The following is a 54,789-nucleotide window of genomic DNA, read 5'->3' on the forward strand; positions in this document are numbered from 1 at the left end:
TCCAGATCAGCAACGCGGTCTTCCGCCTGGTGAAGGCGTCCACCCCGGGCAGCTACACCTTCATCCTGCCGGCCACCCGTGAGGTGCCCCGCCGGATGCTGCACCCGAAGAAGCGGACCGTCGGCGTGCGGGTCCCCCGGCACACAGTCACCCAGGCGCTGCTGGCCGAGCTGGCCGAACCGCTGGTGTCCAGCACCCTGGTCCTGCCCGGCGACGACGAGCCGATGACCCAGGGCTGGGAGATCAAGGAACGGCTCGACCACCAGCTCGACGCGGTGCTCGACGCGGGCGACTGCGGCAGCGAGCCGACGAGCGTGATCGACCTGTCCGGGCCCGAGCCGGAGGTCCTGCGCCGGGGAGCCGGGGACGTGTCCCGCTTCGAATAGCGGTCGGGTGCCGGACCGTACGGGGGCGCTGCGGCACCGCCGGCCGTACGCTCGGGGATCGGCACCGGCGAGCATTGGACACCCGGCATGCCCGACGCGGACGACATCGACGCCCTGGCCCGCTCAGCCGCGCACGGCGACCCGGCCGCCCTGGACGCCCTGCTGCTCGCGGTACGCCCCGAGGCGCTGCGGCTGTGCGCCCGGTTCCTGCCCAACCGGGAGGACGCCGAAGAAGCCTGCCAGGACACCCTCCTGGCCCTGGCCAACGGCATCACCCGGTTCGAGGGACGCTCCTCGTTCCGTACCTGGCTGCACCGGCTCGCCGCCAACCGGGCTCGCTCGACGTACCGCACACTGCGCCGCCGCTGTCGGTTGGAGGCCGGCGGCCTACCGCTGCCCGACCGTCCCGACCCCCGACGGACGAGCGTGGTCGCCGGCACCCGCCTCGACCTGCTCGACGCCTTCGACGCCGTCCGCCCCGACCTCGCCGAGGTGGTGGCCCTGCGCGACGTTCTCGGGCTGAGCTATCCCGAGATCGCCGAACTGCTCGACGTGCCGGTGGGCACTGTGAAGTCCCGGTTGCACCTGGCCCGCCACCAGGTCCGGCAGCGGCTCGGCGCCGACGCGGGCTGAGTCAGCGAGACGGCTGTGGCATTGGAAGGGAGGTCGGGTGGTTGCGCTCCGCCGGGCCGTCGGCCGCGCCGTCACCGCGTTCGCGGCCACCGTGGCGGTCGCCGCCTGCGGCAGCGACGCGGTCTCGCCGCTGCCCGTACAGCCGCCGTCGCCGTCGCCGTCGGTGGTGGCGTCGCCGCCCACGCCATCGGTGACGCCCGGCACCAGCCGGTCGCCCTCGCGGGCGCCGTCGACCATCGGGCCGCCCCTACCGGTGCCGCCCCCGCCGGTGAGAACCCGGGGTACGCCCCAGCGGCCGACCCCGCCACCGACGACGCCGACCAGCAGTTGTCAGGGCGCGGTCCGCTACGACCTACCGCTGGCAGAGACCGAGCTGGAGCTACTGCGTTCGCTCTGTTTCGCCACCGGCGCGGTGCTGCGGATCCAGGGCATCGGGCCCGGTCTGGTCACCGTCGACCGGCCGGATCTAGTCTCGCAGCACTACGAGGCCGGGGTGGTGGACATCCGGTTCGTCCGACCCGGCACCGTCGCCGTCACGATCCCCAAGGATGACCGCTCGCACACCATCACCGTGGTGGTCCGCTAGCCGCCGTGCTCCGTGGCGAAGGGCGGCGGCCGTCATCGCACCCGCACTCCGCCGAGCAGGGTGTCCACGAAGTCGGTGGTGGTGTCCGACGGTGGCGTGATCTGTACGTACACCAGGGCGGGCCGGCCATGATGCAGGGCGGCCGACTCGATGATCCGCCGCCGACCCTGGTCGCAGCGGTACGCCACCACCGTCCACTCGATACCTGCCTGCCGGGTGGTGCGAGCCGGGGCGGGCGTGCAGTCGCCGTGCGTGCGCTCGGCCAGGAACCCGGCCGGCGTGGCGCGTGCCGCCGTGCTGGCGGAGAGGCCCACGAACGCGCCAGGCAGGCGAGGGTCGGCGGCCCAGCGGCGGGGTTGCGGCGACATCACCAGCGCCGGTTCGGGTTCGCCGTCGGCACCGTACTGACCGGCCCAGGTGGCGCCCGCGGCGGACCAGCCGGCCGGCAGCGCCACGGTCAGCGGTCCGGTCGTGTACGTGCCGCCGACCTGCCGAGCCGATCCGGTGTCGCCTGGTTCGGCGCCCACCGCGGCCACGGCGGCGACGGCCACGACCGCTGCCGCGGCCCGCCGGATCCGGTACGGGCGGCTCGGCCGAGGTGACGGCTCTCGCCGCGCCGAACCGGACGATGCGGCCGACCCCGCTGGACCGCTCGCGACGGTCGACGCGAGCGGCCGTCCCACCGGGGTGCTCGCGCGGGCCAACGCGGCGTGCATGGTCGAGGCGTCGGGGTAGCGGTCGGCCGGGTGGTGGGCGGTGGCCCGGGCGAGCACCGCCGCGACCGCCGGAGGCAGGTCCTCCCGTAGTCGGATCTCCGGGGCGCGGCCAGCCGATTCGGGTCCGGACGGGTTCGCGTTCGACGGGCCGGCGGCGAGCAGTCGGACGCCGAGCCGCCCGAGCCCGTACACGTCGGCGCGGGTGTCGACCACCCCGCCCGGATCGTCCTGCTCGGGGGCCATGTAACCCGGGGTACCGGCGCGGGCGGTCAGGCCCGAGGCGGCGGCGAGCGCCTTGGCGAGACCGAGGTCGGCGATCAGCACCTGTTCCGTGCCGCCGGGGCCGGCGGAGCGGAACAGGATGTTGCCCGGGGTGAGATCGCGGTGCACGACGCCGTGCCGGTGCAGCACGGAGACGCCGGCGCAGACCTCGCCGAGCAGGCGCAGCGCCGCTGGCGCGGGGATCTCGCCGGCAGCCAGCCGGTCCCGCAGGCTACCTCCGTCCGCCCAGGCCAGGACCGCGTACGGGCGGCCGTCGGGCAGCTCACCGACGGCGTGCACCCGGATCAGCCGCTCGTGCTCCAACCGCCGCAGCAACCGGGCCTCGTCGAGGAAGCGCTCCCGCACCCGCAGGTCATGGCTCCAGTTCTCGGCCAGCACCTTGATCGCCACGTGCGCGTCGAGCGCCCGGTCGTAGCCCAACCACACCGTCGCGAACGAACCGACGCCGAGCAGTCGCTCGATGGCGTAGGGCCCGATCCGCAGTGGAGCCGTCACCGTGTCACCTCCGGCCGGCGTCTCTCTGCACGGTAGACCGGGCCGAGCCGGAAGGTGACGAACCGTTGGCCCCGGCGCGGTGACTAACAGGGCAGGAGTCCCATCACCGAAGGAGCCACCATGAACCGTCCCGCGATCCTCCTCACCACCGCCGCGTTGGCGCTCGGCACGCTCGTTGCGGCGACCGTCGCCGGCCCGGCGGCGGCAGCGGCGCCCCTGGCCGGCGACGCCGCGTCCGCCTCGGCCCGTGGTCCGCTCGCCGTCGCCGTCGGGCACAGCCACCCGCAGGTGCTCAGCGTCGGCGGCGTCGGCGTGTACCGCATCGGCGCCAGCCTGGCCGCGCTCACCGCGAACGGGCACGTCGACTGGACCGCGCCGGGCTGCGGCTCTGTGGTGCACGCCGGCGCGACCGGTTCCTGGGCGGGCGTGATCCTGCTGGCCTTCCGTGACGGGCGGCTGGTGGAGGTCGGTACGGCCACCGCGCCGCCGCGGTCCCCCGCCGGCGCGACTGTCGGCATGTCCTTCGACGAGTTGGAGGCGATCTACGGCCGGCGGGGGTCGCTGATCCGCAACGACGCGGGGGACGCCGAGGCGTACCTGGTCCGGGTGGGGTCGCGGGTGGAGCTGTTCACCGGGCACCCGATCCGGCCGGGCGTGGGCTACTTCCAGGTCGGGCCGGCCAGCTTCGTCGAGCGGAACTTCCGGCAGGGCGTTTCCTGCTGACTTTTCCCAGGTACGGGGCGTCCGGTGTCGACCGGGCGCCCCGTCCGTCGTATCGGCCCGAGACGGAGGCTGGGCGGACACGATGATATCGGCGTAGACAACACTGTGTGCCACACAGTATGGTGTGACACATGGTTAGCGAGGACGTTCTACGGACGCACCTACAGGAGTTGCGTCGAGGCACCGTCGTGGTGGCCAGCCTGGTCGCGCTGCGCCGACCGGACTACGGCTACGCACTGCTGCAACGGCTCAGCGACCACGGCTTCCCGGTCGACGCCAACACCCTCTACCCGCTGCTGCGCCGCCTGGAGGACCAGGGGCTGCTGACCAGCGAGTGGAACACCGAAGAGAGCCGACCGCGCAAGTTCTACCGGACCAGCGACGAGGGCGAGTCGATGCTGAACCGGCTCCTCGACGACCTCGCCGCCGTGCAGACCTCCATCACCGGGCTGATCCAAGGAGTGGAACGATGAACACCCTGACCGACCGCTACCTCGCCGCCACCCTGCGATCGGTGCCCGCCCAGCGCCGCGACGAGATCGCCAACGAGCTGCGGGCCTCCATCGACGACATGATCGAGGGCCGGACCGATGGCGGGCAGGACGCCACCACCGCCGAGCGGGAGGTGCTCACCGAGCTGGGCAACCCCGACGTGCTGGCCGCCCGGTACGCCGACCGCCGGTTGCAGCTCATCGGCCCGACCTACTACCTGCTCTGGCTGCGGCTGCTGAAGCTGCTGCTCAGCTTCATCCCGGCGCTCGTCGGCACGATCGTCACGGTGGTCGAGGCGGCGGAAGGAAAGGGTTTCGGCGCCATCGGGCCCGGCATCGTCACGGCAATACAGGTGGCGGTGCAGATCGCCTTCTGGCTCACAGTGACCTTCGCCATCATCGAGCGCACCCAGACGGCCGTGGACCTACCGGAGTGGACCGTCGACCAGTTGCCCGACGCGCCGGTACGACGAGGCATCCCCCTCGCCGACACCATCGCATCCGTGATCATGTTGGTGCTGACCATCGCGTACCTGCCGCTTCAGCACTACCACTCCTGGGTGAGCGACACCGACGGCGAGAACATCGCGATCCTCGACCCGGCTCTGTGGTCGTTCTGGCTGCCGGCGCTCATCGGCGTGCTGGCACTCAGTGTGGTCTTCGAGGTCGTGAAGTACCGGATCGACCGCTGGACCTGGGCCCTGTTCGGCACGAAGGTGCTGCTCGACCTGGCGTTCGCGGTGCCGCTGGCCTGGCTCGCGCTCTCCGACCGACTGCTCAACCCGGCCCTGGCCGAGCGCCTGAGCTGGGTGGCGGACGCCGAGAACCGGGACGGCCTCGGCCTGGCCATCGCTGTGGGCGCGGCCGGGGTCGTGGTCTGGGACCTGATCGACACCGCCCGGAAGACCCGCCAGCAGACGACCACGTGATTCACACCAGAGACGGCGGCCCGGCGCGTACCCCGCGCCGGGCCGTCGCCCGTCGACGCGACCGGACCGGCACGAGCCCGCCCGGTCGACGGGCCTGGTGGACGGCGTGGCATCGTTCCCGGATGAGCGTGGCACCGAGAGAGGAATGGCGTCGTCCGGGTCCGACGGCGGAGCAGCGCCGAAACGACCTCTGGATCGGCCTGGGGATGACCGGGCTGGCGTTGGTCAGTCTGACCCTGGCCCGCAGCACCGGCGCGTTCCTCCTGGGCCCCCCGCCGTCCGGGCCGGAGCAGCTGTTCTGGACCGTCGCGGTGACCCTCCCGCTGATCTGGCGACGACGCTGGCCGACCGCGACCCTGCTGGTCGTCGCGGTGGCGTTCATCGCCGCCCAGGCCCGCTCGGCCCCGGAGACCCAGTTCTCCTCGTGGGCCCTGTTCTGCGCCCTCTACACCGTCGGCGCGTGGGGGCAGGACCGCCAACTGTCCCGCCGGCTGCGGATCGGCGTGATCGCCACGATGTTCGCCTGGCTCGGTGTCTACTACGCGGTGATGATCGACCACATCCCGGCGGATGCCTTCGCCGACGCGGTCGGACCGGTGCCACCGGTGCTCGCCGCGATGGTCACCGGCGTGCTGCTCAACGTACTGGTCTTCGGTTTCGGGTATTTCTTCGGCGAGACCGCCTGGGTGGCCGCGCGCCGCGAGCACGAGCTGCGCGCCCAGGCCGAGGACCTGCGCCGGTCACAGGCCGAGGCCCGGGAGCGGGCGGTGCTCGGCGAACGGGTCCGGATCGCCCGCGAGCTGCACGACGTGGTCGCCCACCACGTGTCGGTGATGGGCGTGCAGGCATCCGCCTGCCGCCGGGTGTTCGACCGCGACCCGGGCAAGGCCCGCACCGCGCTGACCGCCATCGAGCAGAGCGCCCGCACCGCCGTCGACGAGCTGCGTCGGATGCTCGGCGTGCTGCGGACCTCCGCCGGCACGGACGCCGCGACGCCGCCGGCCGGCGGCGTCGAACGGATCGACGAGCTGGTCGAGCGGGCTCGGGCCGCCGGGCTGACGGCCACCCTCGGGGTGTACGGCGACCCGGTCGCGTTGCCCGAATCGGTCTCCCAGACGGCTTACCGGGTGACGCAGGAGGCGGTGACCAACACGTTGAAGCACGCCGAGGCGGCCCTGCTCGACGTGCGGGTCCGGTACCTGGCCCGGGAGGTGGAGGTCGACGTGACCGACGACGGCCGGGGCGGCGGGCGGACCGACACCGACGGATTGGGCCTGATCGGCATGCGCGAACGGGTCACCGCCCACGACGGCGACCTGGAGGCCGGGCCACGGGCCGGCGGCGGCTGGCGGGTACGCGCCCGCTTCCCCCTGGCGGCGTCGCCGGACCGACCGGTGGGCCCACAGCGGGAGCCGAGCGACAGGCAGCAGGCGGCAGCCGGCGCGGAGCCGTCGGCATGAGCGCGGCAGCCCAGCAGGCGCGTGACGCCGGGCCGACGGTGCGGGTGCTGCTCGCCGACGACCAGCACCTCGTCCGTACCGGCTTCCGGGTCATCCTGGAGGTGGAGGACGACATCGAGGTGGTCGGTGAGGCCGCCGACGGCGAACGGGCCGTCACCATGACCCGAGCCACCCGCCCCGACGTCGTACTCATGGATGTGGAGATGCCCGGGATGGACGGCCTGGAGGCCACCCGGCAGATCGTCGCCGACGGCCCCGGGGCGCCGGCGGTGCTGATCCTCACCACCTTCGACCGCGACGACTACCTGTTCGCGGCGCTGCGGGCCGGGGCTAGCGGCTTCCTGCTCAAGAACGGCACGCCGGAGGAGCTGATCGAGGCGATCCGGGTGCTGGCCAGGGGCGACGGTCTGCTCGCTCCGGAGATCACCCGCCGGGTGATCTCCACCTTCGCCCGACCCGGCGACCCGGCGGGCACCGCCCACCGGGGCCCGGACGCCGAGGCCGCGCTGGCCGGCCTGACCCCGCGCGAACGGGAGGTGCTGATGCTGCTCGCCGCCGGGTCGAGCAACGCGGAGATCGCCGCGGCCATCCACCTGGGCGAGGCGACTGTGAAGACGCACGTGAGTCGGGTGCTGGCCAAGCTCGGCCTGCGCGACCGGGTGCAGGCAGTGGTGTTCGCGTACGAGAACGGGGTGGTCCGCCCGGGCGGGTGACGGCGTCCGCCGCGAGGTGGACCCGCCCGCTCACCCGCCGGGCGGACGGCACGGCGGCGTGATCGATCTAGCGTGTGTGCGTGACCAGAACGCTTCGCCTCGACGGCGTCGACCGCAGCTTCGGCGACCGTCAGGTGCTCAGGAACGTGTCCTTCGAGGTGTCCGCCGGCCGGATGACCGGTTTCGTGGGCGCCAACGGCGCCGGCAAGACCACCACCATGCGGATCATCCTGGGTGTGCTCGCCCCCGACGCGGGCGAGGTGAGCTGGGGCGGCACCACGCTGACCCCGCAGGACCGCCGGCGCTTCGGCTACATGCCGGAGGAGCGGGGCCTCTACCCGAAGATGACCACTCGCGAGCAGGTGACCTACCTGGGCCGGCTGCACGGGCTGGACGCCGCCGCGGCACGACGGTCCACCGACGCGCTGCTGGACCGGGTCGGGCTCGGCGAGCGCGGCGACGACCTGCTGGAGACGCTGTCGCTCGGCAACCAGCAGCGGGCCCAGATCGCCGCCGCGCTGGTCCACGACCCCGAGGTGCTGGTGCTCGACGAGCCGTTCTCCGGCCTCGACCCGCTGGCCGTGGAGACCGTCGTGGCCGTGCTGCGGGAACGGGCTTCGGCCGGCGCGCCGGTGCTCTTCTCCAGTCACCAGCTCGACGTGGTGGAGCGCCTCTGCGACGACCTGGTGATCATCGGGGACGGGGTGATCCGGGCCGCCGGCAGCCGGCAGCAGCTGCGTGACTCGTACACGGTGCCCCGCTTCGAGCTGGTCGTGGAACACGACGCCGGCTGGGTACGCGACCACCCCGCTGTGACAGTGGTCGAGTTGGACGGCGCGCGGGTGGTCTTCGACCTGCCGGCCGGTACCGACGAACAGCCCGTGCTGCGGGCCGCCCTCGCGCGCGGCCCGGTCCGCGCCTTCCGCCCGGTCAGCCCCTCGCTCACCGAGATCTTCCGAGAGGTCACCCAGTGAACGTCACCCAGGCCACCCGGTTGGTCGCCGAACGCGAGATCCGGGTCAAGCTGCGCGACCGCACCTTCCTGTTCGGCACGCTGTTCTTCCTGTTGATCGCCGCGGCCGGCACCATCCTGCCGCCGCTGTTCTCCGGTGGGCCGTCCACAGTGGCGGTGACCGAGAGCCTGGCCGCGCCGCTGCGCGCCGCCGGGCTGGAAGTCCGGGTCGTCTCCGATGACCGGGCCGCGGAGCAGGCCGTCCGCGACGACGACGTGGACGCTGCGGTGGTCACCGGACCGGCCGTCCTGGCCATGGACGAAGCCCCCGACGACGTGGTGAGGGCCCTGAGCACCCAACCGACCGTCCGCCTGCTCGACCCGGACGCTGTCGATCCGGTGGTGGCGTTCCTGGTGCCGTTCGTCTTCGCGTTCGTCTTCTTCATCACCTCGCAGACGTTCGGTGTGCAGATCGCGCAGAGCGTCATCGAGGAGAAGCAGACCCGGATCGTGGAGATCCTGGTCGCCGCCGTGCCGGTCCGGGCCCTGCTCGCCGGAAAGGTGGTGGCCGGGGCGATCCTGGCGTTCGCGCAGATCGCCCTGATCGCGCTGGTGGCGGTGCTCGGGCTGCAGATCGGCGACAGCGGAGGCCTGCTCAGCCTGCTCGCCCCGGCGATCGGCTGGTTCGTACCGTTCTTCCTGATCGGTTTCGTGCTGCTCGCCGCCATGTGGGCCGCGGCCGGCGCGCTGGCCAACCGGCAGGAGGACATCGCCGCCGTCTCGACGCCGGTGCAGCTCGCCGTCATGCTGCCGTTCTTCGCGGTGATCTTCCTGAACGACAACGCCACAGCGATGCGCGTGCTGTCCTACCTGCCGTTCTCGTCGCCCACGGCCATGCCGCTGCGGCTCTTCACCGGCGACGCGGCCGGCTGGGAGCCGATCGTCTCACTGCTCCTCCTGGTGCTCGCCGCCGGTGCGTTCCTCCTCGCCGGGGCCCGGGTGTACGAGGGGTCACTCCTGCGCACCAACGGCCGGACCTCGCTGCGCACCGCCTGGCGGGAGCGGGAGACGATCGGCTGAGCAAGCGGTCCGCCCCGCCCGGGCGTCGGTGTCCTCATCGGATGCCGGCGCCCGCTGCCGTACGGCACCGTGCCGAGCGCTGTTCGGTGGCCGTGAACAGCGCGAACACTCCTACGTTGAGCCGATCCTCACGGCAACGACCTGGTCGTCGCCGGTTTCCGGACCGGAAAGGCTCCCGATGTCCCCACCGATCACCGCACGACACCTCCGTCGTCTGCTCAGCGTCGTGCTCGCTGTCGCGCTCGCCAGCACCCTCACCGCCCTCGTCCGCCCCGCGCCGGCCGCCGCCGCTCCGGGCGACCTCATCCTCAACGGCACGTTCGACACCGGCAGCACTCAGCCCTGGTGGACCCGGCTCGCCTCGACCAGCACCACTGTCAACGCCGGGCAACTGCGCGTCCGCACCAGCGCCACAGTGGGCAAGCCCGTCTGGGAGGACCTGGTCGGTCACTTCGAGTTCGGGGTGACGGCCGCGCAGGCGTACCGGTTGCAGTTCGACGCCTCGGCCGACGTCAGCCGCTCCCTGCGCGTCTCGGTCTCGCGGGCGGACACGCCCTTCACCTCCGCCGTCGACCAGAACGTCACGCTGACCTCCTCGATGAGCCGCTTCACCTTCGACTTCGTGTCCCCGTTCGGCGACCCGAAGGCGGTGCTGCTGTTCCACTTCGGCGGCCAGACCGCCTCGACGGTCCGGTTGGACAACATCTCGCTCACCCCGCTGGCCGTGAACCCGGCCACCGACCCGATCCTGTACTGGAACGGTGTCCTGCTGGCCACCTACAAGGCGCTGGACCTGCCACCCACCTCCTCGTCGCGCGAGGCCGCCATCCTGCACGCGGCGATGCACGACGCCGCCGTCTCAGTCACCGGGGTCGGCAACCCCTACCGGGTACGAGTGCCGGTCAGCTACCCCGGCACCATGGACAACGTCGTCGCGCCGTCAGTGCACGCCGCCATCGACCGGGCCGCGTACGACGTGCTGACCGCCCTGTACGGCGGTCAGGGCCAGTCCTACTCCGCGGCCCTCGCCGCCGCTGTCGCGCTCCGACCGTCCGGGGTGAACGCCGCCGAGGTAGCCCGTGGTGACACCGTCGGTGCGGTGGCGGCCGCCGCCAACCTCCAGGCCCGCGCCAACGACGGGTTCGACAACTCCACCGCCTACCCGGTGCAGGAGAACGTGCCCGGCGCGTGGCGGCCGACAAACGGCAAGGCGGCGGTCAGCCCGAACTGGGGACTGGTGACCCCGTTCGCGCTCACCTCGGGCCGGCAGTTCCGGCCAGGCCTACCGGCCGGTGCCACCGGGTACGCCGACCTGCTCGGCAAGCAGGAGTACCGCACCCAGGTGCAGGAGATCCGCGACTACGGCGGTCGGACGTCGTCGCTGCGGACACCCGAGCAGACGCAGATCGCGTTCTTCTGGGCCAACGACCTGGGAGGCACCTACAAGCCACCGGGTCAACTCTTCTCGCACACCCGGATCGTGTCGGAGCAGCGTCAGCTCGGCATCCTCGCCAACGCCCGGCTCTTCGGGCTGGTGGCCCTCGCCCTCGCGGACGCCGCCATCGCCGCCTGGGACGCCAAGTACCAGACGCCCATCGACCTGTGGCGGCCGGTGACGGCGATCGAGGCGATGGAGGGCCCCGGTTGGCAACCGCTGTCGAAGACCCGCGAGGGGGTGCCGTACACCCCGGCGTTCCCTGCCTACATCTCCGGGCACGCCACCTTCGCGGGGGCCTGGTCGGCGGTGATGAAGAGGTTCTTCGGCACCGATGCGATCGCCTTCGACGCCACGACGGACGACCCGCACGCCGTGGGCGTGGTGCGGCACATGACCGGCTTCGACCACGCCGCCGAGGAGAACGCGCTGAGCCGGATCTACCTCGGCGTGCACTATCGCTTCGACGCGGACGCCGGCCTCGCCACCGGCCGCTCGGTGGGCGCGTACGTCTTCGCCAACCGCCTGCGACAGTGAACCGTCGGTCGGGATGACGGACGCTCCCCGTCCGGTTCGTGGACCGGACGGGGAGCGTCACGCGTGACAGCTACGCCGCGCAGTTCCAGTGGCCGAAGTCGCCGGTACGGGACCAGACCTCCCGTGCCGCCCTGATGTTCCATGCCGCGTCCAGCGCCGTCTGGCGGTCGACGCCGAACCGGGACACCTCCATGTCGCTGAACTGGAACAACCCCCAGCGGCGCGATCCGTCCTCGACGACCTCCACCCGGTACGGGTCCAGGCCGGACAGGCAGCGCGCCACCTGCACCGCCCCGGCCGGGTCCTCCGGGAACGTCCGCCGCAGGTGTTTGCCGATCCGGTCCTCCGACCAGGTGGCGGGCACCGTGCGATCGCCCGCCAACTCGTCGAGCAACCGCTCGTCGGCCGTGCCACTGACCGGCAGGCCGCGAAACGCCTGGAACACCATCACCCGGCTGGTGGTGTCCGGGCCGAACCAGCCGTCGACCGGGACAGTGAGTCCGTCGGCCACCAGATGTTCCTGGAGGCTCAGCACGCAGGGGCCGTACATGCCCTGACGCAGCACCTCCGGGCAGCCGACGGTCGACGAACTGTCGACTGTGGAAGGGGTGAGAGGCCGCAGCGCCCCGGTCGCCCCGACCGTCAGGACGCCGAGCGCCGCCAGCAGCGCCAGCCGAAGCCAGCGACGGGCCGGCCAGGGCGCTTCGGGTCGCGGCGGAACCGAGCCGACGCTCGGGCGGATGTCCGCCGCGACGGCGGTGGACGGGCCGGCAAGGGTCCGTTGCGCGTCGCCCTCCCCTCGGCCCTGCTCGCCGAGGCGAGCTTCGAGGTCCCGCCGTGCCTCCAGCCACCTGCCGACCTCGACCGCAGGGGTGCCGCAGGCGGCCAGCAGCGCGACGACGGTGCGTTCCCGGGGCAGCGTCGTCCGCCCCAGCATCGTCGCGAGGGTGCTCGGCGGCAGCCAGTGCCCGGCCGCCGAGGCTTGCCGGGCCAGTTCCCGATAGGTCAGACCGGAACGCCGCCGTACCTCCCTGAGCAACGCCACGTACTCCCCCGCCGTGGCCGCCTGCGGCACCGGATCCCGGACAGCGTCATCCATCGAATCTCCCCGTGTGGTTGGTGTGGTCCAGCCCGAACCCGTGCCGGCGCGAGCCGCTCGGCCGTACACCGGTCAGCGGCGCGGCCATCGACAACGACGCTAGGTAACCCGGCCGGCCAGGACAATGCCCTGGTCACCGCGCTGGGATGTCCGGGCAGCTCACAGCGGCTTGTCCGGATCCTGTCCGACCATGTCGGACAGTCACCGTGACCTGATTTGCCCTCGCGTCCGCGGTGTCTGGAGAATCGGACGATGACCACGGGGGAGCTACGCCCGGACGACGCGTCCGACCCGGCCGAATTCGTCGAGATGCTGCGCCAGCTCAAGGACCGGTCGGGACTCACCTACCGACAACTGGAACAGCGCGCCGCGTCGACAGGCGACGTGCTGGCGCGCAGCACCGCGGCGGACATCCTGCGGCGGTCCACACTGCCACGCCCCGAGGTGGTGGCCGCTTTCGTGCGGGCGTGCGGCGCGGGAGAGCAGGTCGAGACGTGGCTACGGGCCCGGCACCGCCTCGCGGCAGGTCAGTTGGCCCCGCCGTCCCCGGCGGCGGACCCGCCTCCGGTCGACCCGGTCACGACGGTGGCCCCGGAGCACTCCGGCCCGGCCCGCCCACGCTGGTTCGCGCGGCCCGCGCCGGTGGCGCTGCTCGTCGTCGCCCTACTGGCCACGCTCGGCGTGGGCTTCTGGATCGAGCGACGCGACGACGAGCAGGGGAAGTCCGCCCACACCACCGATCCGACCGCGTCGGCGGCTGACGGTGCCCGTTCGCCGAGCGCGGGGCCCAGTCAGATCAGCCCCATCCGCAGCCCGCATCTCTGCCTCACCGAGGGCCGCGATCGCAACGGCCAGTACACGAAGGAGATAGCCGTCCAGCGGCCCTGCACGGAGGCCACCCCACCGGACACCTCGCTGGTACCGGTGGCCGACGGAATGTTCTTCATCCACTGGATCCACCCGGTGCTCGGGAAGGGCTGCCTCACCATCCGCGAGGAAGATCCCGGCCGGAACTTCCTCGAACCCTGGAACGCGAAGGACTGCAACGCGAACAGGCCGACGCAGGTGTTCCACTTCGAGCCGACCGGAGTGACGCCCGACGCGTACCGGATCCGGCCCGACCGCAGCGAGTTGTGCGTCGGCCTGCGCGCCGACGACAACGACGTGGCGGACGCGGCACTGGTCGAGCCGTGCACCGGTGGCCTGGATCAGGTGTTCCTGGTCAAAGCGCTGCCCGGGAACTGACGTCGCCGCCGCTCACCGCGCGGGTGGCACCTGATCCCAGCCGGCGGGCAGCGGGGGCGCCGTCCAGGCCGGGTCCGGCTGCCAGGTGGCCCACGACCGGTCCCACCAGCGCTCACCGGCGTCGAGCAGGGCAGCGATCCGGTCACCCTCGGCCTGGATGGCGTCCGCCATGCCCGGGTAGCGCCCCTCGACGAGGCGCTGGGCGAACAGCTCCACGTCCTTCCAGACGTACCGGTCGGCGTCCGCGGCCCACCACAGGTCCAGCTCGTGGTCCAGGGTGTCCACCCCGATCGGGGTACGCCGCACCGGGTCCTGGAGGTTGAAGTACCACCCGGCGAAGTCGCGCGCCGGCCCGACCCAGAACACGTCGATCGAGTGCGCCTCACCGGGGCGTTGCAGCATCAGCTTGCCGTGCCCGGACCAGGAGCGGTGCCCGGCGGCTTCCCACGGGTGCCGCCCGCAGGGGAAGACGCCGGTGTCCGGGAAGCCGAACTCGGCCCCTGGTGGAAGGAAGAGGGCGAGTAGGTCAGGCGAATCCTCGACGCAGATCGTCGGGCAGCCGAACCAGACCTCACCCCGCAGCACCTCACGCCGTACCACGATGTCACCAGCCGCAAACCGCGCCACCACCACGGGATCCCCCCTCAACCCACATCCCGCCGCGATCTTGCACTTTCTGTTGGCGATATGCCAGGTGTTGCCCGGTGTGTCGGGTCAGAAAGTGCAAGATCGCGGCGGGGTGAAGCGCGGCGAGGTCAGGTCGGGTCAGGCGTCGACCGCTGCCATCACGTCGTCGCTGACGTCGAAGTTGGCGTAGACGTTCTGGACGTCGTCGCAGTCCTCCAGGACGTCGATCAGCTTGAAGATCTTGCGCGCGCCCTCTTCGTCCAGCGGCACGTTGACGCTGGGGATCAGGGAGGACTCGGCCGACTCGTACTCGATGCCGGCGTCCTGCAGCGCCGTGCGCACCGGGATCAGGTCGGTCGGCTCGGAGACCACCTCGTACGCCTCACCGATGTCGTTGACCTCTTCGGCGCCGGCGTCCAGGACGGCGAGCATCACGTCGTCCTCGCTGGTGCCCTCCTTGGGGACGATCACCACGCCCTTGCGGGAGAACATGTACGACACCGAGCCGGCGTCGGCGAGCGAGCCGCCGTTGCGGGTCAGCGCGGTCCGCACCTCGGTCGCCGCCCGGTTGCGGTTGTCGGTGAGGCACTCGATGAGCATGGCGACGCCGCTCGGGCCGTACCCCTCATACATGATCGTCTGCCAGTCGGCGCCGCCCGCTTCCAGGCCGGAGCCGCGCTTGACGGCGCGGTCGATGTTGTCGTTCGGCACCGAGCTCTTCTTCGCCTTCTGGATGGCGTCGAAGAGAGTCGGGTTGCCGGTGGGGTCGCCGCCGCCGATCCGCGCGGCCACCTCGACGTTCTTGATCAGCTTGGCGAACATCTTGCCGCGCTTGGCGTCGATGACGGCCTTCTTGTGCTTGGTCGTCGCCCACTTTGAGTGGCCGGACATCTTCTACCTCCGTTGCTACCCGCCGTCTGCATCGACCGCACCGCTCACGCCCCGCTCCCACCGGCGCACGCGGAGGTGCCGGTCAGCTCTGGTGGAAGCCGTGGCGGGCAGATGGCCCTGCCGAATCTCCGCAATCCTACCGACGTCCCTCGGGTCGCTGTCACGCACCGCGCGTGGCGGCCTCCCCGCGCCTGCCCAAATCGGGCAGACGCCGGGAAAGCGGATTCACCTCATCAGGATGGTCTCCAGCTCAGCTCACCAGCTCCGCCTGGTCGGCCGCCATCCGTGCCGGGTCGACCGGACGCCCTGCTCGCGACCAGGTCACGATCTCGGTGAGCATCGCCGACAACTCCGCCTCCCGGCCGTCGGCCGGCGCGAAGCGGCCGGCGGTCGGGTCACCAGGGTCGGCCCCGGCGAAGTCGAAGTCGGTGAAGATCGACAGTGCCACCTCCGTCGGCACCACCACGGTCCGCACCTCGGTCAGGATCGCCCGCAGGTGGTCGGCTGCCCGAGTGCCACCCCGCACGCCGTAGCTCAGCACCCCGGCCACCTTGTCTGTCCACTCCGCGTACAGGTAGTCGATGCCGTTCTTGAGCGCGGCCGGGATCGAGCGGTTGTAGTCCGGGGTGACGAACACGAAGGCGTCGCAGGCGTCCACCACGGCCGCCCACCGCAGGGTGTGCGGGCGCCGGTAGTCGCCGAACAGTGCCGGCACCGGCTCGTCGAGCAGTGGCAGTTCCTGCTCCGCCAGGTCCACGAGCGTGCAGACGGCATCCCCGACACGTACCGCCTCGTGCCGCTCGGCCACCTCCATTGCCCAACGGGCGATCGCCGTGCCACGTCGACCGGGACGGGTGCTGCCCACGATCAGGCCGATCCGCAGCGGACCCATGCTCTGTGCGTTTGTCATGACCACGATCCTGTGCGCGACGGCACGGGCCGGGGAGACCGCAGCGAGGATGGCCCTGTCAGGGCCACCCACCAGCCGATGCCGGCTGCCAGACTGGGTCGGTGATGGACGGAGAGCTGGGCGCGTTCCTCCGCAGTCGTCGGGAGGCGCGGCAACCGGCCGAGGTCGGCCTCGCCGAGGGGCCGCGCCGCCGCACCCCCGGGCTGCGCCGAGCCGAACTGGCGACATTGGCGCAGGTCAGCGTCGAATACCTGACCCGGCTGGAGCAGGGCCGCGACACCCGGCCGTCGCCGGAGATCCTCGCCGCGCTCGCCGACGCGCTGCGCCTGGACAGCGCCGACCGGGAACACCTGCGGCAACTCGCCTCGGCCCAGCACGCCCGACAGCTCTGTTCGGGCGACCGGCCTACGGTTTCCCGTACCGTCCGGCCAACGGTCCGCGCCATGCTCGACGCACTGCGCGACACCCCGGCGTACGTGCTCAACCGGCTCGGTGACGTGCTGACCTGGAACGACCCGTTCGAGCGGCTGGCCCGCCCGCTCGGCCTGCTGGACGGGTCGCGACCGAACCTGGTCTGGTTCGTGCTGACCGACGAGCGGGCCCGCGAGCACTACCCGCAGTGGTCGGCGGTGGCCGATCAGCAGGTTGCGGAGCTGCACCTGCTGCGGCGAGGCGACCCGGCCAGCGACGCCTTCGCCGAGCGGCTGGCCCGGACGGTGGGAGCGCCGTTCACCGACCGTTGGCGGCGGCGACCGGTGACCGCCGCACGGGCCGGCCTGCTGACGGTGCGCCATCCGGAGGTGGGGCTGCTCCGCCTCACCGTCGAGACGCTGGAGCTGGCCGAGGCAGACCCGCAGCGGCTGGTGGTGCAGTTGCCCGCCGACGCCGCCACAGCGACCGCGCTCGACGAGTTGGCGGGCCGCCGCCCGGGGCGCTTGCGTGCGGTCGCCGGCTGAGCGACGCGCACCCCGTCACCGGGCAGCGCGGACCAGGTCCACGAAGTACGCGTGCACGCGCAGGTCACCGGTGAGCTCCGGGTGGAACGAGGTGGCCAGCAGGTTGCCCTGTCGCACCGCGACGATCCGGTCGGCGGCCGGGCCGTCGGACACCACCCCGATGACCTCGACGCCGGCACCGACCCGCTCGACCCACGGCGCGCGGATGAACACCGCGTGGAACGGCTCGCCCGGCACCCCGGCGACGGTCACCGGCGCCTCGAACGAGTCGACCTGCCGGCCGAACGCGTTACGCCGGACGGTCATGTCGATGCCGGCGAAGCCCCGCTGATCGGGTCGACCGTCGAGCACCTCGGTCGCCAACATGATCATCCCGGCGCAGGAGCCGTAGACCGGCATGCCGTCGGCGATCCGCTTGTCGATCGGCTCGCGCATCTCGAAGATGTCGGCGAGCTTGCTCATTGTGGTGGACTCGCCGCCCGGGATGACCAGGCCGTCGACCGCGTCCAGCTCCGCCGGACGGCGGACCGGGCGGGCGTCCGCGCCCGCCGCGGCCAGCGCCGCCACGTGCTCGCGGACATCACCCTGGAGCGCGAGCACACCGATGGTGGGCGCGCCCATGCCTACCAACCCCGCTCGGCCAGACGGTGCGGCTGCGGGATCTCGTCGACGTTGATGCCGACCATCGCCTCGCCGAGGCCCCGGGAGACCTTGGCCAGCACGTCGGGGTCGTCATGGAAGGTGGTCGCCTTGACGATCGCGGCGGCCCGCTGGGCCGGGTTGCCCGCCTTGAAGATGCCGGAGCCGACGAAGACCCCCTCCGCGCCGAGCTGCATCATCATCGCCGCGTCGGCCGGGGTGGCGATCCCACCGGCGGTGAACAGCACCACCGGCAGCTTGCCGCTCTCGGCGACCTCCTTGACCAGCTCGTACGGGGCCTGCAACTCCTTGGCCGCGACGTACAGCTCGTCGGTCGGCAGCGAGGCCAGCCGGGCGATCTCCTGGCGGATCTTCCGCATGTGGGTGGTGGCGTTGGAGACGTCACCGGTGCCGGCCTCGCCCTTGGAGCGGATCATCGCCGCGCCCTCGGTGATCCGGCGCAACGCCTCGCCCAGGTTGGTAGCGCCACAGACGAAGGGCACTGTGAACGCCCACTTGTCGATGTGGTTGGCGTAGTCGGCCGGGGTCAGCACCTCGGACTCGTCGACGTAGTCCACGCCGAGCGACTGGAGGATCTGCGCCTCCACGAAGTGGCCGATGCGGGCCTTGGCCATCACCGGGATGGAGACCGCCTCGATGATCCCGTCGATCATGTCGGGGTCGCTCATCCGGGACACCCCACCCTGCGCGCGGATGTCGGCGGGCACCCGCTCCAGGGCCATCACGGCGACGGCGCCGGCGTCCTCGGCGATCTTGGCCTGTTCGGCGTTGACGACATCCATGATCACGCCGCCCTTGAGCATCTCGGCCATGCCACGCTTCACGCGGGCGGTGCCGACGACGGGGGCGTTACCGGTGTTCGAGGCGGTGTTTTCGGGCACGGGTCATCGCTCCTTGGACATGCTCTGGGGGTGGCGGCGGAAATGCTACGCGCGGTGCAACGCCGCACCGACAGCCAATCAGACCCCCGGTGGCCTGCGCTGTGGCACTGGTCACCGGCCTGCCGTACCCGTCCGGAAGCGGGCGGCAACCGTCGGAGGTCAGGCGGCGGGGACGTCCGCCGGCACGACGAGGGTCGGGTCGTCGATGTCGAAGTAACGCGGCCACTCCCGGCCCCGCCCCATCCGCAACAGGCGCACCAGCGGCCGGCTGCGCGCCGAACGGGCGTCCCGGACCAGATCGGTGTGCACCTGCCGGGACAACGCGAGTCGACGGCTCGCGGCGATGACCGCCACGCAGTCCGGGTCGCCCGGGTCCAACTGGACGCCGCGCAACTGCCGGGTGAGGTCGTTCTCCGCCGCCTCCCGCTCGTCCGGACCGGCGTCCAGGGCGATCCGGGCCGCCGCGTACAGCTCGACGCCGAAACGCCGCTCAGCCAGGACCGCGGCTGCCGCCGCGCGGCGCAGCAGGTGGGCGTCGAGGGCCCGGGCCGCCAGCTCCGCGCGGCCCTGTAGCCGCTCCACCCGGCCGGCGGTCCAGATGAGGTACGCCGCGACCAGCCCCACGACCACGCTCGCGGCCACCACCCACCACATGTGCGGCATCGTAGTGCTGCTCCGTTTCGTCCGATTGGGCGCGGCCGGACCGGTCCCGCCGGTCACCACCGCACCATCCGTCACACCGGCTCAGCTCAGCCCCACCCACTCCTGGTCGATGACCCGCCCGTCGGTTGCCTCGATCGCCGCTGCGTATACCTCCAGAACGCGGCGAGCAACCACCGGCCAGTCGAAATTCGCGACCACCTGATCGCCACAGGCAGTCAGCGTGGCCCGCGCGGCCGGGTCGTCCAGCAGCTCGGTCAGCACGTCACGCAGCCCCACCGAGTCTCCGGTGGGGAAGAGCCGACCGGCCCGCCCACCGTCGAGCACCCGCCGGAACGCGTCCAGATCGCTGGCGATGACCGTCGTGCCCGCCGCCAGCGCCTCGGTGAGGATCATGCCGAACGACTCACCGCCGGTGTTCGGTGCGACGTAGAGGTGCACACTGCGCAACATGCGCGCCTTGTCCGCTTCGCTGACCAGGCCGAGGAACGTGATCTGCTCGTGCAGTTCGGCCGGGAACTGGTCGTACAGGTCGTCGGGGTCACCCGGGCCGGCGACCAGCAACCGCAGACCGGGCCGGGTGGCGGCCAGCGCCACGAACGCGTCGCGCAGCACCGGGAAGCCCTTGCGCGCCTCGGTGAACCGGCCCAGGAAGCCGAGCGTGCCGCCGGTGCCGGCCGCGCACTCCCCCGGCCAACCCGGCAACGGCTCGGCGTCGGCGAACTTGGCCACCGCCACCCCGTTGGGGATCTCCACCGCCCCGCCGTCCATGTGCTCGACCTGCACCTTGCGGGCCAGCGCGCTCACCGCGATGCGGGCCGTGATCCGCTCCAACACGATCTGGAGCACACCCTGCGCGGCGGCGAGGACCCGCGAACGGGTCATCGCGGTGTGGAACGTGGCCACCACCGGGCCACGGGCACTGAGCACGGCCAGCAGCGACAAACTCAACGTGAGCGGCTCGTGCACGTGCAGCACGTCGAAATCACCGTTGGTGATCCACCGCCGAACCCGGGCGGTCGACACCGGGCCGAACGCGATCCGCGCCACCGAACCGTTGTACGGCAGCGGAACGGCCCGACCGGCCGACACCACGTACTCCGGCAGCGGCGAATCCTCGTCGGCCGGTGCGAGCACGCTGACCTCGTGACCCAGCGCGATCAGCGCCTCGGCCAAATCCATGACGTGGTTCTGCACCCCGCCGGGCACATCGAAGGAGTACGGGCACACGATGCCGATCCGCATCCGTCAGCCCACCTCCTCAGGCCGGGCCGGAGGCCGACGAGGGCAGCGCCGCGCCCTCCCCCGACCTCGCCTGGTCCAGCCACATCCGCTGCAACATGTGCCAGTCTTCCGGATGACGGGCGATACCCGCCGCCAGACCGTCGGCGATCAGCTGGGTCAGCGACCGGACCCGCTCGTCCAGCGGCCCCACCTCGGGGCCCGGCACCGGCAACGGACCAACCAGCGACGCGCAGGCGGCATCCGCTTCGTACCACAGCGAGGCCACGTAGAGCGGCGCGCCGGTGTGCAGCGCGAGCAACGCCGGCCCCGCGGGCATCCGGGTCTTCCCACCGAAGAAGTCCACCTCCACCCCCCGGGCGGAGAGGTCCCGGTCGGCCAGCAACGGCACCACCGCACCGGCCCGCAGCCGGTCCAGCAACACGTCGAACGCCGGGCGCGGCCCCCCGTGGGTCGGCAGGATCTCCATCCCGAGGACCTCTCGGAAGGCCAGGAAACGCTTGTACACGCCCTCCGGCTTGAGCCGCTCCATGACAGTGGTGATCGGCCAACCGGTGGCCGCCACCCAGGCTCCCGCGGCATCCCAGTTGCCGGCGTGCGGCAGGGCCACCACCGCGCCCCGACCGGCGGCCACGTCGGCGGCGAGCATCTCGGCGCCGTCGAGCCGGAAGCCGGACAGGATCTGCGACCGGCTCAGGCCGGGCAGCCGGAACGCCTCCATCCAGTACCTGGCGTACGAACGCAACCCACGCTTGACGAGATCGTCCAACTCGGCGTCGGGCACCTCCGGGCCGACCACCCGGCGCAGGTTCGCGCGCAGTCGGGCCGTACCCCCGCCTCCGGCGCGGTGGGCGCGGTCCGCGCCCGCCCGGAACGCCGCCGCCACCAACGGCCGGGGTAGCGCGCGGACCACCCGCCACCCGGCGATGTAGCCCAGCTCGGTGAGGTTCACGCGGCTCGGCCGCCGGTCGTCCGACGCCGGGTCGCCGGCACGCCACTCATGCCTGGCCGTCCGGCTGGAGCTGCTGGGCCTGGCGGTAGACGTGCGTCATCCGCTGCCCCACCGTGAAGATCGACACGGCGGCGAGCAGCCACAGCGCGATCTCCAGGGCCGGATCGACACCGACACCGGTGAGGATCCCGCCGACCCCGACGATGAGCAGTCGCTCGGTGCGTTCGGCGATGCCCACGTTGCAGGTCATGCCGAGCCCCTCGGCGCGGGCCTTGACGTAGGAGACGAGGCTGCCGGCGGCCAGGCAGACCAACGCGGCGGCCACACCGGAGTGGTCGCCCTCGGTGGCCAGCCAGTACGCGACCGCGCCGAAGACGGCGCTGTCGGCGACCCGGTCCATGCTTGAGTCGAGGAACGCGCCGAACCTGGTGGAGCCGCCGCTCATCCGGGCCATCGTCCCGTCGAGCAGGTCGGTGAGCGCGAACAGGGTGACAATCAACGCGCCCGCGACCAGATGGCCGCGAGCACCGAAGCCGAGCGCGCCGACGAGCACACCAACGGTGCCCGCGACGGTGACGGCATTGGGGGTGACGCCCGCGCGCAGCAGGGCGCGGGCAATCGGCTCGACGACGCGGGTCATCCCCGCGCGGGCCGACACTTGGAAGATCTTCGCCATGGCGGTCCCCACGATAACGGTCCGCCCAGCTCCGGCGATACGGACGGTACCGCCGACCCGCCCGGGGGAGGCTTGTGCCTACCCGGCAACGGGTGTGAGATCGAGCCGGGAGGTGAGCCAGCTCACCCGTCCGCCCGTCCCGTTCCCGCTGTGCAGCAGACCACCGGAGGATATCGCCGCGCACTCGCCCCGGGCCGCTTCCCGTCGCGCGGCGGTCGCCACCACCACCGGCTGAGGGAGGTGCGCCCCATGGCGCAGAAGAGTCACGAGAAGGGTTCCACCGGCGGCACGCCGGTGGTGACCGAGCCCGAGCGGGTTCGCAACGTGGTGCTCGTCGGGCACTCCGGGGCGGGCAAGACCACACTGGTCGAGGCCCTGCTCGCGGCGACCGGCACGATCGGCCGCGCCGGCACCGTGGTCGACGGCACCACCGTCGGCGACCACGACCCCGCCGCCGTACGCCAGCAGCGCTCGGTCAGCCTGTCCTGCGCGCCGCTGCTGCACAACGGCATCAAGGTCAACCTGCTGGACACCCCCGGGTACGCCGACTTCGTCGGTGAGCTGCGCGCCGGGCTGCGGGCCGCCGACGCCGCGCTCTTCGTGGTCTCCGCCGCGGGCGGCATGGACGCGGCCACCGTCGCGCTGTGGGAGGAGTGCGCCGCCGTCGACATGCCCCGCGCTGTCGCGGTGGCCCGACTGGACCAACCCCGCGCCGACGTCGACGAGACGGTGGCGCTCTGCCAGCGCCTGTTCGGTGACAACGTGATGCCGCTCTACCTGCCGATGCTCGGCGACGACGGGGTGTCCACCGAGGGGCTGCTCGGCCTGATCACCCGTCGGGTCTTCGACTACAGCGCCGGGCTGCCCGCCGACGTCCGCGACCCGGACCCGGAGCACCAGCGGGCCATCGACGAGTCCCGCGACGAGCTGATCGAGGGGATCATCGCCGAGAGCGAGGACGAGACCCTGATGGACCGCTACCTCGACGGCGAGGAGATCGGCGACGAGGTGCTCATCGACGACCTGGAGAAGGCCGTCGCCCGGGGCCACTTCTACCCGGTGGTGCCGGTCTGCGCCCACACCGGCGTCGGGCTCGACGTGCTGCTGGAGGTGCTGACCGCCGCGTTCCCGTCGCCGCTGGAGCACGAACTGCCCGCGGTGACCGGCGTGGACGGCTCGCCGCGTCCGCCGCTGAGCTGCGACCCGGCCGGGCCGCTGGTCGCCGAGGTCGTCAAGACCACCATCGACCGCCACGTCGGGCGGGTCTCGCTGGTCCGGGTCTTCTCCGGCACCCTGCGCCCCGACCAGACCGTGCACGTCTCCGGGCACGGCATGGCCGAACGCGGGCACCCCGACCACGACGCCGACGAGCGGGTCGGGCACATCTACACCCCGCTGGGCGCCACCCTGCGGGAAGTGTCGCTCTGCGTGGCCGGTGACATCTGCGCGATCACCAAGTCGGGCAGCGCCGAGACCGGCGACACCATCTCGACCACTGACAACCCGCTGCTGATCGCCCCGTGGGAGATGCCGGAGCCGCTGCTGCCGGTGGCGATCGCCGCCCGGAGCCGCGCCGACGAGGACGCCCTGGCCCGCAACCTCGCCCGCCTGGTCGCCGGCGACCCCACGCTGCGGCTGGAGCGCAACCCGGAGACCCACCAACTGGTGCTCTGGTGCATGGGCGAGGCACACGCGGACGTGGTGCTCGACCGGCTGCGCGCCGGCGGCGTCGAGCTGGACACCGAACCGGTCAAGGTGTCGCTGCGCGAGACGCTGACAGTGCCAGCGAAGGGGCACGGCCGCCACGTGAAGCAGTCCGGCGGCCACGGCCAGTACGCGGTCTGCGACATCGAGGTCGAGCCGCTACCCCGCGGCAGTGGCTTCGAGTTCGTCGACCGGGTGGTCGGCGGGGCGGTGCCGCACAACTACATCCCATCGGTGGAGAAGGGCGTCCGCGCCCAACTGGAGCGGGGGCTGGTCGCCGGGCACCCCGTGGTGGACCTACGGGTGACACTGGTCGACGGCAAGTCGCACAGCGTCGACTCCTCCGACGCGGCCTTCCAGACCGCCGGCGCGCTGGCACTACGCGACGCCGCCGAGCGTGGCCAGCCGGCCCTGCTGGAGCCGATCGACGAGGTGACCATCCGGGTTCCGGACGGCTCGGTGGGCACGGTGATGGGCGACCTGTCCGGCCGACGCGGCCGGGTGCTCGGCACCGAGCCGGACCCGGACACCGAGGGCCGCACCCTCGTCCGCGCCGAAGTGCCAGCCACCGAGCTGCTTCGGTACGCCGTCGAGCTGCGCTCCATGACGGCCGGCACCGGCACCTTCCGCCGCCACTTCGTCCGCCACGACCCCATGCCCGCCCACCTGGCCGACCAGACCCGCAAGGAACAACTTCCCTAACCTCGCCCTAACCTCGCCCTGCCCTGCCCTGCCCTGCCCTGCCCTGCCCTGCCCTGCCCTGCCCTGCCCTGCCCTGCCCTGCCCTGCCCTGCCCCCAGCGATCTTGCACTTCCGGTTGCCGATATGTCGCTACTGCGGCATAAGTACCCGCAGTAAGTGCAAGATCGGCGGAAGTTGCAGCGGCCATCGGGTCGATCATGCAGTTGTGGTGGGCGAAAGGTTGCTTAGTGCCCGGTTTGGGAGGCACCACAACTCCTTGATCGACGCGGGCAGGGCGGCGCGGGGCGGGACGGCACGGCGCAGCACGAGGCAGCACGGCGCGGCACGCCCTGCGCCGTGGGTGCGGGCTCGGGTGGGCTTCTGTGGGACCTGGTTACGGGTGGACTGTGGGGTGGGTCGGGCGTGGCCAGTGGGGGCGGTCGGCGTCGCGCAGGGCCGCGGTGCGGACGGCGGCGAGCTGACGCTCCACCTCGACGAACTGGTCCGCCGGCAGTGGGCCCCGGTGCAGCGCGGCGGCGTTCTCCTCGACCTGGGCGACCGTACGGCAGCCCGGGATCGGGATGGTGCGACCGCTGCGCGCCCAGATCCAGCCCAACGCGCCCTGGGCGAGGGTGCGTCCGTCGGCGGTGAGCGCGGCTCGGACCGCGCCGACCCGCCGCAGCCACTCCGGTGCCGGCCGGCCACCCCGGAACCACTCCAACCAGCCCGGAGCCAGTCCGCGTACGTCGTCGCGGGGCAGCGTCGACGTGGCCGTGTACTTGCCGGTGAGCAGCCCCATCCCGAGCGGGCCCCGGTTGACGCTGGCCAGGTCGTACTTGTCGCAGACGGCGAGCAGCTCGGGCGCGTCACGCAGCACCGACAGGGCGTGTTGCACAGCGGTGGCACCGGCGGCGGCGTGCCCGAACGCGGCAGCCCGGTCGGTGCGGTCGGTGCTCCACCCGTACGCCCGGATCAGGCCCTCGGCCACCAGGTCCTCGCAGGTCCCGATCAGCGCCTGCGCCCTCGGCACCGACAGATCGGCCAGGTGCAGCTGATAGAGGTCGATCCGGTCGGTGCCCAACCGGCGTAGTGAGGCGGTCACGGCCTTGCGCAGGTATCCGGGCGACGCGTCCTCCCCGGTGGCCTGCCGAGTGGCCTCGTCGAAGGTGTAACCCCACTTGGTGGCGATCACGGCGTCGTCGCGGCGACCGGCGAGCGCGCGGCCGAGCACCCGCTCACCGTGCCCGGCCCCGTACGTGTCGGCGGTGTCGAAGAGGGTGATGCCCAGATCGAGTGCCCGGCGTACCGCCCGCACCGACTCGTCGTCGTCGACAGCGCCCCAGCCCAGTGGCTGGGTGCCCTCCGCCCAGGGCCCGCCGATCGCCCAGCACCCCATGCCGAGGGCGCTGACCTCGATGCCGCTGCGCCCCAACACCCGTGTCGTGACTGCCATCGGCCGATCGTGCCACCTTCGGCGGGCCGCGGCGTAGCAGACCGGCGGGCGGACACGCGGGCGCACGGGGACGGTCACGGTGCGGCATGTTCAACGCTGTACGACGGCTCGGGGTCGACATCGGCGCAGTGGTCATCGAGCCGGCCGACGACGACGCGGACACCTCGTTCCTCGGCGCGCACCGCCTGCGTACCCCGGCCGTCGTCGGAGCGTTCGGCCCGGCGTTCGGCACCGGGTGGAGAGCTGGTCGGAACTGACCCCGCTGCTGCGCGCCGACTAGCCGGACCGGCGCAGAGGTCGCGCGACCTGCGCGGCGCGGCAGACGGCGGTCAGGACGGCCAGGCGCGGGCGAACAGGTCCCGGGTGTCGCCGAGCAGCTGCGGCAGGACCTTGGTGCGGCCGATCACCGGCATGAAGTTCGCGTCGCCGCCCCAGCGCGGCACCACGTGCTGGTGCAGGTGAGCGGCGATGCCGGCGCCGGCCACCCCGCCCTGGTTCATGCCCAGGTTGAAGCCGTGGGCGTTGCTGACCTTGCGGATCACCCGCATCGCGGTCTGGGTGTACGACGCCAGCTCGGTGGTCTCCGGCACGTCCAGGTCCGTGTAGTCGGCGACGTGGCGGTAGGGGCAGACCAGCAGGTGCCCCGGGTTGTACGGGTAGAGGTTGAGCACCACGAACACGTGCTCACCCCGGGCCACCACCAGGCTCTCCTCCGGCGGCAGCTTCGGCCCCCGACAGAAGGGACAGCCGGTGGGCTTCTCGTAGCCCTCGGCCGGGCGGTCCTCGCCAGAGATGTAGGTCATGCGGTGCGGCGTCCAGAGCCGCTCCAGACCGTCCGCCATGCCGTCACTGTCCGTGTGCCGTTCCACCCCTGTCACGAGCCGATCCTACGGAGCCCCGCGGGCATGCCGCGACACCCGCCGTCGGGAAACCCGGCATTGCAAGTTCTTGACGGATCAAGGCGAAGGCATGAAACTTCCATCCATCCACGTACTTCCATGCATTGATGGAGGGCTACATGTATCGACGGCTCGGCAGGTTCCTCGCGGCACTGGCGATGACCGCCGCCACCACAGTGGCCGGCGTCACCCTCACTGCCGGCGCCGCACAGGCGGACGGCTGCTACACCTGGGGTCGCGCCCTGTCCCAGGGGATGTCCGGCGAAGACGTCCGGCAACTCCAGATCCGGGTCGCCGGCTACCCCGGCTATGGCGCAGTGCTCACCATCGATGGCGCGTTCGGCCCGGCCACCCGGTCCGCGGTCATCCGCTTCCAGCAGGCGTACGGGTTGTCGGCGGACGGCGTCGCCGGCACGCAGACGTTCAACCGGCTCTACGCCCTCCAGGACGACGACTGCACACCGGTCAACTTCAGCTACGCCGAGCTGAACAACTGCAACAGCACCTGGGCCGGCGGCGCGGTCTCGGCGAGCACCGCGCGGTTCAACGCGCTCGTGTCGATGTGGAAGCTCCAGGCCATGCGGCACGCCCTCGGGGACGTGAACATCGCGATCAGCAGCAGCTTCCGCAGCTACACCTGCAACAGCGCGGTCGGCGGCGCGTCGAACAGTCGACACCTCTACGGTGACGGGGTGGACCTGGTCGGGTCCCCGTCGTTCTGCCGATTGGCGCAGCAGGCCCGCAACCACGGCTTCGGGCAGATCCTCGGCCCCGGCTACCCCGATCACAACGACCACACCCACGTGGCGGCGGTCGGAGGCTGGTCAGCGCCGAACTGCGGCATCTGACACCCCACGCCAGCCTCCCGGCGTCGGTCCCCACCCGCGCCAGCCTCCCGGCGCCGGTCCCACCCGCGCCGACCTCCCGTGCCGGCTTCCCGGCGAAGATCGCGCCCGAACATGGAAGTAGTGGCCTCCCACGCCGGGGAGGCCACTACTTCCTGGATCGAGCACGATCATGCGGCGGGCGGGCCGCACCACGCAGACCGCGCGGACGGACCGCACCGCGCGGACGGACCGCGCCGTGCGGTGGTCCCGTTACTCCGCCGCGGCGGACGGGCCGATGTTGGTCCGTGAGCTGACCACGTCCAGCACGTGGGTCACCGCCTCGGCGACCGGCACCCCGTTGCGCTGGGAGCCGTCGCGGTAGCGGAAGGAGACAGTGCCGGCGGCCACGTCGTCGTCACCGGCGATCACCATGAACGGGATCTTCTGCTGCTGCGCCGTCCGGATCTTCTTCTGCATCCGGTCGTCACCCGCGTCCACCTGGGCCCGGATGCCCTCGGCACGCAGCGCCGCGACAAAGCCGTGCAGGTAGTCGGTGTGATCCTCGCGGATCGGAATGCCCACCACCTGCACCGGCGCGAGCCAGGCCGGGAAAGCGCCAGCGTAGTGCTCGGTGAGCACCCCGAAGAACCGCTCGATCGACCCGAACAGCGCACGGTGGATCATCACGGGCCGCTGCCGGCTACCGTCGGCGGCCTGGTACTCCAACGCGAACCGCTCCGGCTGGTTGAAGTCGACCTGGATGGTGGACATCTGCCAGGTCCGGCCGATGGCGTCACGGGCCTGCACGGAGATCTTCGGCCCGTAGAACGCCGCGCCGCCCGGGTCGGGAACCAGGTCCAGGCCGGAGGTCGCGGCGGCGGTCCGCAGCGCCTCGGTGGCCTCGGCCCAGTCCTCGTCGGCCCCGATGAACTTGGGCGAGTCGTCCCGGGTCGACAGCTCCAGGTAGAAGTCGTCCAGGCCGTAGTCGCGTAGCAGGTCGAGCACGAAGCTGAGCAGCGTGGACAGCTCGCCGGCCATCTGCTCACGGGTGCAGTAGATGTGCGAGTCGTCCTGGGTCAGGCCGCGGACCCGGGTGAGGCCGTGCACGACACCGGACTTCTCGTACCGGTAGACGGTGCCGAACTCGAACATCCGCAACGGCAGCTCCCGGTACGACCGCCCGCGCGACCTGAAGATCAGGTTGTGCATCGGGCAGTTCATCGCCTTGAGGTAGTAGTCCGCGCCTTCCAGCTGCATGGGCGGGAACATGGTGTCCGCGTAGTACGGCAGGTGACCGGAGGTCTGGAACAGCTGCGCCTTGGTGATGTGCGGGGTGTTGACGAACTCGTACCCCGCCTCCTCGTGCCGCCGCCGCGAGTAGTGCTCCATCTCGCGACGGATGATGCCGCCCTTGGGGTGGAAGACCGCCAGGCCGGAGCCGATCTCGTCGGGGAAGCTGAACAGGTCGAGGTCCGCGCCGAGCTTGCGGTGGTCGCGCCGGGCGGCCTCCTCCAACAGCTTCAGGTACGCCTTGAGCTCGTCGCGGGTCGGCCACGCGGTGCCGTACACCCGCTGCAGTTGGGGGTTCTTCTCCGACCCCCGCCAGTACGCGGCGGCGGAGCGCATCAGCTTGAACGCGCCGATCAGTCGGGTGGTCGGCAGGTGCGGGCCCCGGCACAGGTCCGACCAGCAGACCTTGTCCTCCTTGGCGTCGAGGTTGTCGTAGATGGTCAGCTCGCCGCCGCCCACCTCCATCACCTCGTCGGTGTCCAGGCCCTCGCCCTTGACCTCGATCAACTCCAGCTTGAACGGCTCGTCGGCCAGCTCGGAGCGCGCCTCGTCCAGGCTGCCGAAGCGGCGGCGACGGAACCGCTGCCCGGACTTGATGATCTCCTGCATGCGCTTCTCGAGCTTGCTGATGTCATCGGGCTGGAACGGCTTGTCGACGTCGAAGTCGTAGTAGAAGCCGTTCTCGATGGGCGGGCCGATGCCCAGCTTGGCCTCGGGGAAGATGTCCTGCACGGCCTGGGCGAGGACGTGCGCGGTGGAGTGGCGCAGCACGTTGAGCCCGTCGGGCGAATCCAGGGTGACCGGCTCGACGACGGTTTCCTCGGCCGGCGCCCAGTCCAGGTCGCGCAGCTGGCCCTGCGGGTCGCGGACCACGACGATCGCCTTGGGACCGTTCGCGGGCAGTCCGGCCGCGGCCACCGCGTCGGCCGCCGTGGTCCCGGCGGCGACGACGACGGGGTCGGCCACGGCGGGGGTACGGGGTGCGGACACGGTGACTCCTCCAAGTGGTACGAAACGGTGCCGATCCTCGGCTCCTGCCGATGCTATCGGTCGCCCCGCCCCCGACCGGGAAGGGCACCTCCTTACCGCCGACGTTGAACCTTTCGCGCCTCGCAGCCGAACTAGAGGGTGTGGCCGGAAACCGGAACCGGCCACGCCGACACGGATGGGGGCACGACATGGCGAGCACGTACGGCGGTGGCCGTCGGCGGCGGATCGTGGCGGCGACCGCGGTGACCGCCGCTGGGCTGCTGCTCTGGCCTGGCACGGCGTACGCGGCAGACGTGACGACCACCCCGACCGAGGCCCGGCAGGGCGAGGCGGTACGGCTGGAGTTCAGCGTTCCGGAGGAGCGGGCCGGCACGAAGACCAAGCAGATCGAGGTACGGCTGCCGGCCGACGCGCCGATCGCCGAGGTCTACCCCATGTCGGTGGACGGCTGGGCGCCCCGGCTCAGCTCCCGCACCCTGGACAAGCCGCTGCCCGGCATCCACTCCTCCGGGGTGAGCACTGTGACGACCGCGGTGACCTGGGTCCGGGTCGGTGCGAGCGACCCGGGGCCGGCTCGTTTGGCGCTCTCCATGGGGCCGATGCCGCAGGCCGAGCGGCTCACCTTCGAGGTCGTCCAGACGTACGCGGATGGCACTGTGGTCCGGTGGGCGGACGCCACCGGTCCGCACCGGGCCCCGGCGCTGACCCTGCTGCCGGCGGCGCCCGGTGCGGCGGGTCCGGGCGCGCACGGCGGCGGCCACGGCGGCCCGGCGGCCGGCGTGCCGGATGCTGCCGGTGTGCCCGATGCTCCGGACAACGGTGCGGACGCGGCACCGCCGGCCCAATCGGGCGGTGCCGACGAGGGCAGTGCCGACGGATTGCTGGCCGCCGGCCTGCTCGCCGGCCTGGGCGGCGGCGCGGCGATCGGCTGGTTGCTCAGCCGGTGGCGCCGACGCGACCCGGGAGAGGCCACCGCGCTCGCCGAGGTGACCGGCGACCCGGACGAGGCCACGACGCCCAATGCGGCCGCGACCCTGGCCGAGATAACCGGCCGCGCGGACAGGACCGCAAAGACCGACCCACAGCCCGCTGTCTCCGCGGCATCGCGGTGATCGACTCGGCTTCCAGGAAACCGCGGCATCCCCGCCGCCCGGACGGCCCGATTTGCAGGAAGCCGAGTTGATCGCGGGCCGCCCAGGCCCAGTGCGGCGCCAGCGCAGGGCAGCCCGCACAGGGGCAACCCCCGGCCGGCCAGGGCAGCCCCGGGTGCTCAGGGCAGCCAGGTAGGTAACGGTTCGCGGGCGGCCAGCCACTGCGCGGGCACCCCGCCGGGGGTGCCGACGCCGGTGTGCGCCGCTACCACCGCTCCGGCGATGGCCGCCGTGGTGTCCACGTCACCACCGGCCCGTACGCACGTCTCGATGGCCGCCGGATAGTCGTCGAGGTGGGTGGCGGCCACCCAGAGGGTGAACCCGACGGTGTCCTGGGCGGTCACCCGGGAGCCGTTGCCGAGCTCCGCCACCACCCGGGGCAACGGCCGGCCGAGCAGCCCGGCCGCCCGGTGTACGCCCCGATGCACCTCGGTGCCCGGGTCGAGCGCGGCGGCGATCCCGGCGAGCAGCCGCTCCGGGGCGGGCCGGTGTCCGTCGAGGCGGGCCCGGGCGGCCAGCGCGGCGGCGACGGCGACGGCGACCGCCCCGGCGATCCCCTCCGGGTGCGCGTGCGTCACCTCGGCGGACGCGCGCGCCTGCGCCGCGGCGCGCGCTGTCGAGTCGGCGAAGTACGCGCCCAGCGGGCCGACCCGCATCGCCGCGCCGTTGCCGCAGGAGCCCTGCCCGTCGAAAGCTGAGGCGGCGGCCAGCGGCCACGGGGTGCCGGCGCGGATCAGCCCCAGGATGAGCATCGCGCCCGCGCCGTAGCCTCGTCGCTCGGTGCATCGCTGCGCGAAGGAGAGGGCAAGCCGGTCCCGGTCGATGCCGGCGGAGTCGGCCAACTGGGCGAAGACCGAGCAGGCCATCTCGGTGTCGTCGGTCCATTCCCAGGGCGGCGGCGGCAGCGCGTCGGCGGTGAGATCCACTGGCGCCGGCACCGGCAGGAAGTACTGCGCGCCGAGCGCGTCACCGGTGGAGAGACCGGCGAGGCTGTCCCGGGCGAGCGCCAGGCGGGCATCGGCGAACAGGGTGAACGACATCGTCGTACCAGCTTGCCCGGTTGCCAGGCACGCCGCAACGCGATCAACTTGCCAGGCCAAGTACGGTCTTGTCGTGGCCTCCGTGCTCCTGGTCGAAGACGATCACGTCGTACGCGGCGCGATGTTGCGGTCCCTCACCGACCGGGGGCATGCCGTGCACGCCGTGGGTACGGCGTTGGACGCCCTGCGTCGGGTGGCCGCGGAGACACCCGACCTGGTGGTGCTCGACCTCGGCCTACCCGACCTGGACGGCTCGGACGCGCTGCGGATGTTGCGCGGCATCACCGACGTTCCGATCATCATCGCCACCGCCCGCGACGACGAGCAGTCGGTGGTCAAGCTGCTGCGGGCCGGGGCCGACGACTACATGGTCAAGCCGTTCACCGGCGCACACCTGGATGCCCGGATCACCACAGTGCTGCGCCGGGCCGGCCGGGCCAGTCGGTCCGTGCAGCCCGCCGTGCACAGCGTCGGCGGGCTGCGGGTGGACGTGGGCGAGCGCAGCGCCCAGCTCGACGGGGAGCCGCTGGCGCTGACCCGCAAGGAATTCGACCTGTTGGCGTATCTCGCCGCACGACCTGGGCGGGTAGTGTCCCGCCGGGAACTCTTGGAGGAGGTATGGCGGCAGCCATCGGTCGGCGAGGATCAGACAATCGACGTTCACCTGTACTGGCTCCGCAGAAAGATGGGCGAGTCCGCGGCGAAGCCGCGCTACCTGCGCACCGTGCGGGGGGTCGGATTCCGGCTGGTGGCACCGGACTGAGGACGGCGCTGGCCCTGCTCACGGCCGGCATGTGCAGTCTCGTCGCGCTCGCGTTCCTGATCCCGCTCGGGCTCAGCCTGCGCGAGCAGAGCCGGGACGAGGCGATCGCCGACGCGGCCCGGCGCAGCGCGCTGGTGACCGGCGCGCTGGCGGTCAGCACCGACCCGGCGGTCGTCGAGCGTGCCATGGTGGCCAGCGCCGAGGGCGCACCCACCCGGCCCGTGGTGCACGGGTTGGGGTTGGACGAATCCGCTGGTCGGGCCAGCGGCAGCGACCTGGACCGGGCCCGCTCCGAACGCCAGTCGCTCGTCGTCGACGTCGACGGGGGTGTGGCCCGGCTCGACCCGGTGGTGCTCGGCGACCGGACGGCAGTGGTCGAGGTGTTCCTTCCGGAGTCGACGCTGGGCGAGGGCGCCGGCGGCACCTGGTTGCTGCTGTTCGCTGTCGGCGCGGCGATGGCCGGCGCGGCGGTGCTGGTGGTCGACCGGGTCGCTGCCCGCGCGGTGGACTCCACCCGCGGTCTGGTCAAGGCCGCGCTCTCCATCGGCGACGGCGACCTCGGCGTACGCGTCGAGCCGACCGGTCCGCGCGAGCTGGCCGAGGCCGGGTACGCCTTCAACCGGATGGCGGACCGCCTGGACGCCGCCCGCACCGACGAGCGGGAGTTGGTGGCCGACCTGTCGCATCGTCTGCGCACCCCGTTGACGGTGCTGCGGTTGGACGCGGAGGCGTTGGAGTCCGACGACACCAGCGTGGGTTCGTTCAGCCCGGCGGAGTTGGACCGGCTGCGGGGGATCCGGCGGATCCGGCAGGCGATCGTCACCCTGGAAGGTGAGATCGACGTCCTGATCAAGACCACCCGCAAGACGGTGGCGCTGGAGGCCGGGCCGGCGATGTGCGACGTCAGCGAGGTGGTCCGGGACCGGATGGTGTTCTGGGCGGCGTTGGCCGGCGACCAGAACCGGCCGCACCGGGTCAACGGCGCCCAGCTGCGGATCCCGGCGCCGGTGCCGCGGGCCGAACTGGCCGCCGCGCTGGACGCGGTCATCGGCAACGTCTTCCGCTACACCCCGCAGGGCACCGCGTTCGAGGTGGCGGTGTCCCGGCGCGACGGTTACGTGGCGATCCGGATCGACGACGCCGGCCCCGGCATCGCCAACCCGGACCGCGCGCTGCGCCGCGGCGCCAGTGACCAGGGCTCGACCGGGCTCGGGCTGGACATCGCCAAGCGGGTCGCGTTGCAGGCCAACGGCTCGGTGAGCATCGACCGCGCCCGGCTGGGCGGGGCCAGTGTGGTGATGCTGCTCGCTGACCCGGAGGCGACGCCCCGGCAGGTCAGCCGCTTCGGTCTGGTTGGTCGGATGGCCCGCGACGCCCGGGACACCAAGGCCACCGCACGTCGCTGGCCCCGCCAGCGCCCCACCGACGACTGACCCCGCCGGGCCCGGGGCTGTGCGCCGGCGCAAGTCTTCCTTAGATCGCGGTTAACGACCGCGTTGGATCGGCCGTGGGCTGACAGGATTCAGGGCACGAACCCACCAGTTCCACCGGCCGAGCGCACCACGCACCCGCGGCCGGTGGAGCCGCGCGCGCGGCGGGAGTCACAGGTCCCCCCACACCCACGCTCCCGCCGCGCGCCCTGCTCAACCAGCCGGCCCGACCGGCACCCGAGCGGCAGTCCAGCTCAGCCGGCGGTGGCGAGGTACGCGTCGATCTCGGCGAGGATCCGCTGCTGGCCGGCGGCGTCCAGGAAGGACGCGGTCACCGCGTTGCGGGCAAGCCCGGCCAGTCCCTCGGCGCCGACACCGAGCAGGCGGGCGGCCACCGCGTACTCGTCGTTGAGGGTGGTGCCGAACATCGGCGGGTCGTCGGAGTTGATGGTGACCAGCAGCCCTGCGTCGACGAGCTGACGCAGCGGGTGCTCGTCGAGGGTGGCGACCGCCCGGGTCCGCACGTTGGACGTCGGGCAGACCTCCATCCCGATCTGCCGCTCGGCCAGGTACGCGAGCAGCTGCGGGTCCTGCGCGGCGGAGATGCCGTGCCCGATCCGCTCGGCACCCAACTCGTTCAGCGCGTCCCAGACGGTCTGCGGCCCGGTGGTCTCCCCGGCGTGCGGCACCGAGCGCAGCCCGGCGGCGCGGGCCTGGTCGAAGTAGGGCCGGAACTGCGGTCGGGGTACGCCGATCTCCGGGCCGCCCAGACCGAAACTGACCAGCCCGTCCGGGCGCTCGTCCAGCGCGATGCGCAGCGTCTCCTCGGCTGCCGGCAGGCCGGCCTCCCCGGGGATGTCGAAGCACCAGCGCAGCTCGATGCCGAAGTCGGTCAGGGCGCGCCTGCGGGCGTCCTCGATGGCCTCGCAGAACGCCGGCGCGGGAATGCCCCGTCGGACGTGCGAGTACGGGGTGATGGTCAGCTCCGCGTACCGGACCTGTTGGCGGGCCAGTTCGCGGGCCACCTCGTGGGTGAGGATCCAGACGTCCTCCGGGTCGCGGATGAGATCCACGACGCTCAGGTAGACCTCGACGAAGTGCGCGAAGTCGCGGAACTCGAAGTAGCTGGCGAGCGCGTCCGGGTCGGCCGGCACGGGAGTGCGCCCCTCGTGGCGCGCCGCCAACTCGGCGACGGTCCGGGGCAGGGCGGAGCCGACGTGGTGCACGTGCAGCTCCACCTTGGGTAGGCCGGCGATGAAGGTGGACAGGTCGGTCACGGATTCTCCTGAGCATGGTCGCCGGTGCGGGCGACGACGAAGACGCGGCGGAACGGGAAGTACACCTGACCCTGCCGCACCGGGTACGCCGCGCTGAGCCGTACTCCCAGCTCGGCCCGGAAGGCGGACCAGCCGGCTGCGTCCAGTGCGGCCCGGACCGGGCGCAGCGCGGTGCCCTCCATCCAGGTCAGCACCGGGTGCTCGGCGGCGGGTCGAGCCGGCAGCAGGTGCACGTAGGTAGTCTCCCAGGCGTCTACCGCGCAGCCGACGGCGGTCAGTAGCGCCGCGTAGTCGGCCGGGTCGTCGACCGGGTCCGCGCGCAGCAGCGGGGCGACCTCGGCGCGCCAGGTCGGCCGGTCGGCGACCTCGCGCAGGGCGCGGTGCGAGTCGGCGGCGAAGTTGCCGGGGACCTGCATGGCGAGCCAGGCGCCGGCGGGCAGATCGGTGGCCCAGCGGCGCAGCAGCTCCTGGTGGCCCGGAACCCACTGCAGGGCGGCGTTGCTGACCACCACGTCGTCGTCGCCGGTCGGACGCCAGTCGCGCAGGTCGGCGACCGCGAAGTCGACAGGCGCGCCGAGGGTCTCGGCCCGCTCGATCATCTCGGCTGAGGAGTCGAGGCCGCGCACCCGGCTGGTCGGCCAGCGTTCCGCGAGGATGGCGGTGAGCTGGCCGGGGCCACAGCCGAGGTCGACCACCGCCCGGGGGCGTTCGGCCGGGATCCGGGCGATAAGGTCGTGAAACGGCCGGGATCGCTCGTCGCCGAAGCGCAGGTAGGTCGTCGGGTCCCACATGGTCGCCTCCCAAACCGTACGTCCGTACTGCTGACGGTACGGCTCGCGTGGCAGGGTGGCAACCCGATCACTAGGCTCGGGGCATGGAACAGCGCAGCTTCAACCGGCTCGGCCGGACCGTTGGCGCGGTCGGCCTGGGCGCGTGGCAACTCGGCGCCGACTGGGGCACCGTCAGCGAGGACGACGCGATGGCGGTGCTCGCCGCCGCCGTCGACGCCGGGGTCACCTTCCTCGATACCGCCGACGTGTACGGCGACGGCCGCAGCGAGCAGCTGATCGGCCGCTTCCTGCGCACCCGACCCGACGCCGGGCTGACCGTCGCCACCAAGATGGGCCGCCGCGTCGAGCAGCGGCCGGAGGCGTACACCCTGGCCAACTTCCGGCAGTGGACCGACCGCTCCCGGGCCAACCTGGGCATGGACACCCTGGACCTGGTCCAGTTGCACTGCCCGCCCACCGAGGTCTTCGCCTCCGACGAGGTCTTCGACGGTCTGGACACCCTCGTCGCCGAGAAGGCCATCGCCGGGTACGGAGTCAGCGTCGAGACCTGCGACCAGGCCCTCACCGCGATCGCCCGACCGGGGGTGGCGAGCGTCCAGATCATCCTCAACGCGGTCCGCCACAAGCCCCTGGAGCAGGTGCTGCCGGCCGCGGCGGCAGCCGGCGTCGGCATCATCGCCCGCGTACCGCTCGCCAGTGGCCTGCTCTCCGGCCGCTACGACGAGCACACCGAGTTCCCCGCCGACGACCACCGCAACTACAACCGGCACGGCGCCGCCTTCGACGTCGGCGAGACGTTCTCCGGGGTCGACTTCGATCGAGGTCTGGCCGCCGTACGCCGGCTGGCCCCGCTCGTCGGCGCGGACCGCACGATGGCGCAGTTCGCCCTGCGCTGGGTGTTGGACCAGGCGGGCGTCACAGTGGTCATCCCCGGCGCCCGCGACGCCGACCAGGCCCGACGCAACGCAGCCGCGGCGGACCTGTCCCCGCTCACCGACGAGCAGTTGGCAGCCGTCCGCGACACCTACGACGAGCTGATCCGCCCGCAGGTGCACGACCGGTGGTGACCCGCGCGCCCGGGGTGCTCGCGTCACGCCATCCGGCCGGCGATGCTGGACGGCGGCGCGCCGCCCCGGGCGGCGGAGAGGGGACGCGATGAGAGGTTGGCTTCCGCTCACCCTCGGCCTGCTGGCCGTGGTGATCGGTGTGGTGTGGACGGTCCAGGGCCTCGGCTACGTCAGCGGCAGCGTGATGACCGACGAGAAGATCTGGGCGGTGATCGGCCCGATCGTGACGCTGGCTGGGCTGGTCGTGCTCTGGCTCGGCCTGCGCTCGCGTCGACGCTGACCGCTCGCCGCAGCGGCGAGCCTGAGCAGGCGAAAGCCCCGCATCCCAACCGGGATGCGGGGCTTGCCCGTGACCCGTGAGCCGGGTCGTCCCACTGGCCGGCGGGGGCCGGCCGTCCTACTCAGATGGGACGGACCTGCTCAGCCTGCGGGCCCTTCTGACCCTGAGCAATCTCGAACTCCACCCGCTGGTTCTCCTCCAGCGAGCGGTAGCCGCTGGTCTGGATGGCCGAGAAGTGGACGAACACGTCAGCACCCCCACCATCGACGGTGATGAAGCCGAAGCCCTTGTCAGCGTTGAACCACTTCACGGTTCCCTGAGCCATGTGTATCTCCCTCGAAAAACTGGCGGCCGTGCACGCCGTCCGGCCGATTGGCCGTTTTTGAGCAGCGGTGCCTGAGGCGGCCCCACGAAGGAGACTTCTCTCAACCCACGCCATCTCGCAACAGCGGGGACCAGCAAATCACGGAGGTAAAAAGTCTGTCACGACCTCTCCGACGAATTTCTCCGACATGTGACCTGACGGATGCCTCAGGCGCGCTGGGCGGCGTGCGATGCCATGCGAAAGCCCCCTTCCCATCGATGCGGGAAGGGGGCTGAAGTCGCTGCTGGTCAGTCCGGCCAACTGCCGGTCATCCGGCGTACGCCGACCGCGCCACCCCGGTCCACGGCGGCCCGGACGACAGCGAAAATGGCGCCCTGCAACGCCGCGGCGGCCAGGATCTCGCCCCAGCCGCGATCCTCGTCGGTCGCGTTGGGCGCCTCACCGTCGCCCGCGGTGACCTTCCAGACCTGCCGGAAGATCGCCCCGGCCACCGTGCCCGCGGCGATACCCAACAACACGCCGACCGGCCGGTACGCGACCCTGCCGATTTTCTTGCTCACCGACGCCTCCCCCGCACGATCATCAGCACCACCACGGTGGCCACCGCGCCGGCCGCGATGGCCGCCCACGGCACCGGGTTGCGGCGCACCAACTCTCTCTTGTCGTACGCCTGTGCGCGTACCAACTCGCCCTTTTCGTATGCCTGCGCCCGCGCCATTCCGGCGCCGCGCGCGGCCTGCCCGCGGACCCGGGCGACGGTCTGCGCCGCCTGCTCCCGCATCCGCTCCTTGGCCTGCTCGGCGGACTCCTTGAGACGCGCCTTGACGTCGGCCTTGGCGGCCAACGCCTCCATCGTCTCGCCCAACTCGACCCGGGTGCGACGGATCTCCTCGCGGAGGGCCTCCGTGTCGCCGGTCCCGTTACCCGTCATTGCCGCCCCCTGTCCTTCACCGCGGCAGTGACGGTGTCCATGTCTGCCCGGAGGCTACGGACCGTGGCCGCCGGCACCGGCGGGACAGCACGGCTGACCTGCTTCTTGCCCACCAGGGCCAGGATGCCGGCCACCAGGAAACACGCCACCGCCACGATCAGCGCCGCCGCCCAGGCGGGCAACACCAGGTCGAGCAACAGGATCGCCGTGGCGACGAGCGCACCCAGACCGAAGAAGGCGAGCGCGCCACCGCCGCCGAACAGGCCGATCCCGATGCCCGCGTGCTTACCCTTCTGGGTCAACTCCGCTCGGGCCAGCGTCAGTTCGTCCCGTACGAGGCGGGAAATCTGCTCGGTGGCCCGCTGCACCAACTCGGCGGTGGAGGGCTCGCTCCCATTCTGGGATGTGCGGGCTTTCGCCACGTCAGCCATGCTGTCCTCCTTTCCTCATCACCGCGCTGTATGCCCGAAGTCGTCGCTCGTCAATCCTAAAGCGCGCCAGCCAGCTCACCGTCACGCTTGTCCGGACGCCGCGCCGCTGATCCGCCGCCAGTCGCCACGATCACGCCAGAGATGTCAGGCAGCACATCCCCCACCCAAGCCCAACCAAACCTCCGAAACCAACCACCCACCCCCGCTCCCACCCCACCCCGCCCCTCCCGCAGCGGTGATCATGAGGTTGCCGGGGACAAACCAGGCGTACCCACCCGTCAACGCCATGATCGTCGAGGTCTGTCGCGCAAGATCGCGCTCGATCCTGGTTGTAGTGGCCTCGACCGGGATGGAGGCCACTACAACCAGGAAGTTGCACGATCTTGCAGGGCGGGGGCCGGGCAGGGCAGGGCAGGGGCGGGGCGCGAGGTGGGGCGGGCCGGGGCGCGAGGGCGGGGTGTCAGGGGCGGGTTTCTTCGGGGCCTACGAAGGCTTCGCTTCGGGCGTCCCCGTCGTCGCTGCCACCGAAGACACGGGCGTCGTCGGGCGCCTCGGTGTCGGACAGGCGGCGGGCCGGCCGCCTCGGCTGCACCCACTGCCAGGACAGGTTGCTGTTGGCGTCGCCCAGCTCGGTGCGGAGCCGCGGCATCGCGGTCGGGCGGTTGTCCCGGATCCAGGCGACCAGGTGCTCCCGGACGAGACAGCGCAGGTCCCACAGGCTGCCGGCGTCGGCGGCGCTGACCAGCGCGCGCAACCGGACCGTCCCGCCGGTGGCGTCGGTGACCTGCAGGACGCAGACCCGTCCGTCCCACAGTTCGGTGCCCTCGACGAGGCGGCGCAGCTCCTCGCGCATGGTCTGCACGGGCACCGCCCAGTCGACGTCGAACTCGGCGGTGCCGAGCACCGCCGCCTCCGTCCGGGTCCAGTTCTGGAACGGCTTGCTGGTGAAGTACGAGGTGGGCAGGATCAACCGACGGTCGTCCCAGATCTGCACCACGACGTAGCTGAGGGTCAGCTCCTCGATGCGGCCCCACTCCCCCTCGACAACGACGACGTCGTCGAGCCGGACGGCATCGCTGAAGGCGAGCTGGACGCCGGCGAAGACGTTGCCGAGCAGGCTCTGTGCGGCGAGCGCGGCCACCACACCGACCACACCGGCCGAGGTCAGCACACCGGCGCCGATGCCCCGCACGCTGGGGAACGTCATCAGCATCACGCCGACGGCCAGGATGACGATCACCGCGATGGTCAGTCGGCGCAGCATGACCACCTGGGTCCGTACCCGTCGGGCGTGCCGGTTGTCCGGTACGTCGACCCGGAACCGGGCCAGCGCGGTGTCCTCCACGACGACCAGCAGGCAGGCGACCAGCCAGGCCAGTGCGGCGATGACGCCGAGGATGAGCAGGTGCAGCAGGAGCCGCCGCCAGCCCTCGCCGACCGCGTACCCGGTGCTGAAGCGGACGGCGAACTGCACGGCCAGGACCGTCGCGGCGACCTGGAACGGGCGGTGGGCGTGGTCGGTCAACTCGGTCAACAGCAGTGACCGGCGGCCGAACCGCCGGGTCAACCGGTGGACGACCTCGACCAGGAACAGGGCGACCGCCGCCGCGACGAGCGCGGCGACGGCCGTTTCGAGATAGTTCTGCACGGCTTCGGTGCTTCCCTTCGATCAAACGACGGGCACTCCGGGCAAAAGCCCAAGAGTGCCCGTCATCCTCAGAATCGACCAGCTCAGACCTTGCGGTACCGGGACTGGAGGAAGCAGTAGACGCCGAAGGCGGCGATGCCGAGGGCGACCAGGGTCAGCAGGAACGTGCCGTACGACTGCTCTTGCAGGGTGTGCAGCGCGGCGTCCAGACCACGGGCCTTCTCCGGGTCGTAGTTCACCGCCGCCACGATGACCAGCAGACCGGCGATGCCGTAGGCGACGCCCTTGGCGATGTATCCGGCCATGCCCAACCGGCGGGCGAGCTGGCGGGTCTTCGGGCTCATCTCGCCGGTCTTCAGGTGCTTCTCGAACTTCTTCCGGGCACCGTAGATCGCCAGGCCGATGCCGATCGCGGCGACGACCAACCCGGCGAGGCCGACCAGCCAGCGGCCACCGCTGGAGGTCATCAGCTTGCCGGTCAACGCCTCCTGCTGGTCGGCGCTGTTGGACCCCGCGTCCTTGAAGACCTTGAAGGCGGTCCAGGCGAAGTAGAGGTAGACGATGGTCCGGCCCGCCGAGGCGACCCGTTCCATGACCCGCTCCTTGCCGCGCTCGGCGCGGTGCCCGACCGCCGCCTCCAGCGCCTGCCAGATCGCCATCGCGAGCAGGCCGACCGCGACGGCGATGACCAGGAACTTGCCGAGGGGCTGTGCGGAGAGGGTACGCAGCGCGCCGGACTGGTCGCCGTCGTCGGACGACGTACCGAACGCGATCTGCAACGCCAACCAGGCGAAGAGGAGGTGGACGACGCCGTAGCCGATGAAGCCGGCCCGGGCGAGGAGTTCCAGCCACCGGCTGTCCGCCGTACGGGAGGCGGTGGCTTCGGCGCTACGGGTGAGTGACATGTCGTCACAATCTCCGAATCTGAAGATTCCCAAACGTCGGCCACCGCCACCCGCTCAGGTCAGCTGCCCGGGTTGCGCGATACGCGAATCTTGACCTGCTGGTCGGTCACGCTGTCCAGGGTGACCGCGAAGCCGCCGGCCTCTGCGGCCTGCTGGCCGGTGGTGAGGGTGAGCTGCTCACCGGCGACCTCGACGGTCACCTGGTCACCCTCGGCGCCGACCAACTTGGCCTCGACGCCGAGGATGGTTGTCCTCGCGTCGACACCCCGCTCGAAGGTGACGGTGCAGGCGTCCAGCGCGCAGTCGGTGGAGGCGCCCTGGGAGCTGCACCCGGCGAGCACGGCGAGGCCGAGCGCCAGACCGGCGAAGAGACCGGCGGCGCGGCGGACGGGGGGAATGGGCAAGGTGGCGGGTCTGTTCGTCACCTCGCCAAGAGTACGAGACAACCGCGAGATCAACGCCGAACGGTGATCACTGGCGGCCGGGGAAGGTGCGGGGAGCACCGGCTAGGGTCCGGGACATGCCGTTCGACATCGCCCGCACCCGGGCCGCGTACCCCGCCCTGACCGAGGGCTTCGTCCACTTCGACGGTGCCGGTGGCACCCAGACCGCGGCCGGTGTGATCGACGCGGTCACCGATGCCATGCGGTCGGCGGTCGGCAATCGCAGCGCCGCCAACGTCGCGGGCCGCCGGTCGTTGGAGCTGGTGGCCGAGGCCCGCTCGGCGGTGGCCGATCTGCTCGGCGCCGACCCGGCCGGGGTGGTGCTCGGCCCGAGCGCGACCGCGCTGACGTACACCCTGGCCCGCACGCTCGGCGCGACCTGGCGTCCGGGCGACGAGGTGGTGGTGTCCCGGCTCGACCACGACGCGAACGTGCGGCCGTGGGTGCAGGCCGCCGAGGCGGCCGGCGCGACGGTGCGCTGGGCCGAGGTCGACCGGCACACCGGTGAGCTGCCCGCGGCCCAGTACGCGGACCTGGTGGGTGAGCGGACCCGGTTGGTCGCGGTGACCGCCGGCAGCAACGCCATCGGCACCATGCCGGACGTGTCGGCGATCGCCAAGACCGCGCACGCGGTCGGCGCGCTGGTCCACGTCGACGGGGTGCACTCGGTGCCGCACGGGCCGACCGACCTGGCCTCGCTCGGCGCCGACGTGCTGGTCACCAGCGCGTACAAGTGGTCCGGCCCGCACCTGGCGGCGATGGTGGCGGACCCGGCCCGGTGGGAGGCGTTGCGTCCGGCGAAGCTGGTGCCGTCCTCCGACGCGGTGCCGGACCGGTTCGAGTACGGCACGCCGAGCTTCCCGCTGCTGGCCGGCGTGGCCGCGGCGGTGGATCACCTGGCGGGGCTGGACCCGGACGCGGTCGGGGACCGGCGGGACCGGCTGCGGGCCGGGCTGACCGCCGCTCAGGCGCACGAGGAGGCGCTCCTGGACCGGCTGCTCGCCGGGCTGGCGCAGCGGCCGGCGATCACCGTCTACGGCTCTCCGGCGCGGCGCTGCCCGACGGTCTCGTTCCGGGTCGCCGGGATGTCCCCGGCGGCCACCCAGGAGGCGTTGGGTGCCGCCGGGTTCTGCCTCTCCGTCGGCGACTACTACGCCTACGAGTACTTCCAGCTGATGGGTCTGCGCGACAGCGGCGGCGCGGTGCGGGCCAGCATCTACCACTACAACACCGCCGAGGAGGTGGACCGTTTGCTCGGCGAACTCGACGCGCTGGCCGAGCCGGCGGGGAGAATGGCCGGATGAGCACCCTGGTCGAGGACAACCCGGCGAAGCACCGCTTCGAGATCCTTGTCGACGACGCGCTGGCCGGCTTCACCGCGTACCTGCCGCGCGGTGAGGTGCTGGTCTTCACCCACACCGAGGTGGACCGGGGCTTTCAGGGCAAGGGGGTGGGCGGCGCGCTGATCCGCGGCACCCTGGACCAGCTCCGGGCACGCGGCACGACAGTGGTGCCGCAGTGCCCCTTCATGGCCGCGTTCATCGACAAGAACCCCGAGTACGCCGACCTGGTCGCCGACCTCCCGTAGCGCGGGCGGTCAGCGGGCGCCGGTGAGCACCTCGGCGGCGGCCCGTCCACTGGCCCGGGTGGCGCCGTGGGTGGCCAGGTGCACCGCCCCGGTGACCAGCTCGGGCACGCCCAACTCGACCACGACGGCGTCCGGCCGGGCGGCCAACGCGCGGTGCACGGCGGCCCGCATCCAGTCGTGCCGGTGCTGGTCACGGACGACCAGGACCAGGGGGCGGCTGCCTGCCCCGGCGCCCGGGTCCGCCGGCACGTCGGGTTCGGCGTAACGGACCGTGCTGGTGCCGGGCAGCAGCTCGGTCAGTGGTCCGCCGATGCCCCACGGGGTCTCGGCGCCGATGGCGATGTTGCGCGGCGGCTCGAACTCGACGACGTGTGCCGCGCGGGTCAGGGGCAGCGCGACCGTCGTACCCGGGGCGGTGGTGACCCGGACGGCCCGGCGGGCGGCGACCAGCCCGACGTCGGCGGCGGCGCGCGCTCCGGCCGAGCCGGAGTTGCGGGCGGCCACCGTCCAGGCGGCGAGTTGACCGACGCGCTTGGCGGCCTCGGCGAGACGTTCCTCGGGCAGCTCGCCGGAGACGACGGCGGCCACGATGGCGTCGCGCAGCTCGCGGGCGGCCTGCTCGTCAGCCCGTTCACCGCCGATGCAGATGGCGTCGGCCCCGGCGGCGAGGGCGCGGACCGTGGCCCCGGCGAAGCCGTACCGGTCGGCGACCGCGCGCATCTCCATCGCGTCGGTGACCACCACACCGGAGAAGCCCAGTTCGTCGCGGAGCAACCCGCCCAGGATGCGCTGACTCAACGTCGCCGGCAGGTGCGGGTCGAGGGCGGGCACCAGCAGGTGACCGGTCATCATCGCCTGCACCCCGGCGGCCACGGCGGCGCGGAACGGGGCCAGTTCGCAGGCGTCCAGCCGGTCCCGGTCGGCGGTGATCCGGGGCAGGTCGTGGTGTGAGTCGACCCGGGTGTCGCCGTGGCCGGGGAAGTGTTTGGCGCAGGCCGCGACGCCGCCGGCCTGGAGCCCGCGGACCCAGGCGGCGGTGTGCCGCGCGACGAGCACCGGGTCGGCGCCGAAGGAGCGGACGCCGATCACCGGGTTCGCCGGGTTGGAGTTGACGTCGGCGTCCGGGGCGTAGTTGAGGGTGATCCCCGCCGCGGTCAGCTCGGCGCCGAGGTCCCGGGCGACGGCCTCGGTCAGCCCCGGGTCGTCGACCGCGCCGAGGGCGAAGTTGCCGGGCCGGGAGCTGCCGTGCACCGACTCCAGCCGGGTGACGTCGCCGGCCTCCTCGTCGATCGCCACGATGACGTCCGGCCGTTCCGCGCGCAGCGTCGCGGTGAGGGCGGTCACCTGCTCGGTGTCCACGACGTTGCGGGCGAAGAGCACCACCGAGCCGAGACCCTCGCCGAGCCAGCGGCACACCCAGGGCGGTGGGGTGGTGCCGACGAAGCCGGGTTGCAGGACGGCGGCGGCGAGCGCCGAGAGGTGCCCGTTGGAAGTGGTCACGCCACTCCCTCGCAGTGATCGAGATCGATCACCGGCGACGGTGCGCCCCCGTCGATCCGCTGGTTGCGCTCGCTCATGCGGCCCCCGTACCCCATCTCTCGCGCGCCCTCGGCGCACCGCCACCGGCAGGCGGTTCTGCCATGGTCACACTGAGCGATTCAATAGTCAATAAACCTTACAGTTGCCTGGCGGCCCGCTCCCCGGGGAGAGTGCGGGGATGGATCCCGTCCTGCTGGCCGACGCGACGAGCCCGGCCGACATCCCCGGCGTACGCCTGCTCGGCCTGGTGGTCGGCGCCCTGCTGCTCCTCGCCGCGATCCGGGCGATGTTCGGGCGACGCTGACCCGCCCCGCGGCGAGAACCGGTGTGACCGGGTGCCGCCGGGGTAGGGCTCTCCCCATCAGCAGGTCCGCGTGCCGAAGGGGTAAGCCATGAAGATCGGATATTTTCTGTCCAGTGAGGAGTACACGCCCGCCGAGTTGCTGGCGCAGGCGCGCGGTGCCGAAGAGGCCGGCTTCGAGGCTCTGTGGATCTCCGACCACTACCACCCGTGGGTGGACGCCCAGGGCCAGAGCCCGTTCGTCTGGTCGATGATCGGCGCGCTCAGCCAGGTCTGCTCGCTGCCGGTGACCACGGCGGTGACCTGCCCGACCGTGCGGATCCACCCGGCGGTGATCGCGCAGGCGGCGGCGACCAGCGCGGTGCTGCACGGTGGGCGGTTCGTGCTCGGCGTCGGCACCGGCGAGGCCCTCAACGAGCACATCTTCGGCGACGCGTGGCCGCAGGCGGACGTCCGGCTGGAGATGCTGGAGGAGGCCGTCGAGGTGCTGCGCGAGCTGTGGAAGGGCGGTTTCGTCAACCACCACGGAAAGCACTACACGGTGGAGCACGCCCGGATCTACACGCTGCCCGACACTCCCCCGCCAATCTACGTCTCCGGCTTCGGACCCAAGGCCATCGACCTGGCCGCCCGGATCGGCGACGGCTACGTGAGCACCATGCCCGACGGCGAGATGGTCCGCCGCTTCCGCGAGAACGGCGGCGGCGACAAGCCGTGCCAGGCCGGATTCAAGGCGGCGTACGCGGACAGCGAGGACGAGGGGTTGCGGATCGCGTACGAGCGCTGGCCCAACGCGGGGGTGCCGGGTGAGCTGTCCCAGGTGCTCCCCTCGCCACGGCACTTCGAGCAGGCCTCCGAGCTGGTCGAGCCGGAGATGCTCAAGAAGGCGTTCGTCTGCGGCAACAGCGCCGACGCGCACCTGGAGATGATCGACAATTACGCCAAGGCCGGCTTCGACGAGGTCTACGTGGCCAACACCGGCCCGCACTACCAGGGCTTGTTCGACCTGTACCAGCGCGAGGTCCTGCCCGGGCTGCGCTGAGCGCCTGGCACCCGAGCCCATGATCTTCCGAATGCGTTTCGGTTGTCCCGGGCTCGGGTACCTCCGGCCCTCGATGAAACTGTCCACGCATTCGATGACGTTGCGCCGCGCCGCCCGCAGCCTGTTCGGCTGGAACGCGCTGCGGCCCAACCAGTTGGCCGCCATGCGCGCGGTCATGAAGCGACGCGACGCCCTGGTGGTGCTGCCCACCGGTGCCGGCAAGTCGGCGATCTACCAGATCCCGGCCAGTCTGATCCCCGGTCCCACCGTGGTGATCTCTCCGCTCCTCGCCCTCCAGCAGGACCAGATCGCCTCCCTCAACGAGCGGCAACGCCCGGAGCTGCGGGCGGTGCGGATCAGCTCGAACGAGTCCGCCAGCCAGCAGGCCGAGGCGCTCGCCGACGTCCGCGAGGGCCGGGCGGAGTTCCTCTTCATCACCCCGGAGCAGCTCAGCAACCCGGACCGGATGGCCGAGGTCGCCGCGCTGAAGCCGGCGCTGGTGGCGATCGACGAGGCGCACTGCATCTCGGCCTGGGGGCACGACTTCCGCCCTGACTACCTGGCGCTCGGACACCTCATCGAGGGCATCGGAAGGCCGCCGGTGGTGGCGCTCACCGCCACCGCCTCCCCGCCGGTACGCGACGACATCATCGCCCGGCTGCGGCTGCGCGATCCGGACGTGGTGGTCTCCGGGCTGGACCGGCCCAACCTCTTCCTCGAGGTGGCCCACTGCCCGGACGAGGACTACCGCTGGCGACGGCTGATGACGCTGCTGCGCGACGAGGGCCGGCCGGGGATCATCTACGTGCCGACCCGCCGCGCCGCCGAGGAGCTGGCCACCCGGTTGACCGACGCCGACTTCCCGGCGCAGTTCTACCACGGTGGGATGCCGATGGGTGCCCGCGCGGAGCTGCACGAGGCGTTCCTCGCCGACCAGGTCCCGATCATGGTGGCGACCTCGGCGTTCGGCATGGGCATCGACAAGCCGAACATCGCCTGGGTGGTACACATGGCGCTGCCCGACTCGCCGGACAGCTACTTCCAGGAGATCGGCCGGGCCGGGCGCGACGGGCAACCGGCCCGGGTCCTGCTGCTGTGGCGGGCTGAGGACGTGGGCCTGCAACGGTTCTTCAGCGGCGGTCTGCCCGACGAGAACGAGCTGCGCGACCTGGCCGCCCTGCTGCGCAAGAAGGCAGCCACCAAGACCGAACTGCGCGAGACCACCGGCCTGGGGCCACGCAAGCTGGGCCAGTACCTGTCCCTGCTGGAGCAGGTAGGCGCGGCCGAGCCGCGCGCCCGGCAGCGCATCGGCGCCCCGCGCTACTCCCCCGCCGCGGTGGACGCCGCCGCGGCGGCCCTCGCCGAGGCGGAACGCCAGCAGACGGTGACCCGGTCCCGGACCGACATGATGCGGGCCTTCGCCGAGACCAGGGCCTGCCGGGGGCAGACCCTGCTGGCCTACTTCGGCGAGCAGATGAGCGACGTCTGCGGGCACTGCGACAACTGCAGCAGCGGCACCAGCGTGGCCGACCAGGGTGCGGTCGGGCCGTTCCCGGTGCACAGTCAGGTGCGTCACCCGGAGTGGGGGCCGGGCATGGTGCTCTCGTACGAGGAGGACAAGATGACCGTCCTCTTCGAGGAGGTCGGGTACAAGACGTTGTCGGTGCGCGTGGTGTCCGAACAGGGCCTGCTGACCCTGGACTAGCCTGACCCGGGCGCCGGTTGCGGCCCCGGTGGATCGACAAAGCAGAGCACCGATTGACCAAGAAGAGCAGGGCGGAAGGGGCGTTGTCGTGATCGAGCAGCCGGCGTACACCGGGTTCGGTTTCTCCGACGAGGAGTGGGGGCTGCTGGTCGGCCTGCCACAGTCGGTGTTGACCGCGGCGAGCGCCGCCGAGTCCGACGGCACCCGCCGGACCATGGCGGAGAACGCGGCCGGGCTGGAGACCATCGCCGCCGGCCGGGAGTCCGCCAGCCCGCTGGTGGTCGCCGTGGCCGGCGAGATCGTCACCCGGGTCGGTGACCCGGAGGCCGGCGAGGAGCTGCCGGTCATCGCGCCCGCCGACCCGGGGGCGTACATCGACGACGTGCTGCTGCGGGCCGGCGAGGCCGGCACGTTGCTGGCCGCGCGGGTCGACGAGGGTGAGGCCGGCGCGTACAAGCACTGGCTCGTGAAGATCGCCGAGCAGGTGGTGGGCGCCGCGTCCAGCGGTGGGCTGCTGGGCATCGGCGGCGAGTCGGTCAGCGACTCCGAGCGGCGTTTCCGCGACCGGCTCGCGCACGTGCTCATCGACTGACCGACGACAACGACGTGTCGGCCGGACCGGTCGGCTCCGCGGCCAGCGCCGCGGGGTCGGCCGGCCGGACGCCACGCAGCGCGACGAGCGCGACGAGCGCGCCCAGCAGCATCACCGCCATGGCGGCGTACGCGGCCAGGTGCAGCCCGTCGGTGAACGCCACTCCGGCGGCGTGACGCACCGCGTCGGCCAGCTCCGCCGGCAACCCCTGGGCGACCGCGAGCGCACCGCCCAGGGTCTCCTGGGCCGCCGCTCCAGCGTCGGCGGGCAGCCCGGCCGGAAGGCCGTCGACGATCTCGCGGCGGTAGACCGCCGCGCCCACGCTGCCCAGGATCGCCATCCCCAGCGCACCGCCCAGCTCGCTGCTGGACTCGGTCAGCGCCGAGGCGACACCTGCCTGCTCAGGCGGCGCCGCGCCGATGACCAGCTCGGTGACGAGAGACATCACCATCACCAGGCCGGCGGCGTAGACACTGGCACCGACGAGCAGCAGCCACAGCGGCGTCTCCGGGGTGACCCGGGTCAACACCACGAAACCGACCACGGCGATTCCGAACCCCGTACCGATCAGGTACGCCCGTTCAACGCGCTGGGCGAGGGCGGCGGCGGCCGGCGCGACTCCGCCCACGGCGAGGGACGGCACGAGGCTCCACAGTGCGGCCCGCAGCGGGCTCAGGCCGAGCACCAGTTGGAGGTGCTGGGTGGTGAAGATGGCGAAGCCGACGATGGCGAACATCGCCAGCAGGTTGACAGCGAGCGATCCGGCGAAGCCGCGGCGGCGGAACAGGGCGAGGTCGACCATCGGGTACGCCTGGGTCCGCTGCCGGTGCAGGAAGAGCGCCCCCACCAGCAGACCGCCGACGATGGCGAGGACGCGCGCCGGGCTGAAGCCGTCCCGGGCCATCTCCTTGATGCCGTAGATCACCGGCAGCAGCGCCCCGAGCGACAGTGCCGCGCTGACCAGGTCGAACCGCCCGGTCGCCGGGTTGCGAAACTCGGGCACCAGGAGCGGCACGAGCAGTAGCAACATCAGCATCGCCGGAATGTTGATCAGAAAGATCGAGCCCCACCAGAAGTGCTCCAGCAGGATGCCGCTGAGCACCGGCCCGATCGCGATGCCGCCGGTGAGAGTGGCGGTCCAGACGGCGATGGCCGTGCCGCGCTGCTTGGCGTCGTGGAACATGTTGCGCACCAGCGCGAGCGTCGAGGGCATCAGGGTGGCCCCACCGACGCCGAGCACGGCACGCGCGGCGATGAGCGTCGCGGTGCTGTCGGCGTACGCGGCCAGCAGCGACGCCGCGCCGAACGCGGAGGCGCCGATCAGCAGGAGCCGGCGTCGGCCGATCCGGTCCCCCAGAGCGCCCATGGTGATGAGCAGCCCGGCCAGCACGAAACCGTAGATGTCGAAGATCCAGAGCTGTTCGGTGGCGGTGGGGCGCAACTCCGCGCTGATGAACGGGACGGCGAAGTAGAGCACCGACACGTCCATCGAGACCAGGAGCAGCGGCAGCATCAGCACGGTGAGCCCGATCCACTCCCGTCGGCCCGCCCGCGGTGCCGGTGTGGTGGTGATCGCCATGATCAGTTCTCCTTCTGCGTATGACGTACGCTGTTATGCGTAGACCATACGCAGAACTAGGATGGCAGGGCAAGGAGGAAATGTGGCGGCGAAGACAGACGACGGCGGGCCCGTACTCCCGCCGGCCATCGAGAGCGCGTGGGGGCTACGGGAGCGGCCACCCAAGGGCCCCCGGCCGGGAATGAGCGTGCCCACCATCGTGGACGCCGCCGTACGCGTCGCCGACGCCGACGGCCTGCCGGCCGTCTCGATGAGCCGGGTGGCCAAGGAGTTGGGCGCAGCGACAATGGCGCTCTACCGGTACGTCGGCTCAAAGGACGAGCTGCTCATGCTCATGGTGGACACCGGGTACGGCCCGTCCCCCGGTCCACCCGCGCCGGACGACGGCTGGCGCGCCGGCCTCACCCGCTGGGCCTGGGCCGAGCACGACGTGCTGCGGCAACGGTCCTGGCTGCTGCACGTGCCGATCAGCGGCCCACCGGTCACCCCGCAGCAGCTCGGCTGGCTGGAGGACGGGCTGCGCTGCCTCGACGGCACCACGCTCGGCGAGGCCGAGAAGATGTCGGTGCTCCTGCTGATCACCGGGTACGTCCGCAACGAGGCCACCCTCGCCTCGCAGATCGCCGAGGGCAGCCGGGCGGCCGGCGTCGAGCCCAGCGAGATGATGCCGGCGTACGGTCGACTGGTGGCCCGACTCATCGACCCGGCCCGTTTCCCCGCGCTGCACCGGGTGCTCAGCGCCGGTGTGCTCTACCAGGACGACGACCCCGACGACGAGTTCGTCTTCGGCCTGGACCGGATCCTCGACGGCGTCGAGGCCCTGATCCAGCGCCGAGCGGGATAAGGGAGCCCCATGCTGCCGAGAAACACCATCGACACCACGGTCCTGCCGCCGGGCGAACGATTCGGCATGTGGCTGGACCTGGTGGCGCGCACCTCGGCACCGCTGCGCATCCGGTCCGCGCACAGCGACGACTTCGCCGCCCGCGCCGATTTCGTCGAGCTCGGCCCGATCCAGCTGGTGCAGTACGAATACCCGTCCCTGGACGCCACCCGGACCCGGAAGCTGGTCCGTCAGTCCGACCCGGAGTTTTTCATCCTCGCCCTCACCACCGGCGGCGTCGGCACGTCCAGCCAGGACGGTCGCCGCAGCGAGATCCTGGCCGGCGAGTTCACCTTCTACGACGGGTCCCGGCCGCACGACGTCTGCCACCACGCGACCGAACCCGAACGGGCCAAGGCCACCTCGATCATCACGCTGATCCCGCACGCCGCCCTGCCGCTGCCACCGCAGCGGATGGCAGCGCTCTACGGCGGCCGGATGTCCGGCAGCGAGGGGATCGGGGCCCTGCTGGCGCAGTTCCTGATCCAGGTGACCGGGCACCCCGAGCAGTACCACGCCGCCGATGCCAGCCGGCTCGGCGCGGTGGGGCTCGACCTGGCCACCACCATGCTCGGCCGGCACCTCGTCGCCGAGGACGCCGTGCCGACCGAGGTCCGCCGCCGGGCGCTGCTCACCCAGGTGCAGTCGTACATCCACCGCCACCTCGGCGACGCGACCCTCGGCCCGCAGGTGGTCGCCGACACCCACCACATCTCGGTGCGGTCCCTGCACCGGTTGTTCGAGGCCGAGGACACCACAGTGGCGTCGTACATCCGGGAACTGCGGCTGGCCCGGTGCCGGCGCAACCTGGCCGACCCGGCGCTGCGCAACCAGCCGGTGCAGACCGTCGCGGCGCGGTGGGGCTTTTCCGACAAGGCCCACTTCAGCCGGGCTTTCCGCGCCGCGTACGGCACCACCCCGCAGGAACACCGCGACAGCTGCTCGGATCTGGCGCGGATCGTCAACCGCCGGGCGTCCACTGTCAACTCGCTGCCGGCAGACTGACACCAACGCGGCCGGCCATCGCCTGGTGGGCCGCCAACGGGGGCCGTGGCGAGGCGCCCGCCGCGCGAGCGGCGGGCGGCCGCCCGGTGGCACCCCGCTGAGGCCCGAGGCTCCGGCTCCGTCGCGCTTCCCCCCAGAATCGCCGACGGGGCCGGTCAGGCCCCCTCCAGCAGCTTCAGGACCACCTGCTCAGCCTCCTCGCGAGGCGCCTGCGGATCCACCGACGCCACCACTCCGTCGTGGTAGAGGTCGACCACCCGAGGATCCACGTAGGACGCACGCGCCACCGTCGGCGTGTTGCCCAGCAGCTCCGCCACCGCACGCATCACCGCGACCACCGCCTTGCGCCGGGCCGTCACCGAGCGGGCCGGACCGGCGGTGGCCAACTCGGTGGCCGCGAGCACAGTGGCGTGCCAGGTGCGGAAGTCCTTCGCGGTCATCTCCCCACCGCTGGCGTCGCGCAGGTAGCCGTTGACCTCGTCACTGCGCACGTCGCGCCACTCCCTGCCGTCCCAGTAGCCGAACAGCCGCTCCGCCCGTCGCCGACGACGGCGCAGATTGGACAACACCTGGCACAGCTCCGGGTCCTCGATCCGGCGTACCTGCTCGATGCCCCCCTTCGCGGGAAACACGAGCACCACGCAGCCGCCGCGGGACCGGGCATGCTCGGGGCGCAGGGTCGCGACCCCGTAGGTCGGGTCGTCGCCGGCGGCGTACTGGTCGCTGCCGACCCGGAACATCCCCATGTCCAGCAGTCGGGCCACAGTGGCCAGCACCCGGTCCCGGCCCAGTCCGGGCCCGTCCAGGTCGCGCCCCACCCGCTCACGCAGCGCCGGCAGCCGCCGGGCCACCTCCAGCACGCGGTCGAACTTCGCCTCGTCCTGCTTCTCCCGCCACCGCGGGTGGTAGACGTACTGCTTGCGTCCGGCCGCGTCGATCCCGATCGCCTGGATGTGCCCGTTCGGGTGCGGCGCGATCCACACGTCCTGCCAGGCCGGCGGGATGACCAACTCCCGCAGCCGGGCCAGGACGTCCGGATCCCGCACCGGCGCACCGGACGGGTCGACGAAGAGCCAGCCCCGACCGCGCCGACGCCGTCCGTACCCCGGTCGACCCGGGTCGCTACGCCGCAACCGCACCGGAGACCCGCACCACCTTCTCCACCTCGGCCACGGCGGCCAGCACCTCGTCGAGACGCAGAGCCGCCATCGTCGGGTGGCTTCCTACCCCATCCCACCTGGGCCAGTCTCCTTCGCCGGCCCAGAGCACCCGGTGCCGTGGCCGGTCCGGTGGCGGCCCCCAGTGCGCCGGTGGCACCGGCCCGAAGAGGACGACCGACGGGGTGCCGTACCCGGTGGCCAGGTGGGCGACGCCGGTGTCCCCGCTGACCACCAGCCGGGCGTCGGCCACCAGCGCGGCGAGCACGCCGAGGTCGGTCCGGCCGGCCAGCACGGCGTCCGAGCTCAGGCCCGCCGCCTCGGCCACCCGGGCCGCCAGCGCCCGTTCGTCGGCCGAGCCGGTGAGCAGGACCCGGTGCCCCTGGTCGGTCAGTGCCCGGGCCAGACCGGCGAACCGCTCGGCGGGCCACCGCTTGGCCGGGATCTTGCTGCCCGGGTGCAGCACCGTGACACCGCTGGGCAGCCCTGCCGCAGCGGGCCGACGCAGGCTCAGGTCGGCGCGGTCGGCCGGGATATCGTACCAGGACAGCAGCCGGCACCACCGGTCCACCTCGTGCTCGTCGGCGGCCCAGCGCGGGCCGTCGGCGAAGCCGGCGTCCGGGCTGGCGAAGGCGAACAGCCGACCGGGCCGGGTGGCCGCGAGCAGCCGGTGCGACTGCGGGCCGCGCCCGTGCAGGTTGACAGCGATCCACGGGGCCGGCCCCGCCCGGAGAGGGCGATCCAGCCCCGCCGTGTCCACCAGCCGGTCGACGCCACCGACCAGGTCGACCAGCGGGGCCAGCCAGCCGGGCGCGGCGAGCGCCAGCTCCCGCGACGGGTACGCGGCCCGCAGCG

57 protein-coding genes (2 of these 57 running past the window's edge) are annotated in these 54,789 nt (G+C 72.2%); 29 read left to right on the forward strand and 28 right to left on the reverse strand.

The genetic code is table 11. From position 1 onward, the window contains the following. The 3 genes from ACLQ3F_RS15420 to ACLQ3F_RS15430 form a co-directional block, all read left to right on the forward strand. Window positions 1-386, forward strand: the 3' portion of a protein-coding gene (locus tag ACLQ3F_RS15420) for an L-threonylcarbamoyladenylate synthase (RefSeq protein WP_355007286.1). The gene continues 235 nt to the left of window position 1, outside the view; 386 of the gene's 621 nt are visible here — the last part of the coding sequence; the start codon falls outside the window, past its left edge; it ends in the stop codon at window positions 384-386. A gap of 87 nt (window positions 387-473) precedes the next feature. Beyond that, window positions 474-1,019, forward strand: a complete 546-nt coding sequence (locus ACLQ3F_RS15425; RefSeq protein ID WP_425849500.1) for an RNA polymerase sigma factor — start codon at window positions 474-476, stop codon at window positions 1,017-1,019. 37 nt (window positions 1,020-1,056) lie between these two features. Continuing rightward, window positions 1,057-1,605: a hypothetical protein gene (locus ACLQ3F_RS15430; protein WP_425849501.1), complete on the forward strand. Its 549-nt coding sequence runs from the start codon at window positions 1,057-1,059 to the stop codon at window positions 1,603-1,605. Window positions 1,606-1,637: 32 nt separating this feature from the next. On the opposite strand, the gene ACLQ3F_RS15435 is transcribed toward ACLQ3F_RS15430, so the two are convergent. Then, window positions 1,638-3,098 carry a serine/threonine-protein kinase gene (locus ACLQ3F_RS15435; RefSeq protein WP_425849504.1) on the reverse strand — a complete coding sequence of 487 codons (1,461 nt, stop codon included), beginning with the start codon at window positions 3,096-3,098 and terminating at the stop codon, window positions 1,638-1,640. A 120-nt stretch (window positions 3,099-3,218) separates the two neighbouring features. Between ACLQ3F_RS15435 and ACLQ3F_RS15440 the strand changes: the two genes are divergently transcribed. The 8 genes from ACLQ3F_RS15440 (at window position 3,219) to ACLQ3F_RS15475 (ending at window position 11,418) form a co-directional block, all read left to right on the forward strand. Continuing rightward, window positions 3,219-3,821 carry a hypothetical protein gene (locus tag ACLQ3F_RS15440; protein ID WP_425849507.1) on the forward strand — a complete coding sequence of 201 codons (603 nt, stop codon included), beginning with the start codon at window positions 3,219-3,221 and terminating at the stop codon, window positions 3,819-3,821. Between the two features lie 131 nt (window positions 3,822-3,952). Further along, on the forward strand, window positions 3,953-4,294 hold the full coding sequence (locus ACLQ3F_RS15445) for a PadR family transcriptional regulator (protein WP_124862757.1): 342 nt from the start codon (window positions 3,953-3,955) through the stop codon (window positions 4,292-4,294). Beyond that, window positions 4,291-5,241 (forward strand): HAAS signaling domain-containing protein, encoded by a 951-nt coding sequence (locus ACLQ3F_RS15450; RefSeq protein ID WP_425849509.1) that lies wholly within the window; start codon window positions 4,291-4,293, stop codon window positions 5,239-5,241. The genes ACLQ3F_RS15445 and ACLQ3F_RS15450 overlap by 4 nt, the downstream gene beginning before the upstream one ends. Before the next feature lie 122 nt (window positions 5,242-5,363). Beyond that, window positions 5,364-6,701 carry a sensor histidine kinase gene (locus tag ACLQ3F_RS15455; RefSeq protein WP_425849512.1) on the forward strand — a complete coding sequence of 446 codons (1,338 nt, stop codon included), beginning with the start codon at window positions 5,364-5,366 and terminating at the stop codon, window positions 6,699-6,701. Continuing rightward, window positions 6,698-7,414 (forward strand): response regulator, encoded by a 717-nt coding sequence (locus tag ACLQ3F_RS15460; protein ID WP_425849514.1) that lies wholly within the window; start codon window positions 6,698-6,700, stop codon window positions 7,412-7,414. The genes ACLQ3F_RS15455 and ACLQ3F_RS15460 overlap by 4 nt, the downstream gene beginning before the upstream one ends. A gap of 80 nt (window positions 7,415-7,494) precedes the next feature. Continuing rightward, the gene (locus tag ACLQ3F_RS15465) at window positions 7,495-8,388 is read left to right on the forward strand and encodes an ABC transporter ATP-binding protein (RefSeq protein WP_425849516.1); all 894 of its coding nucleotides are present in this window, start codon (window positions 7,495-7,497) and stop codon (window positions 8,386-8,388) included. Beyond that, window positions 8,385-9,446, forward strand: coding sequence for an ABC transporter permease (locus ACLQ3F_RS15470; RefSeq protein ID WP_355007276.1), 1,062 nt, complete (start codon window positions 8,385-8,387; stop codon window positions 9,444-9,446). Before ACLQ3F_RS15465 ends, ACLQ3F_RS15470 begins: the two co-directional genes overlap by 4 nt. A 178-nt stretch (window positions 9,447-9,624) precedes the next feature. Beyond that, on the forward strand, window positions 9,625-11,418 hold the full coding sequence (locus ACLQ3F_RS15475; RefSeq protein ID WP_425849519.1) for a carbohydrate binding domain-containing protein: 1,794 nt from the start codon (window positions 9,625-9,627) through the stop codon (window positions 11,416-11,418). Window positions 11,419-11,488: 70 nt separating this feature from the next. On the opposite strand, the gene ACLQ3F_RS15480 is transcribed toward ACLQ3F_RS15475, so the two are convergent. Then, complete coding sequence (locus tag ACLQ3F_RS15480) at window positions 11,489-12,517, reverse strand: peptidoglycan-binding protein (RefSeq protein ID WP_425849520.1); 1,029 nt, start codon at window positions 12,515-12,517, stop codon at window positions 11,489-11,491. Window positions 12,518-12,769: 252 nt separating this feature from the next. Here ACLQ3F_RS15480 and ACLQ3F_RS15485 point away from each other — a divergent pair, with 252 nt between their 5' ends. Continuing rightward, a complete protein-coding gene (locus ACLQ3F_RS15485; RefSeq protein WP_425849522.1) occupies window positions 12,770-13,762 on the forward strand; it encodes a helix-turn-helix domain-containing protein in 993 nt (330 codons plus the stop codon). 12 nt (window positions 13,763-13,774) lie between these two features. Here ACLQ3F_RS15485 and ACLQ3F_RS15490 read toward each other — a convergent pair whose 3' ends face one another. From ACLQ3F_RS15490 to ACLQ3F_RS15500, 3 genes are all read right to left on the reverse strand, one after another. Continuing rightward, window positions 13,775-14,392, reverse strand: coding sequence for a DUF402 domain-containing protein (locus tag ACLQ3F_RS15490; protein ID WP_425849525.1), 618 nt, complete (start codon window positions 14,390-14,392; stop codon window positions 13,775-13,777). A 135-nt stretch (window positions 14,393-14,527) separates the two neighbouring features. Next, a complete protein-coding gene (locus ACLQ3F_RS15495; RefSeq protein ID WP_091401738.1) occupies window positions 14,528-15,280 on the reverse strand; it encodes a YebC/PmpR family DNA-binding transcriptional regulator in 753 nt (250 codons plus the stop codon). Between the two features lie 250 nt (window positions 15,281-15,530). Next, complete coding sequence (locus ACLQ3F_RS15500) at window positions 15,531-16,190, reverse strand: NADPH-dependent FMN reductase (RefSeq protein ID WP_425849527.1); 660 nt, start codon at window positions 16,188-16,190, stop codon at window positions 15,531-15,533. A 104-nt stretch (window positions 16,191-16,294) separates the two neighbouring features. Between ACLQ3F_RS15500 and ACLQ3F_RS15505 the strand changes: the two genes are divergently transcribed. Next, on the forward strand, window positions 16,295-17,146 hold the full coding sequence (locus ACLQ3F_RS15505) for a helix-turn-helix transcriptional regulator (RefSeq protein ID WP_425849811.1): 852 nt from the start codon (window positions 16,295-16,297) through the stop codon (window positions 17,144-17,146). Between the two features lie 15 nt (window positions 17,147-17,161). Here the strand turns inward: ACLQ3F_RS15505 and pdxT are convergent, their stop codons facing one another. The 6 genes from pdxT to pgsA all read right to left on the reverse strand — a co-directional run bounded on the left by pdxT (window position 17,162) and on the right by pgsA (window position 22,217). After that, complete coding sequence (pdxT, locus tag ACLQ3F_RS15510; RefSeq protein ID WP_425849528.1) at window positions 17,162-17,767, reverse strand: pyridoxal 5'-phosphate synthase glutaminase subunit PdxT; 606 nt, start codon at window positions 17,765-17,767, stop codon at window positions 17,162-17,164. 2 nt (window positions 17,768-17,769) lie between these two features. Then, the gene (gene pdxS / locus ACLQ3F_RS15515; protein ID WP_355007264.1) at window positions 17,770-18,687 is read right to left on the reverse strand and encodes a pyridoxal 5'-phosphate synthase lyase subunit PdxS; all 918 of its coding nucleotides are present in this window, start codon (window positions 18,685-18,687) and stop codon (window positions 17,770-17,772) included. Between the two features lie 159 nt (window positions 18,688-18,846). Beyond that, complete coding sequence (locus ACLQ3F_RS15520) at window positions 18,847-19,350, reverse strand: hypothetical protein (RefSeq protein ID WP_357204357.1); 504 nt, start codon at window positions 19,348-19,350, stop codon at window positions 18,847-18,849. An 81-nt stretch (window positions 19,351-19,431) separates the two neighbouring features. After that, complete coding sequence (locus tag ACLQ3F_RS15525) at window positions 19,432-20,592, reverse strand: glycosyltransferase family 4 protein (RefSeq protein ID WP_357204359.1); 1,161 nt, start codon at window positions 20,590-20,592, stop codon at window positions 19,432-19,434. 16 nt (window positions 20,593-20,608) lie between these two features. Further along, window positions 20,609-21,541, reverse strand: a complete 933-nt coding sequence (locus ACLQ3F_RS15530) for a phosphatidylinositol mannoside acyltransferase (RefSeq protein WP_425849531.1) — start codon at window positions 21,539-21,541, stop codon at window positions 20,609-20,611. Between the two features lie 46 nt (window positions 21,542-21,587). After that, entirely contained in the window at window positions 21,588-22,217 is a 630-nt protein-coding gene (pgsA, locus tag ACLQ3F_RS15535; protein ID WP_357204363.1) for a phosphatidylinositol phosphate synthase, read from the reverse strand. Between the two features lie 249 nt (window positions 22,218-22,466). On the opposite strand from pgsA, the gene ACLQ3F_RS15540 reads away from it, so the two are divergent. After that, on the forward strand, window positions 22,467-24,623 hold the full coding sequence (locus tag ACLQ3F_RS15540) for an elongation factor G-like protein EF-G2 (RefSeq protein ID WP_425849534.1): 2,157 nt from the start codon (window positions 22,467-22,469) through the stop codon (window positions 24,621-24,623). 373 nt (window positions 24,624-24,996) lie between these two features. Here the strand turns inward: ACLQ3F_RS15540 and ACLQ3F_RS15545 are convergent, their stop codons facing one another. Then, a complete protein-coding gene (locus ACLQ3F_RS15545; protein WP_425849537.1) occupies window positions 24,997-26,055 on the reverse strand; it encodes an aldo/keto reductase in 1,059 nt (352 codons plus the stop codon). An 86-nt stretch (window positions 26,056-26,141) separates the two neighbouring features. Here ACLQ3F_RS15545 and ACLQ3F_RS15550 point away from each other — a divergent pair, with 86 nt between their 5' ends. Further along, the gene (locus ACLQ3F_RS15550; protein ID WP_425849539.1) at window positions 26,142-26,312 is read left to right on the forward strand and encodes a hypothetical protein; all 171 of its coding nucleotides are present in this window, start codon (window positions 26,142-26,144) and stop codon (window positions 26,310-26,312) included. Between the two features lie 72 nt (window positions 26,313-26,384). On the opposite strand, the gene ACLQ3F_RS15555 is transcribed toward ACLQ3F_RS15550, so the two are convergent. Beyond that, window positions 26,385-26,897 carry an HIT family protein gene (locus tag ACLQ3F_RS15555; protein WP_357260432.1) on the reverse strand — a complete coding sequence of 171 codons (513 nt, stop codon included), beginning with the start codon at window positions 26,895-26,897 and terminating at the stop codon, window positions 26,385-26,387. Between the two features lie 164 nt (window positions 26,898-27,061). On the opposite strand from ACLQ3F_RS15555, the gene ACLQ3F_RS15560 reads away from it, so the two are divergent. Beyond that, window positions 27,062-27,802, forward strand: coding sequence for a D-Ala-D-Ala carboxypeptidase family metallohydrolase (locus ACLQ3F_RS15560; RefSeq protein WP_425849541.1), 741 nt, complete (start codon window positions 27,062-27,064; stop codon window positions 27,800-27,802). Window positions 27,803-28,051: 249 nt separating this feature from the next. Here ACLQ3F_RS15560 and thrS read toward each other — a convergent pair whose 3' ends face one another. Further along, entirely contained in the window at window positions 28,052-30,061 is a 2,010-nt protein-coding gene (gene thrS, locus ACLQ3F_RS15565; protein ID WP_425849542.1) for a threonine--tRNA ligase, read from the reverse strand. Window positions 30,062-30,249: 188 nt separating this feature from the next. Between thrS and ACLQ3F_RS15570 the strand changes: the two genes are divergently transcribed. After that, window positions 30,250-31,173: a DUF1775 domain-containing protein gene (locus ACLQ3F_RS15570; RefSeq protein ID WP_425849544.1), complete on the forward strand. Its 924-nt coding sequence runs from the start codon at window positions 30,250-30,252 to the stop codon at window positions 31,171-31,173. Window positions 31,174-31,331: 158 nt separating this feature from the next. Here ACLQ3F_RS15570 and ACLQ3F_RS15575 read toward each other — a convergent pair whose 3' ends face one another. Beyond that, window positions 31,332-32,252, reverse strand: coding sequence for an ADP-ribosylglycohydrolase family protein (locus ACLQ3F_RS15575; protein WP_425849545.1), 921 nt, complete (start codon window positions 32,250-32,252; stop codon window positions 31,332-31,334). Between the two features lie 73 nt (window positions 32,253-32,325). On the opposite strand from ACLQ3F_RS15575, the gene ACLQ3F_RS15580 reads away from it, so the two are divergent. After that, entirely contained in the window at window positions 32,326-33,015 is a 690-nt protein-coding gene (locus ACLQ3F_RS15580) for a response regulator transcription factor (protein WP_091401712.1), read from the forward strand. A 29-nt stretch (window positions 33,016-33,044) separates the two neighbouring features. Then, window positions 33,045-34,448, forward strand: a complete 1,404-nt coding sequence (locus ACLQ3F_RS15585; RefSeq protein ID WP_355007253.1) for a HAMP domain-containing sensor histidine kinase — start codon at window positions 33,045-33,047, stop codon at window positions 34,446-34,448. Window positions 34,449-34,699: 251 nt separating this feature from the next. On the opposite strand, the gene ACLQ3F_RS15590 is transcribed toward ACLQ3F_RS15585, so the two are convergent. After that, on the reverse strand, window positions 34,700-35,722 hold the full coding sequence (locus ACLQ3F_RS15590) for an adenosine deaminase (protein ID WP_387353261.1): 1,023 nt from the start codon (window positions 35,720-35,722) through the stop codon (window positions 34,700-34,702). Further along, a complete protein-coding gene (locus ACLQ3F_RS15595; RefSeq protein WP_425849547.1) occupies window positions 35,719-36,513 on the reverse strand; it encodes a trans-aconitate 2-methyltransferase in 795 nt (264 codons plus the stop codon). The genes ACLQ3F_RS15590 and ACLQ3F_RS15595 overlap by 4 nt, the downstream gene beginning before the upstream one ends. Window positions 36,514-36,596: 83 nt before the next feature. On the opposite strand from ACLQ3F_RS15595, the gene ACLQ3F_RS15600 reads away from it, so the two are divergent. Both ACLQ3F_RS15600 and ACLQ3F_RS15605 read left to right on the forward strand, forming a co-directional pair. Next, window positions 36,597-37,580: an aldo/keto reductase gene (locus ACLQ3F_RS15600; protein ID WP_425849550.1), complete on the forward strand. Its 984-nt coding sequence runs from the start codon at window positions 36,597-36,599 to the stop codon at window positions 37,578-37,580. An 88-nt stretch (window positions 37,581-37,668) separates the two neighbouring features. After that, a complete protein-coding gene (locus ACLQ3F_RS15605) occupies window positions 37,669-37,860 on the forward strand; it encodes a hypothetical protein (RefSeq protein ID WP_425849552.1) in 192 nt (63 codons plus the stop codon). Window positions 37,861-37,981: 121 nt separating this feature from the next. Here the strand turns inward: ACLQ3F_RS15605 and ACLQ3F_RS15610 are convergent, their stop codons facing one another. The 7 genes from ACLQ3F_RS15610 to ACLQ3F_RS15640 all read right to left on the reverse strand — a co-directional run bounded on the left by ACLQ3F_RS15610 (window position 37,982) and on the right by ACLQ3F_RS15640 (window position 42,525). Further along, on the reverse strand, window positions 37,982-38,185 hold the full coding sequence (locus ACLQ3F_RS15610) for a cold-shock protein (RefSeq protein ID WP_030338233.1): 204 nt from the start codon (window positions 38,183-38,185) through the stop codon (window positions 37,982-37,984). Between the two features lie 287 nt (window positions 38,186-38,472). Further along, window positions 38,473-38,745: a DUF4235 domain-containing protein gene (locus tag ACLQ3F_RS15615; RefSeq protein WP_357202603.1), complete on the reverse strand. Its 273-nt coding sequence runs from the start codon at window positions 38,743-38,745 to the stop codon at window positions 38,473-38,475. Further along, window positions 38,742-39,116, reverse strand: a complete 375-nt coding sequence (locus tag ACLQ3F_RS15620; protein WP_425849554.1) for a DUF3618 domain-containing protein — start codon at window positions 39,114-39,116, stop codon at window positions 38,742-38,744. Before ACLQ3F_RS15620 ends, ACLQ3F_RS15615 begins: the two co-directional genes overlap by 4 nt. Then, a complete protein-coding gene (locus ACLQ3F_RS15625; protein WP_030338239.1) occupies window positions 39,113-39,547 on the reverse strand; it encodes a phage holin family protein in 435 nt (144 codons plus the stop codon). Before ACLQ3F_RS15625 ends, ACLQ3F_RS15620 begins: the two co-directional genes overlap by 4 nt. Before the next feature lie 460 nt (window positions 39,548-40,007). Next, window positions 40,008-41,195 carry a mechanosensitive ion channel family protein gene (locus ACLQ3F_RS15630; protein ID WP_357202609.1) on the reverse strand — a complete coding sequence of 396 codons (1,188 nt, stop codon included), beginning with the start codon at window positions 41,193-41,195 and terminating at the stop codon, window positions 40,008-40,010. 83 nt (window positions 41,196-41,278) lie between these two features. Then, entirely contained in the window at window positions 41,279-42,100 is an 822-nt protein-coding gene (locus ACLQ3F_RS15635; RefSeq protein ID WP_357263666.1) for a DUF1206 domain-containing protein, read from the reverse strand. A 59-nt stretch (window positions 42,101-42,159) separates the two neighbouring features. Further along, window positions 42,160-42,525, reverse strand: a complete 366-nt coding sequence (locus ACLQ3F_RS15640) for a hypothetical protein (protein ID WP_357202615.1) — start codon at window positions 42,523-42,525, stop codon at window positions 42,160-42,162. A 95-nt stretch (window positions 42,526-42,620) separates the two neighbouring features. On the opposite strand from ACLQ3F_RS15640, the gene ACLQ3F_RS15645 reads away from it, so the two are divergent. Then, on the forward strand, window positions 42,621-43,847 hold the full coding sequence (locus ACLQ3F_RS15645; protein ID WP_425849557.1) for a cysteine desulfurase-like protein: 1,227 nt from the start codon (window positions 42,621-42,623) through the stop codon (window positions 43,845-43,847). Continuing rightward, window positions 43,844-44,131: a GNAT family N-acetyltransferase gene (locus tag ACLQ3F_RS15650; RefSeq protein WP_425849559.1), complete on the forward strand. Its 288-nt coding sequence runs from the start codon at window positions 43,844-43,846 to the stop codon at window positions 44,129-44,131. Before ACLQ3F_RS15645 ends, ACLQ3F_RS15650 begins: the two co-directional genes overlap by 4 nt. A 9-nt stretch (window positions 44,132-44,140) precedes the next feature. Here the strand turns inward: ACLQ3F_RS15650 and ACLQ3F_RS15655 are convergent, their stop codons facing one another. Further along, the gene (locus ACLQ3F_RS15655) at window positions 44,141-45,631 is read right to left on the reverse strand and encodes a glycoside hydrolase family 3 protein (protein WP_425849561.1); all 1,491 of its coding nucleotides are present in this window, start codon (window positions 45,629-45,631) and stop codon (window positions 44,141-44,143) included. A gap of 217 nt (window positions 45,632-45,848) precedes the next feature. Between ACLQ3F_RS15655 and ACLQ3F_RS15660 the strand changes: the two genes are divergently transcribed. From ACLQ3F_RS15660 to ACLQ3F_RS15675, 4 genes are all read left to right on the forward strand, one after another. Beyond that, window positions 45,849-45,974, forward strand: coding sequence for a hypothetical protein (locus ACLQ3F_RS15660; protein ID WP_255750123.1), 126 nt, complete (start codon window positions 45,849-45,851; stop codon window positions 45,972-45,974). An 88-nt stretch (window positions 45,975-46,062) separates the two neighbouring features. Then, window positions 46,063-47,013, forward strand: a complete 951-nt coding sequence (locus ACLQ3F_RS15665) for a TIGR03557 family F420-dependent LLM class oxidoreductase (protein WP_425849564.1) — start codon at window positions 46,063-46,065, stop codon at window positions 47,011-47,013. A gap of 73 nt (window positions 47,014-47,086) precedes the next feature. Further along, window positions 47,087-48,718, forward strand: coding sequence for a RecQ family ATP-dependent DNA helicase (locus tag ACLQ3F_RS15670; RefSeq protein ID WP_357202632.1), 1,632 nt, complete (start codon window positions 47,087-47,089; stop codon window positions 48,716-48,718). A gap of 88 nt (window positions 48,719-48,806) precedes the next feature. Further along, window positions 48,807-49,310, forward strand: coding sequence for a hypothetical protein (locus ACLQ3F_RS15675; protein ID WP_355007238.1), 504 nt, complete (start codon window positions 48,807-48,809; stop codon window positions 49,308-49,310). Here ACLQ3F_RS15675 and ACLQ3F_RS15680 read toward each other — a convergent pair. Next, window positions 49,300-50,889 (reverse strand): MFS transporter, encoded by a 1,590-nt coding sequence (locus ACLQ3F_RS15680; protein WP_425849566.1) that lies wholly within the window; start codon window positions 50,887-50,889, stop codon window positions 49,300-49,302. The genes ACLQ3F_RS15675 and ACLQ3F_RS15680 overlap by 11 nt on opposite strands. A gap of 82 nt (window positions 50,890-50,971) precedes the next feature. Between ACLQ3F_RS15680 and ACLQ3F_RS15685 the strand changes: the two genes are divergently transcribed. After that, complete coding sequence (locus tag ACLQ3F_RS15685) at window positions 50,972-51,733, forward strand: TetR/AcrR family transcriptional regulator (protein ID WP_425849567.1); 762 nt, start codon at window positions 50,972-50,974, stop codon at window positions 51,731-51,733. A 9-nt stretch (window positions 51,734-51,742) separates the two neighbouring features. Further along, window positions 51,743-52,777, forward strand: coding sequence for a helix-turn-helix domain-containing protein (locus ACLQ3F_RS15690; protein ID WP_425849570.1), 1,035 nt, complete (start codon window positions 51,743-51,745; stop codon window positions 52,775-52,777). 155 nt (window positions 52,778-52,932) lie between these two features. On the opposite strand, the gene ACLQ3F_RS15695 is transcribed toward ACLQ3F_RS15690, so the two are convergent. Beyond that, window positions 52,933-53,916: a DNA topoisomerase IB gene (locus ACLQ3F_RS15695; protein WP_357204367.1), complete on the reverse strand. Its 984-nt coding sequence runs from the start codon at window positions 53,914-53,916 to the stop codon at window positions 52,933-52,935. After that, on the reverse strand, window positions 53,900-54,789 hold the 3' portion of the coding sequence (locus ACLQ3F_RS15700; RefSeq protein ID WP_425849573.1) for a glycosyltransferase family 9 protein. The gene runs 64 nt beyond the window's last position; only the last 890 of its 954 coding nucleotides appear in the window; its start codon lies off the right edge, out of view — the gene reads right to left on this strand; it ends in the stop codon at window positions 53,900-53,902. Before ACLQ3F_RS15700 ends, ACLQ3F_RS15695 begins: the two co-directional genes overlap by 17 nt.

Origin of the sequence: Micromonospora sp. DT15 (genome assembly GCF_049841475.1) — a bacterium.
In the GTDB taxonomy this organism is placed as follows: Bacteria; Actinomycetota; Actinomycetes; order Mycobacteriales; family Micromonosporaceae; genus Micromonospora.

Coding starts and splice junctions, on each gene's coding strand:
- ACLQ3F_RS15665 (WP_425849564.1), top strand. CDS start 46,063: ATGAAGATCGGATATTTTCTGTCCAGTGAGGAGTACACGCCCGCCGAG.
- ACLQ3F_RS15450 (WP_425849509.1), top strand. CDS start 4,291: ATGAACACCCTGACCGACCGCTACCTCGCCGCCACCCTGCGATCGGTG.
- ACLQ3F_RS15525 (WP_357204359.1), bottom strand. CDS start 20,592: ATGCGGATCGGCATCGTGTGCCCGTACTCCTTCGATGTGCCCGGCGGG.
- ACLQ3F_RS15505 (WP_425849811.1), top strand. CDS start 16,295: ATGGACGGAGAGCTGGGCGCGTTCCTCCGCAGTCGTCGGGAGGCGCGG.
- ACLQ3F_RS15610 (WP_030338233.1), bottom strand. CDS start 38,185: ATGGCTCAGGGAACCGTGAAGTGGTTCAACGCTGACAAGGGCTTCGGC.
- ACLQ3F_RS15540 (WP_425849534.1), top strand. CDS start 22,467: ATGGCGCAGAAGAGTCACGAGAAGGGTTCCACCGGCGGCACGCCGGTG.
- ACLQ3F_RS15545 (WP_425849537.1), bottom strand. CDS start 26,055: ATGGCAGTCACGACACGGGTGTTGGGGCGCAGCGGCATCGAGGTCAGC.
- ACLQ3F_RS15555 (WP_357260432.1), bottom strand. CDS start 26,897: ATGGCGGACGGTCTGGAGCGGCTCTGGACGCCGCACCGCATGACCTAC.
- ACLQ3F_RS15690 (WP_425849570.1), top strand. CDS start 51,743: ATGCTGCCGAGAAACACCATCGACACCACGGTCCTGCCGCCGGGCGAA.
- ACLQ3F_RS15605 (WP_425849552.1), top strand. CDS start 37,669: ATGAGAGGTTGGCTTCCGCTCACCCTCGGCCTGCTGGCCGTGGTGATC.
- ACLQ3F_RS15500 (WP_425849527.1), bottom strand. CDS start 16,190: ATGACAAACGCACAGAGCATGGGTCCGCTGCGGATCGGCCTGATCGTG.
- ACLQ3F_RS15550 (WP_425849539.1), top strand. CDS start 26,142: ATGTTCAACGCTGTACGACGGCTCGGGGTCGACATCGGCGCAGTGGTC.
- ACLQ3F_RS15485 (WP_425849522.1), top strand. CDS start 12,770: ATGACCACGGGGGAGCTACGCCCGGACGACGCGTCCGACCCGGCCGAA.
- ACLQ3F_RS15635 (WP_357263666.1), bottom strand. CDS start 42,100: ATGTCACTCACCCGTAGCGCCGAAGCCACCGCCTCCCGTACGGCGGAC.
- ACLQ3F_RS15520 (WP_357204357.1), bottom strand. CDS start 19,350: ATGCCGCACATGTGGTGGGTGGTGGCCGCGAGCGTGGTCGTGGGGCTG.
- ACLQ3F_RS15650 (WP_425849559.1), top strand. CDS start 43,844: ATGAGCACCCTGGTCGAGGACAACCCGGCGAAGCACCGCTTCGAGATC.
- ACLQ3F_RS15645 (WP_425849557.1), top strand. CDS start 42,621: ATGCCGTTCGACATCGCCCGCACCCGGGCCGCGTACCCCGCCCTGACC.
- ACLQ3F_RS15595 (WP_425849547.1), bottom strand. CDS start 36,513: ATGTGGGACCCGACGACCTACCTGCGCTTCGGCGACGAGCGATCCCGG.
- ACLQ3F_RS15560 (WP_425849541.1), top strand. CDS start 27,062: ATGGAGGGCTACATGTATCGACGGCTCGGCAGGTTCCTCGCGGCACTG.
- ACLQ3F_RS15680 (WP_425849566.1), bottom strand. CDS start 50,889: ATGGCGATCACCACCACACCGGCACCGCGGGCGGGCCGACGGGAGTGG.
- ACLQ3F_RS15495 (WP_091401738.1), bottom strand. CDS start 15,280: ATGTCCGGCCACTCAAAGTGGGCGACGACCAAGCACAAGAAGGCCGTC.
- ACLQ3F_RS15575 (WP_425849545.1), bottom strand. CDS start 32,252: ATGTCGTTCACCCTGTTCGCCGATGCCCGCCTGGCGCTCGCCCGGGAC.
- ACLQ3F_RS15445 (WP_124862757.1), top strand. CDS start 3,953: ATGGTTAGCGAGGACGTTCTACGGACGCACCTACAGGAGTTGCGTCGA.
- ACLQ3F_RS15425 (WP_425849500.1), top strand. CDS start 474: ATGCCCGACGCGGACGACATCGACGCCCTGGCCCGCTCAGCCGCGCAC.
- ACLQ3F_RS15455 (WP_425849512.1), top strand. CDS start 5,364: ATGAGCGTGGCACCGAGAGAGGAATGGCGTCGTCCGGGTCCGACGGCG.
- ACLQ3F_RS15600 (WP_425849550.1), top strand. CDS start 36,597: ATGGAACAGCGCAGCTTCAACCGGCTCGGCCGGACCGTTGGCGCGGTC.
- ACLQ3F_RS15625 (WP_030338239.1), bottom strand. CDS start 39,547: ATGGCTGACGTGGCGAAAGCCCGCACATCCCAGAATGGGAGCGAGCCC.
- ACLQ3F_RS15585 (WP_355007253.1), top strand. CDS start 33,045: ATGTGCAGTCTCGTCGCGCTCGCGTTCCTGATCCCGCTCGGGCTCAGC.
- ACLQ3F_RS15670 (WP_357202632.1), top strand. CDS start 47,087: ATGAAACTGTCCACGCATTCGATGACGTTGCGCCGCGCCGCCCGCAGC.
- ACLQ3F_RS15440 (WP_425849507.1), top strand. CDS start 3,219: ATGAACCGTCCCGCGATCCTCCTCACCACCGCCGCGTTGGCGCTCGGC.
- ACLQ3F_RS15660 (WP_255750123.1), top strand. CDS start 45,849: ATGGATCCCGTCCTGCTGGCCGACGCGACGAGCCCGGCCGACATCCCC.
- pdxT (WP_425849528.1), bottom strand. CDS start 17,767: ATGGGCGCGCCCACCATCGGTGTGCTCGCGCTCCAGGGTGATGTCCGC.
- pgsA (WP_357204363.1), bottom strand. CDS start 22,217: ATGGCGAAGATCTTCCAAGTGTCGGCCCGCGCGGGGATGACCCGCGTC.
- ACLQ3F_RS15475 (WP_425849519.1), top strand. CDS start 9,625: ATGTCCCCACCGATCACCGCACGACACCTCCGTCGTCTGCTCAGCGTC.
- ACLQ3F_RS15570 (WP_425849544.1), top strand. CDS start 30,250: ATGGCGAGCACGTACGGCGGTGGCCGTCGGCGGCGGATCGTGGCGGCG.
- ACLQ3F_RS15480 (WP_425849520.1), bottom strand. CDS start 12,517: ATGGATGACGCTGTCCGGGATCCGGTGCCGCAGGCGGCCACGGCGGGG.
- ACLQ3F_RS15620 (WP_425849554.1), bottom strand. CDS start 39,116: ATGACGGGTAACGGGACCGGCGACACGGAGGCCCTCCGCGAGGAGATC.
- ACLQ3F_RS15460 (WP_425849514.1), top strand. CDS start 6,698: ATGAGCGCGGCAGCCCAGCAGGCGCGTGACGCCGGGCCGACGGTGCGG.